This is a genomic window from Psychrobacter sp. 219-2-C (assembly GCF_049560815.1).
GTDB classification, from domain to species: domain Bacteria; phylum Pseudomonadota; class Gammaproteobacteria; order Pseudomonadales; family Moraxellaceae; genus Psychrobacter; species Psychrobacter faecalis.
Genome location: NZ_CP186933.1, coordinates 2825617 through 2883287, shown reverse-complemented (window position 1 = coordinate 2883287; position 57671 = coordinate 2825617). Strand labels below are relative to the sequence as shown.

At 44.2% G+C, this 57671-nt stretch carries 47 protein-coding genes and 2 tRNA genes (2 of these 49 only partly in view); 16 read left to right on the top strand and 33 right to left on the bottom strand.

Annotation, left to right across the window (positions count from 1 at the left end):
• From ACPEGP_RS11880 to ACPEGP_RS11860, 5 genes are all read right to left on the bottom strand, one after another.
• Nucleotides 1–1382: the 5' portion of an Rne/Rng family ribonuclease gene (locus ACPEGP_RS11880; RefSeq protein ID WP_423813537.1), read on the bottom strand. The gene continues 211 nt to the left of window position 1, outside the view; 1382 of the gene's 1593 nt are visible here — the first part of the coding sequence; it begins with the start codon at nt 1380–1382; the stop codon falls past the left edge of the window.
• 226 nt (nt 1383–1608) lie between these two features.
• Entirely contained in the window at nt 1609–2295 is a 687-nt protein-coding gene (locus ACPEGP_RS11875; protein WP_423813536.1) for a Maf family protein, read from the bottom strand.
• 105 nt (nt 2296–2400) lie between these two features.
• On the bottom strand, nt 2401–2886 hold the full coding sequence (gene mreD, locus ACPEGP_RS11870) for a rod shape-determining protein MreD (protein WP_191691540.1): 486 nt from the start codon (nt 2884–2886) through the stop codon (nt 2401–2403).
• Between the two features lie 202 nt (nt 2887–3088).
• The gene (gene mreC, locus ACPEGP_RS11865) at nt 3089–3949 is read right to left on the bottom strand and encodes a rod shape-determining protein MreC (RefSeq protein WP_423813535.1); all 861 of its coding nucleotides are present in this window, start codon (nt 3947–3949) and stop codon (nt 3089–3091) included.
• Nucleotides 3950–4194: 245 nt separating this feature from the next.
• Nucleotides 4195–5223 (bottom strand): rod shape-determining protein, encoded by a 1029-nt coding sequence (locus ACPEGP_RS11860; RefSeq protein WP_102077545.1) that lies wholly within the window; start codon nt 5221–5223, stop codon nt 4195–4197.
• Between the two features lie 697 nt (nt 5224–5920).
• Here ACPEGP_RS11860 and gatC point away from each other — a divergent pair.
• The 4 genes from gatC to ACPEGP_RS11840 all read left to right on the top strand — a co-directional run bounded on the left by gatC (nt 5921) and on the right by ACPEGP_RS11840 (nt 9523).
• Nucleotides 5921–6235, top strand: a complete 315-nt coding sequence (gene gatC / locus ACPEGP_RS11855) for an Asp-tRNA(Asn)/Glu-tRNA(Gln) amidotransferase subunit GatC (protein WP_201592264.1) — start codon at nt 5921–5923, stop codon at nt 6233–6235.
• Between the two features lie 68 nt (nt 6236–6303).
• Complete coding sequence (gatA, locus tag ACPEGP_RS11850; protein WP_423813534.1) at nt 6304–7806, top strand: Asp-tRNA(Asn)/Glu-tRNA(Gln) amidotransferase subunit GatA; 1503 nt, start codon at nt 6304–6306, stop codon at nt 7804–7806.
• Nucleotides 7806–9332, top strand: a complete 1527-nt coding sequence (gatB, locus tag ACPEGP_RS11845; RefSeq protein WP_102077542.1) for an Asp-tRNA(Asn)/Glu-tRNA(Gln) amidotransferase subunit GatB — start codon at nt 7806–7808, stop codon at nt 9330–9332. The genes gatA and gatB overlap by 1 nt, the downstream gene beginning before the upstream one ends.
• A gap of 114 nt (nt 9333–9446) precedes the next feature.
• A tRNA-Pro gene (locus tag ACPEGP_RS11840) sits at nt 9447–9523 on the top strand.
• A 79-nt stretch (nt 9524–9602) separates the two neighbouring features.
• Here the strand turns inward: ACPEGP_RS11840 and ACPEGP_RS11835 are convergent.
• A complete protein-coding gene (locus ACPEGP_RS11835; RefSeq protein WP_102077541.1) occupies nt 9603–9905 on the bottom strand; it encodes a monooxygenase in 303 nt (100 codons plus the stop codon).
• A gap of 142 nt (nt 9906–10047) precedes the next feature.
• Here ACPEGP_RS11835 and ACPEGP_RS11830 point away from each other — a divergent pair, with 142 nt between their 5' ends.
• Nucleotides 10048–10989 carry a DUF1853 family protein gene (locus ACPEGP_RS11830; RefSeq protein ID WP_193030634.1) on the top strand — a complete coding sequence of 314 codons (942 nt, stop codon included), beginning with the start codon at nt 10048–10050 and terminating at the stop codon, nt 10987–10989.
• Between the two features lie 15 nt (nt 10990–11004).
• Here ACPEGP_RS11830 and ACPEGP_RS11825 read toward each other — a convergent pair whose 3' ends face one another.
• The 8 genes from ACPEGP_RS11825 to ACPEGP_RS11790 form a co-directional block, all read right to left on the bottom strand.
• Nucleotides 11005–11535 (bottom strand): DUF2726 domain-containing protein, encoded by a 531-nt coding sequence (locus ACPEGP_RS11825; RefSeq protein WP_068408504.1) that lies wholly within the window; start codon nt 11533–11535, stop codon nt 11005–11007.
• 326 nt (nt 11536–11861) lie between these two features.
• Complete coding sequence (locus ACPEGP_RS11820) at nt 11862–13061, bottom strand: LysM peptidoglycan-binding domain-containing protein (RefSeq protein WP_423813533.1); 1200 nt, start codon at nt 13059–13061, stop codon at nt 11862–11864.
• Between the two features lie 275 nt (nt 13062–13336).
• A complete protein-coding gene (gene folC / locus ACPEGP_RS11815; RefSeq protein ID WP_423813532.1) occupies nt 13337–14704 on the bottom strand; it encodes a bifunctional tetrahydrofolate synthase/dihydrofolate synthase in 1368 nt (455 codons plus the stop codon).
• Between the two features lie 182 nt (nt 14705–14886).
• Nucleotides 14887–15849, bottom strand: coding sequence for an acetyl-CoA carboxylase, carboxyltransferase subunit beta (gene accD / locus ACPEGP_RS11810; RefSeq protein WP_423813531.1), 963 nt, complete (start codon nt 15847–15849; stop codon nt 14887–14889).
• 287 nt (nt 15850–16136) lie between these two features.
• Nucleotides 16137–16961 carry a tryptophan synthase subunit alpha gene (gene trpA / locus ACPEGP_RS11805; protein ID WP_423813530.1) on the bottom strand — a complete coding sequence of 275 codons (825 nt, stop codon included), beginning with the start codon at nt 16959–16961 and terminating at the stop codon, nt 16137–16139.
• 18 nt (nt 16962–16979) lie between these two features.
• On the bottom strand, nt 16980–17474 hold the full coding sequence (locus ACPEGP_RS11800) for an HNH endonuclease (protein ID WP_423813529.1): 495 nt from the start codon (nt 17472–17474) through the stop codon (nt 16980–16982).
• 129 nt (nt 17475–17603) lie between these two features.
• Complete coding sequence (trpB, locus tag ACPEGP_RS11795; RefSeq protein WP_423813528.1) at nt 17604–18878, bottom strand: tryptophan synthase subunit beta; 1275 nt, start codon at nt 18876–18878, stop codon at nt 17604–17606.
• Between the two features lie 99 nt (nt 18879–18977).
• Nucleotides 18978–19661 (bottom strand): phosphoribosylanthranilate isomerase, encoded by a 684-nt coding sequence (locus ACPEGP_RS11790; protein ID WP_200662375.1) that lies wholly within the window; start codon nt 19659–19661, stop codon nt 18978–18980.
• Nucleotides 19662–19886: 225 nt separating this feature from the next.
• On the opposite strand from ACPEGP_RS11790, the gene ACPEGP_RS11785 reads away from it, so the two are divergent.
• Entirely contained in the window at nt 19887–21554 is a 1668-nt protein-coding gene (locus tag ACPEGP_RS11785; protein WP_423813527.1) for a cryptochrome/photolyase family protein, read from the top strand.
• A gap of 18 nt (nt 21555–21572) precedes the next feature.
• Here the strand turns inward: ACPEGP_RS11785 and ACPEGP_RS11780 are convergent, their stop codons facing one another.
• Both ACPEGP_RS11780 and ACPEGP_RS11775 read right to left on the bottom strand, forming a co-directional pair.
• Complete coding sequence (locus ACPEGP_RS11780) at nt 21573–21821, bottom strand: hypothetical protein (RefSeq protein ID WP_198328659.1); 249 nt, start codon at nt 21819–21821, stop codon at nt 21573–21575.
• Nucleotides 21822–21984: 163 nt separating this feature from the next.
• The gene (locus ACPEGP_RS11775) at nt 21985–22725 is read right to left on the bottom strand and encodes a DUF4230 domain-containing protein (protein WP_423813526.1); all 741 of its coding nucleotides are present in this window, start codon (nt 22723–22725) and stop codon (nt 21985–21987) included.
• Nucleotides 22726–23386: 661 nt separating this feature from the next.
• Here ACPEGP_RS11775 and ACPEGP_RS11770 point away from each other — a divergent pair.
• Nucleotides 23387–25105, top strand: coding sequence for a proline--tRNA ligase (locus tag ACPEGP_RS11770; RefSeq protein WP_191691674.1), 1719 nt, complete (start codon nt 23387–23389; stop codon nt 25103–25105).
• A gap of 101 nt (nt 25106–25206) precedes the next feature.
• Here ACPEGP_RS11770 and queF read toward each other — a convergent pair whose 3' ends face one another.
• The 4 genes from queF to ACPEGP_RS11750 all read right to left on the bottom strand — a co-directional run bounded on the left by queF (nt 25207) and on the right by ACPEGP_RS11750 (nt 29072).
• Entirely contained in the window at nt 25207–26082 is an 876-nt protein-coding gene (gene queF / locus ACPEGP_RS11765) for an NADPH-dependent 7-cyano-7-deazaguanine reductase QueF (protein ID WP_423813525.1), read from the bottom strand.
• A 69-nt stretch (nt 26083–26151) separates the two neighbouring features.
• Nucleotides 26152–26925, bottom strand: a complete 774-nt coding sequence (locus ACPEGP_RS11760) for an ABC transporter permease (RefSeq protein ID WP_068408525.1) — start codon at nt 26923–26925, stop codon at nt 26152–26154.
• Between the two features lie 131 nt (nt 26926–27056).
• Nucleotides 27057–28004: an ABC transporter ATP-binding protein gene (locus ACPEGP_RS11755; protein ID WP_423813524.1), complete on the bottom strand. Its 948-nt coding sequence runs from the start codon at nt 28002–28004 to the stop codon at nt 27057–27059.
• A gap of 387 nt (nt 28005–28391) precedes the next feature.
• Nucleotides 28392–29072 (bottom strand): c-type cytochrome, encoded by a 681-nt coding sequence (locus ACPEGP_RS11750; protein WP_198328663.1) that lies wholly within the window; start codon nt 29070–29072, stop codon nt 28392–28394.
• A gap of 371 nt (nt 29073–29443) precedes the next feature.
• Between ACPEGP_RS11750 and ACPEGP_RS11745 the strand changes: the two genes are divergently transcribed.
• Nucleotides 29444–29520 (top strand) — tRNA-Arg (locus ACPEGP_RS11745).
• A gap of 162 nt (nt 29521–29682) precedes the next feature.
• Here the strand turns inward: ACPEGP_RS11745 and ACPEGP_RS11740 are convergent.
• Nucleotides 29683–30048, bottom strand: coding sequence for a hypothetical protein (locus tag ACPEGP_RS11740; RefSeq protein WP_191691669.1), 366 nt, complete (start codon nt 30046–30048; stop codon nt 29683–29685).
• Nucleotides 30049–30083: 35 nt separating this feature from the next.
• On the opposite strand from ACPEGP_RS11740, the gene ACPEGP_RS11735 reads away from it, so the two are divergent.
• Nucleotides 30084–30884: an SIR2 family NAD-dependent protein deacylase gene (locus ACPEGP_RS11735; RefSeq protein ID WP_423813523.1), complete on the top strand. Its 801-nt coding sequence runs from the start codon at nt 30084–30086 to the stop codon at nt 30882–30884.
• A 92-nt stretch (nt 30885–30976) separates the two neighbouring features.
• Here ACPEGP_RS11735 and ACPEGP_RS11730 read toward each other — a convergent pair whose 3' ends face one another.
• The 4 genes from ACPEGP_RS11730 to ACPEGP_RS11715 form a co-directional block, all read right to left on the bottom strand.
• Nucleotides 30977–31975, bottom strand: coding sequence for an adenosine deaminase (locus ACPEGP_RS11730; protein ID WP_286797091.1), 999 nt, complete (start codon nt 31973–31975; stop codon nt 30977–30979).
• Between the two features lie 143 nt (nt 31976–32118).
• Nucleotides 32119–32643 carry a TPM domain-containing protein gene (locus ACPEGP_RS11725; protein WP_068408537.1) on the bottom strand — a complete coding sequence of 175 codons (525 nt, stop codon included), beginning with the start codon at nt 32641–32643 and terminating at the stop codon, nt 32119–32121.
• An 86-nt stretch (nt 32644–32729) separates the two neighbouring features.
• Nucleotides 32730–33908, bottom strand: a complete 1179-nt coding sequence (locus tag ACPEGP_RS11720; protein WP_198328667.1) for a TPM domain-containing protein — start codon at nt 33906–33908, stop codon at nt 32730–32732.
• Between the two features lie 209 nt (nt 33909–34117).
• Nucleotides 34118–34750 (bottom strand): LemA family protein, encoded by a 633-nt coding sequence (locus ACPEGP_RS11715; protein ID WP_144296370.1) that lies wholly within the window; start codon nt 34748–34750, stop codon nt 34118–34120.
• Nucleotides 34751–35722: 972 nt separating this feature from the next.
• Between ACPEGP_RS11715 and ACPEGP_RS11710 the strand changes: the two genes are divergently transcribed.
• On the top strand, nt 35723–37273 hold the full coding sequence (locus ACPEGP_RS11710; protein WP_193030099.1) for an alanine/glycine:cation symporter family protein: 1551 nt from the start codon (nt 35723–35725) through the stop codon (nt 37271–37273).
• Between the two features lie 364 nt (nt 37274–37637).
• Here the strand turns inward: ACPEGP_RS11710 and ACPEGP_RS11705 are convergent, their stop codons facing one another.
• Together ACPEGP_RS11705 and ACPEGP_RS11700 are read right to left on the bottom strand one after the other, a co-directional pair.
• Nucleotides 37638–38258 (bottom strand): fasciclin domain-containing protein, encoded by a 621-nt coding sequence (locus tag ACPEGP_RS11705; protein WP_191691664.1) that lies wholly within the window; start codon nt 38256–38258, stop codon nt 37638–37640.
• A gap of 381 nt (nt 38259–38639) precedes the next feature.
• Complete coding sequence (locus ACPEGP_RS11700) at nt 38640–39194, bottom strand: fasciclin domain-containing protein (protein WP_191691662.1); 555 nt, start codon at nt 39192–39194, stop codon at nt 38640–38642.
• A 952-nt stretch (nt 39195–40146) separates the two neighbouring features.
• Here ACPEGP_RS11700 and metH point away from each other — a divergent pair.
• Nucleotides 40147–43788, top strand: a complete 3642-nt coding sequence (gene metH / locus ACPEGP_RS11695; RefSeq protein ID WP_423814284.1) for a methionine synthase — start codon at nt 40147–40149, stop codon at nt 43786–43788.
• Nucleotides 43789–44110: 322 nt separating this feature from the next.
• Nucleotides 44111–45643 (top strand): hypothetical protein, encoded by a 1533-nt coding sequence (locus ACPEGP_RS11690; protein WP_068408553.1) that lies wholly within the window; start codon nt 44111–44113, stop codon nt 45641–45643.
• A 71-nt stretch (nt 45644–45714) separates the two neighbouring features.
• On the opposite strand, the gene ACPEGP_RS11685 is transcribed toward ACPEGP_RS11690, so the two are convergent.
• From ACPEGP_RS11685 to ACPEGP_RS11665, 5 genes are all read right to left on the bottom strand, one after another.
• On the bottom strand, nt 45715–45864 hold the full coding sequence (locus ACPEGP_RS11685) for a DUF2256 domain-containing protein (protein WP_082894404.1): 150 nt from the start codon (nt 45862–45864) through the stop codon (nt 45715–45717).
• Between the two features lie 27 nt (nt 45865–45891).
• Nucleotides 45892–46902, bottom strand: a complete 1011-nt coding sequence (locus tag ACPEGP_RS11680; RefSeq protein ID WP_423813522.1) for a Xaa-Pro aminopeptidase — start codon at nt 46900–46902, stop codon at nt 45892–45894.
• 222 nt (nt 46903–47124) lie between these two features.
• Nucleotides 47125–47616, bottom strand: coding sequence for an META domain-containing protein (locus ACPEGP_RS11675; RefSeq protein WP_423813521.1), 492 nt, complete (start codon nt 47614–47616; stop codon nt 47125–47127).
• 352 nt (nt 47617–47968) lie between these two features.
• Nucleotides 47969–49075 carry a lipase secretion chaperone gene (locus ACPEGP_RS11670; protein ID WP_423813520.1) on the bottom strand — a complete coding sequence of 369 codons (1107 nt, stop codon included), beginning with the start codon at nt 49073–49075 and terminating at the stop codon, nt 47969–47971.
• Between the two features lie 158 nt (nt 49076–49233).
• Nucleotides 49234–50322: an esterase/lipase family protein gene (locus tag ACPEGP_RS11665; protein ID WP_102076911.1), complete on the bottom strand. Its 1089-nt coding sequence runs from the start codon at nt 50320–50322 to the stop codon at nt 49234–49236.
• A 369-nt stretch (nt 50323–50691) separates the two neighbouring features.
• On the opposite strand from ACPEGP_RS11665, the gene map reads away from it, so the two are divergent.
• Both map and glnD read left to right on the top strand, forming a co-directional pair.
• A complete protein-coding gene (map, locus tag ACPEGP_RS11660; protein WP_423814283.1) occupies nt 50692–51483 on the top strand; it encodes a type I methionyl aminopeptidase in 792 nt (263 codons plus the stop codon).
• Nucleotides 51484–51629: 146 nt separating this feature from the next.
• Nucleotides 51630–54371 (top strand): [protein-PII] uridylyltransferase, encoded by a 2742-nt coding sequence (glnD, locus tag ACPEGP_RS11655; protein ID WP_423813519.1) that lies wholly within the window; start codon nt 51630–51632, stop codon nt 54369–54371.
• Nucleotides 54372–54536: 165 nt separating this feature from the next.
• On the opposite strand, the gene ACPEGP_RS11650 is transcribed toward glnD, so the two are convergent.
• Entirely contained in the window at nt 54537–55205 is a 669-nt protein-coding gene (locus ACPEGP_RS11650) for a hypothetical protein (protein WP_423813518.1), read from the bottom strand.
• A gap of 313 nt (nt 55206–55518) precedes the next feature.
• Between ACPEGP_RS11650 and dapC the strand changes: the two genes are divergently transcribed.
• On the top strand, nt 55519–56793 hold the full coding sequence (gene dapC / locus ACPEGP_RS11645; RefSeq protein WP_423813517.1) for a succinyldiaminopimelate transaminase: 1275 nt from the start codon (nt 55519–55521) through the stop codon (nt 56791–56793).
• A gap of 257 nt (nt 56794–57050) precedes the next feature.
• Nucleotides 57051–57671 carry the 5' portion of a DUF294 nucleotidyltransferase-like domain-containing protein gene (locus ACPEGP_RS11640; protein WP_423813516.1) on the top strand. It continues 1482 nt past the right edge of the window, so only the first 621 of its 2103 coding nucleotides appear in the window; it begins with the start codon at nt 57051–57053; its stop codon lies off the right edge, out of view.

The following is a 57671-nucleotide window of genomic DNA, read 5'->3' as shown; positions in this document are numbered from 1 at the left end:
CAAACGGTTTCGGCCGTTTTAACAAAGCCGCGACCCTGACAGGTTGAGCAAGGTTCACATAGCTGCTGTCCAAGCGACTCACGGGTACGTTTACGCGTCATTTCAACCAGCCCAAGCTCACTGACTTGGGTAATTTTGGTTTTGGCGTAGTCTTGCGCTAGCTGCGCTTGCAGGCTCTCTAAAATATCGTCTTTATGCTGCTGCTCAAGCATATCAATAAAATCTAAGATAATAATGCCGCCAAGGTTTCTTAGGCGTAATTGCCGTGCAATAGCGTGGGTGGCCTCTAAATTGGTTTTATAAACGGTATCTTCTAACGAGCGCCCACCGACAAAAGAGCCAGTATTGACATCGATGGTGGTCATGGCTTCGGTTTGATCGATAATCAGATAACCGCCAGACTTTAAATCGACACGACGTTTTAGGGCATCACGCAAATCATCCTCGACACGGTGGACATCAAACAAGGAAGGCTCGGCGGTATAATGCACAATACGGTCGTAGACGAAAGGCACAAACTCTTTAGCAAAATAACGGACTTGCTCATAGATTTGCGCGTTATCAATCACCACTTTTTCGGTATCGGCATGCACCAAGTCACGAATGGAGCGTAGCGGCAGTGATAATTCTTGATAAATAAGCTCAGAGCTTTGATTCGGTTTTGTTTCTTGGCGACGGGCACAAATGGTGCGCCAGAGCTGCAATAGATAGTAGATATCTTCTTCGAGTTTATCGACTGGCACGCGCTCAGCAGCGGTGCGCGCAATCAGCCCACCTTGTAGATTGACCGTTTGCATCAGGCTCGCCAGTTCAGTTTTGAGACGAGAACGTTCTTCTTCGCCATCAATACGCTGCGAGATACCGATATGGTCACTCGATGGCAGATAGACCAAGTAACGTGATGGTAGCGATATATTGGTAGTTAAACGCGCGCCCTTGCTACCAAGCTGGTCTTTGGTCACTTGTACTAAGATACGTTGGCCTTCGTGCAGTCGATGCTGGATAAGAGATTTTGTAACGGCTACAACCTCGGTGCTGTGCGCACTGACCACAGGCGGCGTGACCGCCAAATCATCAGCGGTAGCTTCGATAACAGGACGTTGGTTATCAGTATTTTCTGAGGTCTTATTTTTGCTCTCGCTAACAGGACGCGGTTCGCGCTGCATGTCATTGACATGTAAAAACGCTGTGCGTGACTGGCCGATGTCGACAAAAGCTGCCTGCATACCCGGAAGCACGCGTACTACCGTGCCCAAATAAATATTGCCGACCAAGCCCAGTTTATGATGACGCTCGATATAAATCTCGCCCAACACCCCGTTATCTAACACGGCGACGCGCGATTCCATGGGACTAATATTAATCAGCAGCTCTTCGGACATAATATTTTCTCTTAGCACTCAGCTTTCTTGTGAAGCGTTCATCGTTTGGTAGCCTCACAGTGTACCAAATGCACCTTGGGTTTGCCCATTATCCTAGCGTGTCATTATGTGCAAATGATTGAGTGATAGCCTTTTGCCAGTTCATATAAAATTAGCCGTTTAATTGTCTTAAACCAAATACGCTCTACTCTAACCTATTTATTTGCCCAGTTTATTTCTTCAGTGCTTAGGCTTTATCGTTGGCGCTGATAGCCGTGATATTTTTAATCAACGCCACAGTTTGTGCCAGCGGTAAACCAACCACATTGGTATAGCTGCCATTAATGCGGCTTACCCAGGCGGCGCCCAAACCTTGAATACCGTAGCCACCAGCTTTATCAGCAGGCTCGCCGCTGTCCCAATAGTTTTCCATCATCTCTTCGGTTAAAGGAATAAAGGTGACATCGGTGCGCTCAGTGATTTGTTGTTGATTCACGATTTGAAATGCTCTGCCGGAGGTTGGAGAGCTTGAAGACTTAGCAGATAACAATACTTGAGTTGCTTGCACTGCTGTCCATACTTGGTGGGTGTCATCAGACATCTGTTGCCACATGCGGTAAGCGTCTGCTCGGCTGTTGGGCTTGACCAATACCGTTTTGCCATCGGCTAAGACACCAATGGTATCAGCGGTTAAAATAATTAGAGATGCAGATAAATCAGTTTGCCTGTCGTTTAACTTTTTATTTAGCTCTTTATTCAATTGCTCTAGCGCCGCTTCTGCTTTGCTAGCAACCATACGTTCAATGTAATCTTTAGGAGATTCATTCACATGCGGCGTTTCATCAATATCGACGCTCATGACCGTAAAGTCGAGTTGCGCTCTGGTTAGCAGCTCATGACGACGCGGCGAGCCAGACGCTAAAATGAGATTCATTGTGATAACTCTTATTTTATAAAATTATGGTTTTACGGCTGTTTAGTTTTGCAGGAAAATGGACAATACAAAGCTAGCTAATAAAAGACCTAGCAAGCAAAAAAGCTAGCGGGCAAATCTCCGTAATGTCAATAACACCAATGGCCAGCTGATGATACTCATAAATAACGATAAGGCAGATTGGGCAACAAAGGTATTTTGGATAAAGAGTTGCAATATCCATAAGCTGACTTGGAAAACAACCAATCCTAAGCTTGCAATAAGCCAAGCGCTAATGGTATTAAGCTGTCTGATATAGATACTGGTGATTTTGATGACCATCGCTACCATAACGGCGGCGAACGCTTGCTGACCTAAGTGGGTATCCATTAATAAATCGGCGATAATACCAATAGCAAAGGCGCTGAAAATCCCGACATAGCGCGGCTGAAACAGTAACCAAAAAATCAGCACCATCACCATCACCATCGGACGCAGTGCAGCCATACTTGGGCTTAAAGGATAGACGCTCAGCGATGAGGCAATAATAAAACTCAGTATAATCAAGGCTGGGAGTACCCCAGTTGCATCATCAAAATCCGCGTATGCCATGAATACTTACCTTTAGCGAGAGTTTAGCAGCTATTTAATCGTTCATTTAATATTGAAAAGAGTAGCAGCGCTAGTTGACCAAATAATTTTGAATACTATTTATCTTATCTGTCTATCCAGACGTCTATGTAAATATCTGTGCAAATGTCTATGCTATAAATAATGACGCGCAATGTGGACTTATGAGTAAGCTGACAAGCCCTTAGTTTTCTTTAATACCCGCATTTCTTCTATTAACCAGTTTATCTTGCAGCACCAATACATAGGCATTGTCGATAAAGTTTGCCGCTGGCGTGACTTCAATACTTCTAAAGTTATCTTCTTGCGTGTCTTCGACATGGGCGATACGACCAACGCGATAGCCCGCCGGAATACGTCCGCCCAAGCCTGAAGACACCAGCTCATCGCCGACGCGCACATCTGAGGTTTTAAAGACGTAGTTAAGGCGTAATGAGGTCGGTATGCCCTCGCCAGTGACGATAGCCCGCTGTCCGGTACGTTTGACGGTCACAGCAACCGATTGCTGCTCATCGGTAATCAGCAATAAGCGACTGGTATTAGGATAGACATTAATAATCTGACCTAAAATGCCCACTTCATCGATGACCGTTTGACCGACTTGCACGCCATCTTGCTCGCCTTTATTAAGTACCACAATTTGCCTGAGCAGATTGGTATCCGTTCCAATCACTTGCGCGAGGTTTAAATCAAATTGCTCAGGGCGCGTGGTCGATAAAATACCTTGCAAACGCGCGTTCTGTGCCAAGACATAATCCTGCTGCTGCAGCTTAGCTTGGGCATGGATAAGTTGCGTTTTTAGCTGCATGTTTTCACGGCGTAGCGCTTCTTTCGACTGCAAGCTGCCGCTCGACCAGTGTTTTGCATAACTCGGTAATAACGACAGCTCATAAATAGGCTGCATGGCGGCATGGGTAGTCGAGCGCATCGGCTTAAACCATTCTGGATTTTTGCTATCAAACCACATCAATACCAGCGCCACTATCAATACGATAGCAGTCTTACGAAGCGCGAGCGGCTGACGAGCAAAAATACTTGGAATCATAATTGGTCTAATCTAGAGGTTTTAAGGTGAGCAACAGTTGCGACGCGCCATAAGAGCAACAAATATCAGCCTATAGCGTCAGTTTAAAATAATGTCGATATATTATTAGCGACGTTTAGCTGATATCGTTCTGCTATCGCATTTTGGTATGGCTAAATGTCATTAAAGGCAACCTTATTGGCTACCTTTAATAAGAAAAAACAAATAGGATCAAACAATTTTTATAGCGCTTTAATATTCACAACTTAAACAAAAATCATATTTAGGCTTTTGTTGTTGATAAAATCAAGCGCAATACCGCCGCCACGGCTGACACAAGTCAATGGCTCTTCAGCGACCGTTACAGGCAGACCTGTTTCTTTAGAGATAAGCTTGTCTAAATCACGCAGCAACGCGCCGCCGCCAGTTAAGACAATACCGCGCTCAGCGATGTCTGATGACAATTCAGGCGGCGTTTGCTCAAGCGCTGCTTTTACCGCGCTCACAATACCACTTAATGGGTCGCTTAAAGCCTTTTGTACTTCTTCAGAATTGACCGTAAAGGTTTTTGGCACGCCTTCTGCCATGCTGCGACCGCGAACTTCAACTTCTAATTGGCTGTCTTCATTTAACGCCGAACCCACCTCTTGCTTGATACGCTCAGCGGTGGTTTCACCAATCACGCAACCATGCGTACGGCGCACATGAGTAATAATCGCTTCATCAAACATATCGCCGCCGATACGAATCGACTCGGCATAGACACAGCCTGACAGCGCGATAACAGCAATCTCAGTGGTGCCGCCACCGATATCAACGACCATAGAACCACTGGCTTCATGCACGGGCATGCCCGCACCGATAGCGGCGGCCATTGGCTCTTCTAGCAACAATACTTTGCTCGCGCCAGCCGAAGATACCGCTTCACGAATCGCTTTACGCTCAACCAACGTCGATTTGCAAGGCACACAAACCACCACGTTGGGCTGTGCCATAAAACGCTTGGCTTTTACTTTAGTGATAAAATGCTTGAGCATTTTTTGTGTCACTTCAAAGTCTGCAATCACGCCATCTTTTAATGGGCGAATAGCCGTGATGTTGGCAGGCGTACGCCCTAGCATCTGTTTGGCATCAATACCAACGGCGGCGACGGTAGGGTTTTGGGTACGATTACTACGTAGCGCGACCACTGTAGGCTCGTCGAGCACCACCCCTTTACCAGGAATAAAGATAAGGGTGTTCGCAGTACCGAGGTCGATTGCGATATTATTTGATAAAAATCCAAACGGGTTCATGGCTAATATATCCAGCGTATTACAAATGAGGCGAATGAGGCGAACGTAATTGACTGAGGGTTACTCGTCAGTGTTGAGCAGGTCGTCGTAAGACATGACCGATGGCGCGAGTTTATCATCGCAGCAAGTCAAACCGAAGCAATAATGATGAAATGAAAAAACTGAGCTAAATTATACCGATTTAGCTCAAAAAAAACACAGAAATTTGCATCAGTACGCTAGGATTTTGCCGTTAAACGCGAAAAGATGTTACAAAGTTTGAAATGACAGAGCAGAGCATGCCATTTAATGAAACATCATTTAATTCAAACACTAACAAGGCGCGATCACCAAGTATTATTGCTGCGGCGGGTTTTGCTAAGGCATTTAAAGGCATTTACTTAACGTTTCGCTGAGCAGTGGCTGCATACTGTAACGTATTTCTGAACGCAATGCTGAGCAATTGACAATCAATCCATAACTATTCGGTCAATTTTGTAACGCTCTTATTTGAGTAAAGTTAGTAAAGATACAGCAGCAATCGATGCCCTGCTCTGTAATCTTCGGTGAGATGCTTTATAATAAAGGCACTCTTTATAAAATACTCAGGTAGATTGTTCATTTGCGCGTATTTTAAACATTATTACTTTATTTAGTTATTAGTCATTACCTATTTTTATCCCTACTCTAATAAAAACCATCCTTCACTGGAGAAACTATGTCACAGCAAACCCTCGCCGCTGAAAACAATGTCAGCCGCCAAGAAATCTTAGAAGTTGCCCGCCTTGCACGCCTCGGCGTTGATGAAGACACCGCCAGCAGCTACGCCGACGATATCAGCGACGTATTAAAATTGATGCAAACGCTTGGCAGTGTCGACACTACTGGTATCAAACCTCTATCAAACATTCATGAAGTTTGCCAAGATCTGCGCGCCGATGTCGCCAAACACGATATCAATCGCGAGCGCAATCAATCGGTCGCGCCTGCTGTTGAAGCGGGCTTATACCTTGTGCCTCAAGTGATTGAATAATTGCCCCAATAATTTTTACCGTATTCCACTCTATTTAATGCTATTCACATTTTGACGGACGACACCTTATGTCTGAACTTCACCTTTTAAGTACCCAGCAGCTGATTACGGGCTTGCAAGACAAACAATTTAGCAGTGCGGAATTAACTGAGCACTATATCAAGCGTATCGACGCGCTCGACAGTAAGATTAACAGCTTTATCACCCACACCTCCGAAACCGCGCGCGCGCAAGCAAAAGCCGCTGATGAAATGCGTGCCCAAGGTGACAAGCGTCCCCTGCTTGGCGTGCCGATGGCGCATAAAGATATCTTTTGTACCCAAGGTGTCTTAACGACTTGTGGCTCAAAAATGCTGCACAACTTTGTGTCACCTTATGATGCCACTGTCGTCACCAACATCGATAAGGCCGGCATGATTAGCCTTGGTAAGCTCAATATGGATGAGTTTGCGATGGGCTCGGATAATGAAAGCTCGCATTATGGCGCGGTACACAATCCTTGGAAACTTGAGCGCGTCCCAGGTGGCTCATCAGGTGGTAGTGCCGCTGCCGTCGCCGCAGGGTTTGTCCCAGTCGCTACCGCTAGTGATACTGGTGGTTCTATCCGTCAGCCTGCTTCATTTTGTGGTTTAACCGGTATCAAACCAACGTATGGTCGTATCTCGCGCTTTGGTATGATTGCTTATGCGTCAAGTCTTGACCAAGCGGGTAGCATGGGCCGCAGTGCGATGGACTGTGCGTATCTGCTACAACCGATGATTGGTCACGACCCACGCGATGCCACTTCTATCAAGCATGATATGCCAGATTACGTGCAAGACTTAAACAATGCAGTCACTACTGCTGGCGACACCGCCAAGCCATTAGAAGGCTTACGTATTGGCGTGGCAAAAGAGTACTTTACCAAAGGTCTAGATACCGAAGTCGAGCAAGCCGTACGGGCAGCGCTAAAGCAATACGAAGCGCTTGGTGCGACGATTGTAGAGGTCAACATCACTGACCCTGAAATTACCCTTGCGACTTATTATATGCTCGCCCCTGCTGAAGCATCATCGAACCTATCGCGTTTTGATGGCGTGCGTTTTGGCTACCGCTGTGAGAATCCAACTGACCTGCTTGACTTATATACGCGCTCGCGCTCAGAAGGCTTTGGCCCTGAAGTACAACGCCGTATCTTGACCGGAACTTACGCGCTATCAGCCGGTTACTTTGATGCCTATTACACCAAAGCTCAAAAAGTACGCCGCCTTATCGTGCAAGATTTTGAAGACGCCTTTGCTAACTGTGATGTCATCGCCAGTCCAACCGCGCCAACAGCAGCTTATAAACTTGCTGAAGACCTCGACCCTGCAACCATGTATTTGGGTGACGTATATACCATCGGTGTCAACTTAGCCGGTCTACCTGCCCTTAGTCAGCCGGTTGGTTTAACCACAAACGGTCTACCAATTGGTCTGCAATTGATTGGTCAATATTGGCAAGAGAGTAAACTACTCTCTACCGCGCATTTATTTCAGCAGCATACCGACCACCATTTACAACACTCTACCATCGCGAAGGAGACGGTATAATGAACACAGCAACTACTACTGATAATGCCGCTCAGCAAGATATCGTCCGCAAAGAGCTGTTTGTCGACGGCTATGAAGTGGTCATCGGGATTGAGATCCATTGCCAACTTAATACTGAAAGTAAAATATTCTCCAGCGCGCCGACTGACTTTGGTCATGAGCCAAATACCCAAGCCAGTATCGTTGATTTAGGGCTGCCTGGCGTATTGCCTGTATTGAATACGGGCGTGGTCGATCGTGCCTTAAAGTTTGGTATCGGTGTCAATGCTGAGCTGGGGTTATTTAATACCTTTGACCGTAAAAACTACTTCTATCCAGATTTGCCTAAAGGCTATCAAATCACCCAAATGGCCAATCCTATCGTTGGCAAAGGTTACATCGATGTGGTAGTCAATGAAGGCGAGAAAAATGAATACCCTAAACGTATGGGCATCACCCGCGCGCACCTAGAAGAAGATGCGGGTAAATCCGTACACGATGCCGTCGATGGCATGACGGGTGTCGATCTTAACCGTGCTGGAACGCCATTAATCGAAATCGTCTCTGAGCCTGACATGCGCTCAGCTGCCGAAGCGATTGCTTATATCAAAGCCATTCACCAGCTGGTCACATGGCTTGGTATCTCAGATGCGATTATGGCAGAAGGCTCATTCCGCTGCGACTGTAACGTCTCTGTGCGTAAACCGGGCGCAGATTTGGGAACACGTACGGAGTTGAAAAACCTCAACTCATTCCGCTTTATCGAACGCGCCATCAATCGTGAAATCGAGCGTCAAATCGACATCATCGAGGACGGTGGTAAAGTTATCCAAGCGACGATGCTATACGATCCTGAGCGCGATGAAACCCGCACCATGCGTACCAAAGAAGACGCCAACGACTATCGCTACTTCCCTGACCCTGACTTATTGCCAGTGCGTATCGAACAGCATACGGTCGATGCCATCAAGGCTGCGATGCCCGAACTACCTGTTGCTCGCCGTGCACGCTTTGAAGAAGCGCTTGGACTATCAGAATACGACGCTCGCATCTTGACCGGTAGCCGTACGCTCGCCGATTATTTTGAAAATGTCGTCGCTGAGGTCGGACAACAAGACGCCAAAATGGCGGCTAACTGGGTCATGGGTGATCTACTCGGTGCCCTTAATAAAGATGATACAGACATCGCCGACTCGCCTATCAGCGCCAAGCAATTGGCAGGCATGCTGGCACGTATCAAAGATGACACTTTATCGGGTAAATTAGCCAAAAAAGTCTTTAGTGCGCTTTATGAGCGCGAAGGCGGCGATGCTGATGACGCTGCTGATAAAATCATCGAAGAAAAAGGGCTTAAGCAAGAAACCGATACAGGCGCGATTAAAGCCATCGTCGAAGAGGTCATTGCCAAAAACCAAGCGATGGTCGACGAGTATCGCGGCGGTAAAGAAAAAGCCTTTAACGGTCTGGTTGGGCAAGTGATGAAAGCCAGCCGCGGCAGTGCCAACCCGCAACAAGTAAACCAAATCCTAAAAGAGCTATTGGGTTAAGGTTGAATAACTATGTATGCAACTGACTGTGATAAGTAAAATGCCATTGTAGATTTTGGCTAAAATAAATAGCCCTTGCAATATGCATAATTTTGCGTAAAATAGTCAGTCATTCGGGGCGTAGCGCAGTCTGGTAGCGCACTACACTGGGGGTGTAGTGGTCGCAGGTTCAAATCCTGCCGTTCCGACCAAACATAGTAGTTAAACAAAAAAGCCAACCATTGATATCAATGGTTGGCTTTTTTTATGCTCATTATTCTTCATAAAGTATTACAAAGACGCCTTAGTAATCGCACTTAGCGCTTCATTGATAACAAAGATTTTGGATTTGATATCTTTAAAACCAAATGAAGTCAGTCTTTGGGTATGCTTTTCTAAATAACGATTGGCATCGTCCAAATTATCAAACACATAGATACCGCCCGCTTCTTGCGTTGCTTCGTTTTCTGTCCATAGCTTATAGACCAAACCGTTTTCGGTTGCGATATCTTCAGCCAGCTCTTTCATGGCATCAAAAAACGCACTACCAAAAGGACCGCTATAAGGAAAGTCGATTTGCAAAAGGTACTTCATAATTTAGTCCTCTGTATTACTGAAAGGTTGGCAATCATATATTCTGCCAGATGACTACAATCTTAACATATTACGATTCGCTATAGACTTTTAGTAAGCAAGTCGCTAGGGTAAATACTTTATATTTACTCTGGTTTGTCCTATGTCTGAGCTTACGCCGCGCCTTGATAGCTATGCACCTTGGGAAGCTTATCGGCGACCTTTTGTGCGTGATTTGGCGTATGTACTCGCCTGCCCTAACGTCTTGACGACGTGGTTGGATTTCGCACCGCATCAAACTACCCACAAAGTTGCAATACATAGCGCAGACTTTTGGCAACAGCAGTTTGAAGCTTATAAGCCGCGTTTAAAAGAGTTGGATACCACCAATGACTATCAGGCATTAACCCGCTATTTATTAAAACGTCCTAGCCCCAATCGCTTGGGTTTTCACTTTGAAGGATTGTTATCGTTTTGGCTAGAAGATGGCTTTGCACGCAAATTACATCGGTACGAGACGCTTGCCAATAACGTGCAGTTATACAATGGCAAGCAGACAACAGGCGAGCTTGATTTGATTTTGTATAATCATGAAGACAATCTGGTTGAGCATTGGGAATTAGCGATTAAGTTTTTTATGGGGTCAGCGCCGTTTGCGCCGATAAATTGGGTCGGTATCAACTCCAACGATAATTTACAGCGCAAAATGACCCATATGCAAACCAAACAATTTCGTACAGTATGGCTAGATACCGAGGCACATGGACAAGTGAAGATTGATAAACGTTATGGCGTCATTAAAGGACGTTTCTTTTTGCCAATTGGCACTCATAATTTTAATTACCCTGCGTGGCTAGCGCCAAGCTTTCCGATGCACGAATGGTGCGATAAAACTGATAATGCCACGCTTGCAACGATTGATGTAACCGCATTACGCGCCGCCCATTATATTGAATGGTTTAGCAAGCGCGACTTTTATGACAATCGTCAGTTATCCCTTATCTATTTTGAAAACGGTATTTTAAGAACAGGATTATATTTTGAAGGTGACAGGCTGATTGTGATTTATCCTAAAAAGCCTGACCCAGCAAAAGACATACGTTAAGCTTTTATTATAAACTTAATAACTCTCAATTACCTGCATCAGCTCATATCTGAGCATATCAGCACTCGGCATGCGTTCGGCATGAAAGCGCACGATAGCAATACCGGCACTGGCAAGCGCTTTGTCTTTTTTATCGTCCGCCTTTTGCCGCGCTTTACTATTATGCGTCCAATCATCAAGCTCGATGGCCAGCAAGGTAGTCTGTGCATCGATGTCCACGATGACATAGTCGACGCTTTGGCGACAAATGCGGTTAAACCAAAAGCTACGCTCCGAGGTTTCGTCACTGTTTGCTTCGATGATACGAGACAGCTGAACTTGCACAAAAATATGATATTCGGGCAGCGCATTTTTTAACTTTTTAAAAAAGATGACTTCCGTATCGGTCATGATAGGCATCGGCGCAAATGGCCAAATAGCCAGCTCATCACCGCGCACAGGTGGCGGCTCAGGCTCAGTGGAATGCTTATTAGAAAACAGTTTTGGCAGGGTGATCAGCCCGACAAATCCAACTGCTAATATTAAAAATATAACGCCAAATGACATGGTTTTACCTTATACATAATGAAAGCCGTCAGCTACGTAGAGGATGTCATTAAATAAAATGACGACACATAGCTAACCGCGACAGGGCAGCCTTTATAGGCTGACAGGTTATACAGTACAGAAAAGAACAGGAAGAAACAGAAAATAGCGGCGCACATCGTAACCAAGCTGGCCCCAATCGGCAAACGATAAAACAAAAAACACGACAATAGATGTCGTGTTTGAATAAAATTAACGAGAAAGATAAAAATACAAACGGGCGTAATTAAAATCGCACGGTTTATTTAGTGCTAATGGCTATCATATTACAGCAATTTAAATTTATTTTAGCGCCAGTATAAAACCCAAGCACTGGTGGTATTCACTTTCGGGTCGCTATTAATCTTATCTTTTAGCGCCAAAGCGGCGACTTTGCCGCGCTCAGGGCCAACGATAACGCGCACACCACGACTGGTAGGACTGGTTTTGACTTGATAACCCGCTGATTGGAATTTTTTTGCCAACTCATCCGCTTTGGCTTGGTCATTCGCGAGTGCCACTTGTACGCCAAAACTGCCTTTAGCATCGGTTTCTTTCACCTCTTTACGGGCTGCGCTCAGTTTCTGCTGCGCTTCACGCTTGGCATCGGCAGATTTCTTGGCTAACGCTTCTTCTTTTTGACGCTTTTCTTCACGCGCTTTTTCAGCCGCTGCTGCTTCACGTGCTAGGCGATCTACCTGCTGACGCGATGGGATGGTAATATTTTGACCCAGTTGTAGCGAGGTCGACGGTGAAAGGTTATTTGCTTGTGCCAAGACTTCTACGGGCATATTGTGTTGCCGTGCCAGTTTAATCAGCCCATCACCTTTTTTTACCTGATAATCCGTAGGCGATTTTGGCGCTTCATTTTTAGCGACTTCTGCAGCTTTTTGTTTTTTCTCAGCTTCAGCTTGTTTTTTAACCTCTGCCTGCTTTTTTGCTTCCGCTGCCTTTTTACTCTCTGCTAGCTTTTTAGCGGCCGCTTGTTCTTTAAGCACAGCTTGGCGCTGAGCTTCTTGTTGCGCTTGAGCGGCTTTTTTCTGCTCACGGGCACTATTATCATTCTCAGTTGTCGTGGCAGTATTATTGCTATCTGTACTAGATTTGGTCGCCGTCGCCGTGTCTTTTTCAGCGTCTTTAGTGTCCTCGGCTTCTTTATCTTTAGCAGGTGCGGTGCTTGCCAAATATTGCTGACTTTCGGCGCGTGCTTTGGCCAATGCTTGCGCTTCAGCCGCCTCTTGCTCGCTTAAGAATTGCTGCGCACGTCTTTCTTGCTCTGCAACGCGAGCGGCACGCTCTTTTTGTTTTTGTGCCAAGATGCGCTTTTCAGTTTCGATATCAGTCGTCAATGGCTGTGGAGATTCTTGCGCTGGGCTTTGTTTTTCTATCATCGCTGACGCAGGTTTTGTTTTATTGCTATCACCAATTTGTTGTACCATGGCGTACAGCATCACGCTACCGCCAATAATCATCCCAATGCCCAATAAGGCTTGTCTCGAAAAGTTCATCCGTTTACGTCTCTTAGTTGGTAATAAGGTTGATTGAGCGGCGCAACTGTCGTCCCAAGCTATATTTATATGGCTTTAATAAACAATTTTGAAACTTAATCTCGCCGCCAGTTACGTCCAGCCATTTTTAAATGCTAAGTTAAGCTGTACATAGCCATTTTAATTTGTACATAGCATTGTATAGCAGTATGTTAAAGCAGTTTGATTATAAAGCATATTTTTTATACTGTCTGCTATCATGCTTCTGCTAAGACTAACATTAAATCATTATGATTTTAATTTAAATTATCAGCAGCAAGTGCCGCTAGCGCCTCGCCAATCGTATGGAACGAGCCACATACCACGATTAAGTCTTGCGCTTGACTGCCCTTTATAACAGCAGCAGTCGCTTCTGATAAACGTTTAAACTCATGTATTTGTGCCTTATCAACATAACTCGCTAAGATACCTTGTAGCTGCTCAGTGCTGGCTGCGCGTGGATAATCAATCTCAGCGATAAACCAATCGCTAATGGGCAAGCCCGCTTCAGTCAAACGCTGCACGACTTTATTGATATCCTTATCGCCCAACATAGAAAACAGTATTTTAATGTTGGCAGGTTTACTACTTAAGTGTGCGCAACTATTTTGCGTTGCTAGATGCTGCTGCCAAAGCGGTAATAATTGCGCCAATAAAAACTCAACACCTTGCTCGTTATGCGCCACATCAAACAGCCAATGACGGTTATGGGTCTCACGATAATCAAAACGACCGGCAAGCTTGACCGTTTGCAATGCCTGTTCAATAGCACTTTTATCAATATTTAATGGGCTTGCCAGCACCGCTGATAAAGCATTGGAAGTATTAGTCAAGGATAGCGTGGGGCGCGGTAGTTGCATAGTGACAGCAGCATTACTATATTGCCAAACGTCGGTATCTACTTCACGATAATTAAAGTCTTGTCCAGCTTGATAACAAGTTGCCTGATGCGTGGCAATCGCTTGCTGTACACTCGCTGGCATCGTCTTATCGCCATAAACTAGGGTAATACCATCGCGTAGGATTCCTGCTTTTTCACGGCCGATATCTTCGACATTATCGCCTAGCCAATCGACATGATCGATAGCGATATTGGTAATCACCGCCATATCAGGATCAATGATATTAACCACATCTAAGCGACCGCCGAGCCCCACTTCTAACACCCAAACATCACAATCTGCTTCGGCAAAGATTAATAGTGCGGCCAATGTTGTCATTTCAAAAAATGACAAGGTTAAAGCGCACTGTAACCTTGCCGCCTCTACCTTGCTAAAGGCATCAATCAAGGTCTCATCACTGACCATCTCGCCATTGATGCGCACGCGCTCGTTAAACACACTCAGATGCGGTGATTGGTACAGCGCGGTTTTATAACCTGCCGCTTGGCATATCTGCGCGATGACCGCAGTTGTTGAGCCTTTGCCATTGGTGCCCGCTACGGTAAACACATAAGCATCGTCTTTGGCTGACTGTACCACGCCTAACGCCTCAGCAATCGGCAATACGCGCGATAAGCCCATATCTATCGCTGAGACATGAATTTGCTGCATATAATCGAGCCATTCGGTCAAACTCGAGTGCTCATTAGGAATATTAGAATTAGATACGATAGAGTCAGACATGGGCGGAACCTATATGGAATTTTTCGGGAAAATAGAGAATGAGAAAATGGTTAAATAAGAAATAGAGACAGTATATAACTACCTAGCCAAAAAGCAAAAATAGCATTTACCGTGATTGACGATAAATGCTATTAAGTCATAACGATTTCGATTGTCTGTTTACTAAACCAGCTCAGCACATGTTAAGCATCAACATTCGGTACGCGGCATAGTTTTGCCAGCAGACGGTAAATGGTATCAATGAGCTGATGACGGTGCACCACTTCATCGACCACCCCGTGCTCTAATAAGAACTCGGCACGCTGGAATGGCTCTTCTAGCGTCTCACGTACTGTCTGTTCAATCACGCGCTTACCAGCAAAGCCAATCATGGCCTTTGGTTCTGCCAAATGAATATCACCTAGCATAGCAAGCGATGCCGTCACCCCGCCATAAACAGGATTGGTCAATACTACAATATATGGCACACCAGCAATTCGTAAGCGTTCAATCGCCGCTGCCGTACGAGCCATTTGCATCAAAGATAGCAGACCCTCTTGCATACGCGCACCGCCAGAAGCAGCAAAGCAGACTAAGGGTACTTTATCTTTAAGGGCTTTTTCAGCCGCTTCTACAAAACGGTCGCCGACCACCGAGCCCATAGAGCCACCCATAAAACGGAAGTCAAAGGCACACGTCACGATATCAAGATTGCGCAATTTACCATACATCACAATCAGTGCTTCAGACTCGCCGGTTTTGTCTTGTGCTTCGCTCATACGCTGCGGATACGGCTTACTATCCACAAAGCTCAATGGGTCTTTGGCAGTGAATTGCTGTCCTAGCTCACCGTCTACTTGGTCGAGTAGCCAGTTTAAGCGTTCACGCGCACTCATCGGTAAATGATGGTCACAATGCGGGCAGACATAGCAATTGAAAATCAGCGCCGTATTGGTAATCATTGAATGACAGCTACTACACTTAGTTGACGGTTCAGTTTCGACAGCCGTCAAAGGTGCAGTCAATTGCTGTTTAATGCCCGGTATCGGGCGCTCAAACCATGATTGCCCAGCGGAACTGCCATTTTTTTCAGTCGTGCCTGTTTCAGTATTATTTGCAGTGGCCATATCAGGTTTTGTTATCGTATCAGTCATAGTATTCGCCATTATCAAAGGCTTATCGACAAGTCGGCCAGCTTGGTTTAATTGGCTTAGTCTCTTGTCCCTAAGAAGTCCGTTTATAAGAATCAATTTAAAAGTCACATATCGTTATAACATCAGCAGTTATAAAGCACGCTTATGCACAACTGTAACAATTTATATGTGATGTTAGTTTACACACGTAAACTAACTTTAGCAAAGTCATTTGCCTGTGTCTTTATAAACATTGTTATAAAAATTGCGCGGGCCTTCTAAGCCTTTCAAATTTAGATACCAATAAACTCGATATAATATTAGGCGGTTAAACTATCAAGTGCGCCGCGTAGCTCGTCCATTTTTACCATAATTTTTTGCTGAGCAGTTGCAACCGCAGTCGCATCTTTAGCATCTATATCAGCAAAGTTTTGCACCAGCGCACTTCCAACGATAATACCATCGGCGTGCTGACCAATTGCTTTGGCAGAGGCCGCATCACGAATACCAAAGCCCACACATACTGGCAAATCGGTCTCGGCTTTAATCGCTTGTACTTGGGTAGCCACATCATCGGTATCGAGCGTCGCCGAACCGGTTACGCCTTTTAACGACACATAGTAAATATAACCACCGCAGTGGGTCAGAACTTGCTCGCGGCGCTCAGGCAAAGTGGTCGGCGATAATAGGAAAATCTCATTCATCGCATGCTCAGTCAAATGCTGCGTAAAGCTGCCCGCCTCGGCTGGTGGCAAATCAACCATTAAAATACCATCGACGCCTGATTGCTCGCATAAAGCGACAAAATTGTCATAACCAATGATTTCCACGGGATTCAGATAGCCCATTAGGATAATTGGTGTTTGCGTATCTTGTTTGCGGAATTCTGCCACCATGTTTAGTGCATCACGCGTACTAGTACCGGCTGCTAACGCACGCTCGCCAGCTAATGCAACAGTTGGGCCATCGGCCATTGGATCAGAAAACGGCAAGCCTACTTCAATCATATCTGCGCCATGCTTAACCAAGTCGTGTAGTAAGCCAACAAAGTTAGCAGGCGTTGGATCGCCCGCCATCACATAAGGAATCAGGGCTTTTTTGTTCTGTGATTTTAAGGTTTCAAAGGTGCTTTCAATTCGGGTCATAGTGGTTCTCTTATAATTTTAAAATGAGCTTGTTGTCATTGAATCGCGTAAAGCTCGCATCTGTTTAATAGACTTATCAAAACTCGCTTGAGCGGTTTCTATGATGGCATCGATTTGAAACAATATGTCAGCATCTAACTGACTAATAAGCGATTTCTGATGCCAAGTCTCAATATGTACTAAGCGTTTTACATAAACCGAATCTGGTAAGTTTTGGCATTTATTAATTAAGAATTCTCGCCAAGGCATTTCTCTTTTTTCATCACCATTGCAAATATTGCATGCCAGCACAAAGTTATAGATTTCATTAGTACCGCCATCTTTTACAGCCTGCAAGTGGTCAAGATGACCTTTGCGACTATTCGGATCAATTACTATATCGCAATAGGCGCATTTATTATCAAAATAATTCCAAACTTGCTGCTTCTGAGATTTGTTAGGGTGAGTATCTATAACCTGTAGTAGGCTACGTTTAATCTGGTTTTTCGCCATAGAGGGTGTGACTTTTGCCATCTTACTAATCCTCTGATTTTTCAAAATTAAATAATATAAATATATATTGTGAACCCTCTATTAAACTTAATAGAGGGCATTATCAAACTAAATGAAAAATATTAATGATTTTTAAGCTAGAAAACGAATCTACAACTCAATCCCTTCTGCCTTCATTACCGAATGCAAATCCTTATCGCCACGACCTGACATATTAACGATAATGCTTTGCTCAGGGGTCATGGTTTTAGCCAGCTTCAGCGCGTAGGCGACCGCATGAGCAGATTCAAGCGCAGGGATAATCCCTTCTTTACGCGTCACTTCATGAAAACCCTCCAATGACTCTTTATCGGTACAGCCAACATATTCGACGCGTTTCATGTCTTTTAAGAAGCTGTGCTCAGGGCCAACGCCCGGATAATCAAGTCCCGCTGAGATAGAATGCGTCTCTTGGATTTGGCCTTCATCATCTGCCATTAGATAAGTACGATTGCCATGCAATACGCCGATACGACCAGCAGCAAGTGGCGCTGAATGACGACCGGTCTCAATGCCGTCACCTGTCGCTTCGACACCATACATTTTAACTTCAGTATCGTTTAGGAAATCAAAGAATAGACCAATCGCGTTTGAGCCACCACCAACACAGGCAACCAACGCATCAGGCAATTTACCGGTTTTTTCTAAATGTTGAATACGCGCTTCTTTACCGATAATCGCTTGGAAATCACGTACCAGTAGCGGATAAGGGTGCGGCCCTGCAACCGTGCCAATGATATAATAAGTCGTATCAACGTTAGTCACCCAGTCGCGCATGGCCTCGTTCATGGCGTCTTTCAGCGTCCGCGAACCTGAAGTCACTGGCACCACTTTCGCACCAAGCAAACGCATACGATAGACGTTCATCTTTTGGCGCTCGACATCATCGGCACCCATATAAACGATACACTCTAACCCTAGGCGCGCAGCAATCGTTGCCGTCGCAACGCCATGTTGTCCCGCCCCAGTTTCGGCGATGATACGCTTTTTACCGCACATTTTGGCAAGTAGCGCCTGCCCGATGGTGTTATTCACCTTATGCGCGCCCGTATGATTTAAGTCTTCGCGTTTAAAATAAATTTGCGCGCCACCAATCTCATTACTCAAGCGCTTGGCATGATAAAGCGGGGTTGGACGACCGACATAATTGACCAAATCGTTATGATACTCTTCCCAAAACGCCGGATCGGCTTTTACTTTGGTATATAAGGTTTCAAGCTCTTCGAGCGCGGCCATCAGGGTTTCAGACACAAAACGACCACCGTGAACGCCGAAATGTCCGCGCGCATCAGGATATTGGTTAAAGTCTTGGACGTTTTCTGGATTGGTAAAGGTATTGATAGCTTTAGCAGTAGCAGATACATCTTTGTTTGCGTCATGACTCATGATAATTCCTACTATAATAAGTGGTATTTTTTAGAATAAATAAAGGGAAGGGTTTTAGGTAATGAGCTATTTAATAAATATAAATCCACCGTTAAAAAGCTAATTACTGTTATTCGAAGGTTCGCTCGGCGTCTCGTTTTGCCATCGGTCGCGTTTAACTGCTTTCATAAAGGCACGCATTTTGGCAGCGTCTTTTTTACCTTTGCCCGACTCAATACCGCCACTGACATCGACGGCATAAATCGGCAGCTCTAAAGTAGCAGCGACATTGTCGGCATCAAGCCCGCCCGCTAAAATAATAGGCAGCGAGCTGTCTTGCGGTAGCAAACTCCAGTCAAAACGTGCACCTGTGCCGCCATACTTATGAGGATGGTAAGCATCGAGCAAAATACTGTTCGCGCCAGCAGCAGCAAACTCATCAATTTGAGCGCTTACGCCAGCAGTGGTGTGCTGCTCGGTATTAATACGTAAGGCTTTTATCCAGCGTTTATTGACCGCGCTTGCCAGCTGCTGACACTGTTCGGGCGTTTCATCACCGTGAAATTGAATGATATCAAAAGGGACATGGTTTGCCAGTTCAATAAGTTCTGCTCGCGGCATATTGACCACCAAGGCCACGACACTTATAAAAGCGGGCAAAGAAGCACTTAGCAATTGCGCCTGCTCAATAGTAACAGCGCGCGGACTTGGTGGATAAAACACCAAGCCGACGGCATCGACACCCAACTGAGCAGCCATTTTAATATCACTAGGCTGGGTAAAACCACAAAACTTCACCTGCATAATGTGACCTTAGATATAACATAAAATAGACATGACACTAAATATAACGTTGATAGATTGGCTCGAATACATAGATGACGATAAATATTGATTGCCAACGCTAAAAAGCAAATATGATGATTTGTTAATTGAATGGCAAATCCATTGCATCCAAAAACTTATCCTAGCATACTTTTATTCACAGTTTTGTTTATGATTGCGATTGATTAATATAGGAAAGGTGGAATGTCTAAAACGGTGGCGGCAACGTCTCAGCACATTGCTAGCAATAATACGACGAGTGCAAACCCCGCACATTATTTAATGTGGTTTCGTCGTGACCTGCGAGTTCATGACAATACGGCATTGGCAGCGCTTTGTGAACGTGCAAATGAGGATAATGCGCGAGTCAGCGCTATTTTTTTTATGACGCCTGAACAATGGCATGCACATGATATGTCACTCACCCAGCTCGATCATATCGCCCGCACCTTGCCACTCTTAGCAACCTCTTTGCAAAAACACTTGAATATCAACTTAACCGTCCAGCTCTGTGCCAGCTTTTCTGACTGTGTTGAGACGCTAAGCACCTTGTGTGAGGTAAATGATATCAGTGTTGTCATGGCAAATCATGAGTACGAAGGTAATGAGATTGACCGCGACCAAGAACTAATAAACCAACTTGCTAAATCCGATATCAAATTTATCCGCTGGCACGACCAATGTATCTTGCCACCAAAAACCATTACCACCAATGACGATAGCATGTATCAGGTCTTTACCCCATTTTATAACAAATGGCGGCATACTTTAGATGTTAGCAGCTTACAAATGCACCAAGCCATGGCGGTAAACTATCAGTCAAAAATCAGCCAGTCAAAAACTACCCTAAAAACTGCAAAAGAGAGCGCCAATACTGTTAAAGACATAGAACAACTCAGTAAAAAAGCCGTCGAAGATTATCAAAAACGATTAGAGACTGCCCTAGCGTATCAGCACATTGATTTTGGCGCTCAGCTTGAGCAAGCTAGAACGGCTTATCCTGCTGGCGAAGGAGCTGCGCGCCAACGTTTAGAGGATTTCATCGCTGATGATATCGATAACTATGACATCAGCCGCGATGTACCAAATTTGCAAGCGACCAGCCAGCTATCAGCCTATCTCACTATTGGCGCAATAAGCCCAAGACTTTGTTATCTGCAAGCCACAAAAGCATTAGAGAGATTACAGGGTAATGATAACGACAATTTCGATAGCTTTGATAAGCCCGATAAGTCCGATAACAATGACATTAACCGCTGGATAAGTGAGCTGGCGTGGCGTGACTTTTATCGTCATGTTTTAGATGATAAGCCCGAGCTTATTCGCCATAAAGCTTATAAAGAAGAGACAGATAATAAAATTCATTGGTCATATAATCAGGATGATTTTAAGGCATGGTGCACAGGCATGACAGGCGTGCCATTGGTCGATGCGGCCATGCGCTGTCTCAATGCGACCGGATTTATGCACAATCGCTTGCGCATGGTGACGGCGATGTTTTTGACCAAGGACTTACTGATTGACTGGCGCTTAGGTGAGCGCTATTTTATGCAGCAGCTAATAGACGGTGATTTTGCGTCCAATAATGGCGGCTGGCAATGGAGCGCGTCGACAGGCACAGACTCCGCACCTTACTTCCGTATTATGAACCCTTTTAGCCAAGCTAAGAGTCATGATGCTGATGCATTATTTATTAAGACTTGGCTGCCAGAATTAAAAGACGTGCCAAGCAGTATTTTGCATAGTGAAGATAAAATGCGTAAAGCGCTCACAAAGGGCGGTCAGTTTGCTGATACTGCTTATCCTGTGCCGATGGTTGAGCATAAGGCAGCACGACAACTGGCGATTGCTGAATTTAAAAAACAACGCTGACATTTTTAGTAAAAAGCGCTAGTTTTCTACTTGAGCTACCTCTTGTGGCACACTGCCAGTTTGCACCAAACTGCTTTGTGCTGCACTATCGATATCGATAGTTGGCTTTACTATTCGTGTCTGAATGGTATAAATAGCATACGCAAGACAAGTAAAGCTTATGATGAGCAGCACCCACGTCGCAAAAGGTAGCGATTCTTTTGCTTTAGGCTGCTTGATTAATTCGTGTTTCTCATGAACGGAGGGCTGATTATTGGAAGTTGTCATAGATGCCACCTCTTATATCATATAAGCTTATTTCAACGACAGTATTTATAAGGCTGTCGTTAATGATAAATAAGTCCTGCTATATAATATAGTAACCCTATTACCAATAAATTCAAGCAACATCTGTTAAGTGGCGTAGTGGTTCGTTAAACCATTTTAAGTATTAAGCCGTTGGCATTTGACACGCGCCTGCGCCCTGCGTGGTTACCGTTACCACAGCGCCCGTCAATGAAAATAACTGCTGCAATTGGGTTTGCGCATTTTCTAATGCCAGATTCATCACATCACCGCGGCAAGCACGCTCAAGGACTTCTTTTTTCGCCATACTTTGCGCTTGTTGCAAGATTTTTGGATCGACCTGCATCATACCAAAAGCGCCCGTTTGCCAATCATAGATTTCGATATCGTCTAAATAAACAGAAAATATCTCTGACGGCGGCAAGGTAATATTGATTTGCGGCAACATTGAAACAGGTGTATTAGCATCAGCTTCCTGCACCTGTTCAACATCAATCTCTGGCTGCACCACCTGTACCATCTCTGGCGTTAATGCACTCAAATCAATCCCTGCTTCTACGCGCCCGCGTGCAATAAACAAACCCTTTTGCTCATCTTGCCACAGCTTCATCCAACTGCCTGGCTTTTGGCTAGTAATAACGGTATCGACACTGAATGCCACCGTCTCTAAACGATTTAATTTTTGAATTTGCATCACCACCCCTTCACGGGTAATGGTTTCTATCGGTTCTTCCTTAGTGAGGTTTTGCAGACTATAAATCGCAAAAGCGAGCGCGGCAAGACCGATAAGTAATACCAGCCACGATAGCATCGAGATGGGTTTTTTCGCTTGCGGGCGCTTGGCATTATTCTTATCTACTGAAGAGTGGCTATCAGGGTTGACCATGTAAACTACCTCAAGGTTTTATATTAATTCTTATCAGCATAAAATTGCTAAATACTAAGCCTTTAATGCTATTTGTTTATAAGCATTTCAAGCAGTTACTACCATTCTCCTACATAATTGATGAGTTCGATGCCACTTTAAAAAATAGCTTTTGCTTCACTATTTATCCCTTTATTCTTTTATGTGCAAAATCTATAAATCGTGCTGCTTTATCAGCTAACTAAAATTTTATCTTTGAGTCTCAAAAACTGGCAGATTTTGAGTTAAAAAATCAGCTTGTTTTTAGCATTATTATTGAGTTTAGCCACTGTTTAAGCTGAATCAACAAAAAGTCATTGCGTCTTAGGCGAACTTTACCTAACATAGTCAGATTGTATAAGCAAAATGTTGGCATGCACCCATTTTTCTGGCTTTTTTACCAAAAATATGACGCTGTCGATATGGATGTATTCATACAAAAATAAAAGTTTCACCCTTTTTGTAAGGCGTTTTATAAACGCACTTTCTAATAACGTGCTGCTTGTTGCAGTACTTTTTAGCTAGGCAGGTCCTAGACTATTACCAAGTGATAAAAGGTAAGCTTGCGTCGGCCATCAAAGCACACGCTAAATATCCTCCTATTTCTTATTTATTTTATCGTTGATAAGGTTCCGCTTTATTTATGAAAGCCAGTCAATTTTTGTTTGCCACGCTAAAAGAAACGCCCAGCGACGCTGATATCGCCTCAAGCCAACTCATGGTAAGAGCAGGTCTTATTCGTAAAATCGCTTCTGGATTGTATATCTGGCTGCCGATGGGTTTGCGCGTGTTGCAAAAAGTCGAACGCATCGTTCGCGAAGAGATGCAAAACGTCGGCGCTCAAGAAGTGCTGATGCCAATGACCCAGCCTGCCGAGCTTTGGCAAACGACCGGGCGTTTTAATGACTATGGTCCTGAGCTGTTACGCTTTAAAGACCGTCATGACCGCGATTTTGTCTTGGGTCCGACACACGAAGAAGTCATCACCAACCTTGCTCAAGGTGAGCTGCGCAGTTATAAGCAGTTGCCGATTACCTTTTTCCAAATCCAAGGTAAGTTTCGTGACGAGATTCGTCCGCGTTTTGGCGTGATGCGTGCGCGTGAATTTACCATGAAAGACGCTTACTCGTTCCACGCTGACCAAGCGTCTTTGGCAAAGACTTACCATGAGATGTACGACGCTTATACGCGCATCTTTACCCGTTTGGGTTTAGATTTCCGTGCCGTGCAAGCGGATACCGGTTCTATCGGCGGTTTTGCGTCGCATGAGTTTCATGTGTTGGCAGACAGCGGTGAAGATGATATCGCTTTCTCTGACGTTTCTGATTATGCAGCCAACGTTGAGCTTGCCGAATCGGTCAGCACCGCTGAGCGTCAGCCACCAAAAATGGCGCGAGAAGACGTTTTAACGGAAGACATGACCAGCTGTAAAATGGTTGCTGAGCATCTAGGCGTACCATTAGAAACCACGGTAAAAACCTTAATTGTCCATGGTCATACCGAAGATGATGAGCCGCAATTAATCGCGATAGTCTTACGCGGTGACCATCAGCTAAATACCATTAAAGCGGAGAAAATTGAAGAAGCCAATGTACCGCTAACGATGGCCTCCGATGAAGAGCTTAAAGCCGCTGGTTTGCATAAAGGTTATATCGGCGTTGATTTGGATATGCCCGTATTTGTCGATCGCTCGGCAGCGTCTTTGTCAGATTTTGTCTCGGGCGCCAATGAAGTTAATAAACATACCATCGGTATGAACTGGGCGCGTGACGCCAGTATTACCCGCGTCGTTGATGTGCGCAATGTACAAGAAGGCGATCCTTCTCCTGACGGTAAAGGCAGCCTAAAAATCAAACGCGGTATCGAAGTCGGTCATATCTTTCAGTTGGGTGATAAATACTCGCAAGCGATGAATGCGACTGTCTCTGGCGAAGATGGCAAGCCTGTGACCATGATGATGGGTTGTTATGGTATTGGCGTTAGTCGTATCATCGCAGCTGCTATCGAGCAGAACAACGATGAAAACGGCATTATGTGGCCACAAACGCCAAGCATTGAAGATTCAATTGCGCCGTTTGAAGTCGCTATCATACCGATGAAGTCAAAAGAAGACACCGTCATGCAGACGGCGACCGCGCTGTATGAAGAGCTAAAAGCTCAAGGGGTTAACGTCCTACTTGATGACCGTAATGAGCGCCCGGGCGTGAAGTTTGCTGACCTTGAATTGATTGGTATTCCGCATCGTATCGTGGTTTCAGACCGTAACTTGGCTGAAGGCAAATACGAATACGTCAATCGCCGTGAAACAGAAAAGCAAATGCTGAGCCGCGAAGAAGTGATGGCAAAAGTAAGCGGCAAATAGTTTTTAATAAAACTTGCTCAATAAAAAAGCGCCTATCTGAATCAGATAGGCGCTTTTTTTAAACCAAACGCTGCAAAATCAATTTAAATAAGACCATTACCTTACTGGCGAATTAAACGACTTGGCTGCGGTAATAACTTTATATCACTGACGCGGCAAGGATTGATATCGATACCGCCGCGACGTGTATACCACGCACGCACCATCAGCTCGCTTGGCTCATAATGTTTGCTTAAATCAGCAAATATTTGCTCGACACACTGCTCATGAAAGCCATTATGCTGACGGAAACTTAAAATATAACGTAACATACTTGCTTCATCAAATGCTTTATTACTAGTAATCGAAACCGCTAACGTCCCCCAATCGGGCTGATTGGTCACCGGACAATTACTCCGCAGCAAGTTAGAATAAAAAGTATAAGGCTGAGCAACTTCCGCCGTATTGTTGCTTGCTACTTTATTATCATCTTCCTTGCTCTCTAGCAATGACGCGTCAGGATGTTCCGTTAGCGCGACTTTCTCGCTACTATTGGCAAGCGCGTCATCAATACAAACCCCCTCAGGTTGAGCAATTAACAGCCCTGAATGCTTATCGTCTAAGCCAAACAACTGAGCGGTTACTTCTGCTTGTACGCATGATGATAAATCTTTAGCAATCAGCGCTTGTACTTCATTCCAACTAGCGAACTCGGTAAAGTTAATACTATTTAAATATAGTTTTAATGACTTTGATTCGACGATAAATGGCGAGCTGGCAGGAATAGCAAAGCGCGCAATAGCCACTTGTGAAACACCTTGTGCATTTAACCAAGATAGCTCAAAGGCGTGCCACCAATCGACGCCCACTGCTAGCTTATCATCTTGCCAGCCAATCACATCGCGCCCTAGATTGCGCGCTATTGGATAGAGGGTCTCGGGACTATACTCAGTTGGATAATCAGTGGTTTGTTCGCCTAAAATACCGTGAATACTCATGGCTACTTCCTAATAGTAAAACTGATGATATTTAAGATGTTAGAGATTATAAATAGAACTCGCCCTAACTTATAAACGAATACGCGAACCATCACTTAATAGTCGATAAGAGATGATATAAAAAATGACGCAAAAAGCAAAGATAGCCGCCATCGAATACCATACATTGACATCAGAATAGCCAAGGATACCGTAGCGGAAAGAGTTCACCATATAGACAATTGGGTTTAACAGCGAAATATTTTGCCAAAATGGTGATAAATTTTCCATCGAATAAAACACCCCGCCAAGATAGGTCAGCGGCGTCAAGACAAAGCTTGGAATAATAGAAATATCATCAAATGAGCGCGCAAATACGGCGTTGATAAAGCCGCCAAGCGAGAATAAAACCGAGGTGCCAATCACCGTAAATAGGGTGATAAATAAGTGCTCAATACCCAGCTTGGTAAAAAATAACGCCACAATAAAGACGATGACCCCAACCGCCAGTCCGCGGAAAATACCGCCACTGATATAACCTGTCAAAATAGCGTGCTTAGAGATTGGCGATACCAACAGCTCCTCAATGCTTGAGTGAAACTTGGCACTAAAAAAGCTCGAGACCACGTTCGAGTAACTATTAGTGATAATTGCCATCATAATCAAACCGGGCACGATAAACTGCATATATGGCACACCGCCCATCTCGCCCACGCGCGAACCGATCATTTTACCAAAGATGACAAAATACAGGCTCATCGTAATAACTGGCGGCAATAATGTCTGCGGCCAAATGCGTAATATGCGGCGAATCTCTTTAATCAGCAGGGTGCGAAAAGCAATCCAGCGTTGTGCGAAGTTCATGCGTTATCTCTCCTAAGCAGTCTACAGGCTAATATCAAAACGCTATCACGGCCCGCAGATTGCCTATATGGTTGCTATATTTATAGTGGTCTATTTATGTGGGTAAATCGAGAAATTATGAATAAAACAGCCTACGAGCTTAAAGGTTCATGCAAGCTTTTATCGACCAAGCGCATAAACAACTCTTCTAAACGGTTGGCTTTATTACGCATACTGGCGACCAAAACGCCTTGCTTAGACAACTGCTCAAAGACACCGTTTAGCGACTCCCCTTCTGTCAGGGTCACTTCAAGCGTTAAATCATCGGGTTGTAGCGTGTCAGTGACCCCTGTTAAAGCAATTTGTTTGGTCAATGGCGTCGCCAAATCAAAGACAAAAGTTTCGACCGATAACTGCGCAAGTAAATCCTTCATTTCCGTATTAATACGAATCTCACCATGATCTAAGATAGCGATACGCTTACAAAGCTGCTCTGCTTCTTCCAAATAATGGGTGGTCAAAATAATCGTGGTATTTTCTTCAACGTTAATCTGCTGCATAAATTCCCACATCGAGCGGCGCAGCTCGATATCAACCCCAGCCGTTGGTTCGTCGAGTATCAATAGCTTTGGTTTATGAATCAAGGCGCGCGCAATCATCAATCGGCGCTTCATACCGCCCGATAGCTCGCGCGCTTTATTATCGCGCTTATCCCATAAGCCTAATGCTTTGAGCAGTTTTTCTGCTCGCGGCTTAGACTCTTTTGCTGCAATACCAAAATAGCCGGCCTGAGTAATCAAAATATCTTCAACTTTTTCAAACTGATTAAAGTTAAATTCTTGCGGTACCACGCCCAAAAACTGTTTGGCTTTTGAAGGTTCAGCCAATAAGTCAGTACCAAAGATATGCACACTACCCGCCGTTGGCTTAAACAGGGAGCTAATGATACCAATCATCGTTGATTTGCCCGCACCATTTGGCCCAAGGAGCGCAAAAAATCCACCTTGTGGCACTGTCAAGCTGACATTTTTTAATGCCGAAAACCCGTTGCCATAGGTTTTAGATAAGTTCTGGATAGATAGCGCTGGCACCTCAGACATGAATACCTCTTTATTAGTGATGTATCTATAAAGGAATATAGAAGACGATTCGGGAAAAGTTAGTTTCTCTCATATTTGCTCTCGTCTCTTACGACGAGTCTAGTGTCTAGATGTGAGGCTCACGGTCACGGATTTCAACATTAGGATGATATAACCACGATATTAATAATATCAATCGACGCCCACAAAAAAACGCCTACCTCATTAAATGAAATAGACGCTTTATAAACTTCTAGATATGACTGCTGTTATTCGCAATACTGTAGCGTTTTTAGAATATTTTGACTATATTAAGCAGAATAATCATAAAAAAGCAAAATAGGAAACGATAGCTACTTTACCGTCTCCTACTTTTTTCTATTGCTCTTTTGCACATGGCACAGGCAATTAGCTTGCTTCATCAACCATATAATCTACTGCGCTTTGCACTTCTTCATCAGGGATGTCAGCGCCACCTTTAGCAGGCATAGCGTTAAAGCCGTTGATAGCATGGGTATACAAGGTATCTTTACCTTTAGCGATACGAGGACCCCAAGCGCCTGCATCACCTAGCATAGGCGAACCAAGTAAGCCTGAGGCGTGACACGTTTGGCAGACAGCGTTATAAACGGCTTTACCATCACGCGGACCATCACCTGCTGCTGGCCCTGCAGAACGTGCAGTGACGTCGCATACTTCGTCGTCCTCAAAGCAGACTTTAGCAACCGGCTGAATACGAGCAATCAAGTTAGGATACAAAGCGATGAGCTTTTGTACTTGTGGCGTATCTTGCGGAATAGGCTCTTCTTCAGCGGCAGGTGCGGCAGCGGCTGTTGCTTCTTCAGCAGGAGCATCTGCATCGGTCGCGTCTGCTTGCGCAGCTTCATCGGTAGCTGCAGCGCCATCGGTAGTATCAGCAGCAGCTTTGGTATCGTCACCCAATTTTTCAGGCAAGTTATCGACAACCTCTTGCCCTTCTGCGACATCAGATACGGTTACAGGCGTGTCTACAACACTTTCGGCTTGGCTCACAGCGATACTAGCGATTCCTAGAATGGCAGCTGCCGATAACATAACTACTTTTCTCATTCGTCACGTTCTCTTATTGCGTATACAAGGGCCGACACGACTTGGACATTCTGTTTGTCCTCCTTTGATAACCAAGCAGTTATCAATAGCAAACAGCCATCCCGCATACGGGCGCGCTTGTAATCGGTGATTATAAATATGAATTCTCCCTGACATTATAAGGGAAAAGACGGGTAGATTGCCATGCCTGTTTGCCGACTATGGTGTTTTTTCTTAAAAAACGCCAATAGCGGCCTTCATTCATTGGCTTTATGACTTTTATTTGTTAGACTAAGCGGTCTTAATTTTTAGACGCCTTTTCGTTCTAACGACAACCAATTGCACTTATTTATACACGTCATCAGTTTATTGGATTTTAGTCGATCAATTATGCGCTCGTAGCTCAGTTGGATAGAGTATCGGTTTCCGAAGCCGAGGGTCGTGGGTTCGATTCCCGCCGAGCGCACCAATCATCATAATCAGTCGTGTTTTACCCTTTTCTAGTCTTACCTATTATCTCATAACACTTTAACGGCAACGCTTTACGCTGTTAACTGCTGCCTATTACTGTGCGCTAACAACGATAAAATGTTGTATATAAAGTTGTTAAATCTATTTAATTTGTAAAAACCTATTCCGCATCTTGCAAATTTGCCATTAGCTGAGCGCGGCTAGGTACACGGTGATAATTAATCACAGGTACGTCACCCAAGCGGCGCTGACCGGCGGCAAGCTTTTTATCAATGGTAATCATTGCCACTTTTTTATCTTGCTTCCTAACCAGTAAATGATTGGCTTTACGGTTGACACGGTAATCAGGAAAATGCTGCTTAACCAACTCTGCAGTTCTTTGTAGCCCATCATTGAGTGGTGTTTTTGCGCGTCCCGACTTTAGGTTGTGCTTATCGGCGGCTTTAGGCGCGCGCGATTTTGCCAATAACCATAGTCCCATGACAACTGCGAGCAATATGACAAGCCACCAAATACCATCTATCATAGAAATCTATATCCAATCTTAAAAAGGGATGGCTCATGTTAACAGAATTATCACCTGCGTTAATAGCCGAAGTCGAGCGCGCTGCCAAATTGCTGGGCTCAAAACAGCGCATCTGTATTTTAACGGGCGCTGGAATTTCAGCAGAAAGTGGCATTCCAACGTTTCGAGATAAGCAAACAGGCCTTTGGGAAAACTATGTGGCTGAGGACTTGGCAACGCCTGAGGCTTTTGCTCGCGACCCAAAACTGGTGTGGTCATGGTATCAGTGGCGCCGGCATTTGGTCGCTGAGAAAAAACCAAATCCTGCCCATGAAGCTTTAGCGCAGTGGCAATATCATAGCCAATCTACCGATCAGCAATTGACGCTTATTACCCAAAATGTGGATGATTTGCATGAGCAGGCTGGTAGTAGTGTCACCCATTTACATGGCAATCTTTGGCAAAATCGCTGCAGTCAATGCGATGCGCCCTACCAAGAGCAATCTAGAGGCTCATATAATAGTGCTGATACCATAGATTATAGTGACGCTCTGATTACTTGCTCGCACTGTGAAAGCTATATACGTCCCGATATCGTCTGGTTTGGCGAGGCGTTGCCTGTACAAGCATGGCAGACAGCGGAGGACGCGGCGGCCAATAGTGAGGTGTTTATGAGTATTGGCACCTCAAGTCTCGTTTATCCTGCGGCAGGTCTCGCACAATTGGCAAAAGATAACGGCGCTAAAATCATCGAGATAAACCCACATCCAACGCCAAATACCATTGTTGATATTACTCTAGCAGAAAAGGCTGGGATTATTATGCCGTTATTAATCCAGAAAATTACGGCCATGTAACTGTCGCCTAAAAAGCACTTTGTAAAAAAGGAAAAGGCTTAACGATTTATATAACCGTTAAGTCTTAACTATTGAAAATAACTTTACTCACTCTATTGCAGAGCAAAATCCACTTGCGCTAGGTATTTCTCTTTTAATTCATTATCTATAAATGAAGATCTAAAAGAGTTTTTTACCAAAGTAATAATATCATTTTCTGTCAGCGGTAGATGGTTGCATATATTGATAAAGTTTTGATTCATATACCCTTTAAAATAAGCCGGATCATCAGAGTTGACGCTGACATTTAAGCCATAGTCTAGCAGCTCTTTAATATTGTGCTGTTTGTAACTCTCAAATACCTTGAGCTCAATATTAGAATTGGGGCAAACTGTCAGCGGCATTTGCTCGTCTTTTAGGCGTTGCATCAACGCTGCACTTTTTATCGATTGTACGCCATGATCAATGCGATTGATTTGCAATAAATCTAACGCTTCATAAATATAAGAAAAATCTGCTTCCTCGCCAGCATGAGCGACCAGCTTAAAGCCCGCTTCTTTGGCCTTTTTAAACACTTCTTTAAACTTGGCGGGAGGGTTGCCCAGTTCTGAAGAATCCAGACCGACGCCGATAATATCGTCTTTAAACGCCATTGCTTGCTCTAAAGTCTCAAACGCCTCTTCTTGCGATAAGTGGCGTAAAAAGCACATGATAATACAAGAGGTGATGCCGTATTTTTCTTTGGCATCGGCAAGCGCTTCTTTAATACCAGTAATGACTGTCGCAAACTCAACCCCTCTTGCAGTATGAGTTTGCGGATCAAAAAATATCTCCGTATGGACGACATTATCTTCGACACACTTTAAAATATATTCCCACGTTAAATCATAGAAATCGTCTTTGGTAATCAGAACGTTGGCGCCCGCATAATAGATATCTAAAAAAGTTTGTAGATTGGTAAAATTATAGGCACGGCGGACGTCTTCGATATCCTTATAAGGGATAGCGATATTGTTCTTTTTCGCCAGTCTAAACATCAACTCCGGTTCTAATGAGCCTTCGATATGTAAATGCAGCTCTGCTTTCGGCAATTTTTTTATCAGCTCAATCATGGTATTGGCATGGTCCTGTATCTAAACTTACTTGTTATTTCTTTAAGCGTTATTTTAAAAATACTGTTAGTTTGTAAAATTGTTAATAAAGAAACTGCTAATTTGGAAACTATTATTTTGGAAACTATTATTTTGGAAAATTGCTATTTTAAAAACACCACAGTATCGGACAGCTCATTGCCAGCAGGGTCATGTTCAAGATGATAATACTGACGCAACAACTGACCTACCTCATCCAATAACTCCATCAGGCTTTCTTCAGTTTTTTGATTGGCGATACCTGAGACCGCTTTTTCGCACATGGCGCTCCAAACAGTTGGACTGACATGTGTGCTGATACCGCGGTCAGCGACGATTTCTAGCTTGTGCTCGCAAATATTGACATAAATCAAAACGCCGGTATTTTCTTCGGTATCCCACACGCGATATTCGCTAAATAAATCAATTGCTCGATCGCGGCAGTCAAGATGATAAGCATCTTGGATAGGTAAGTGATTTTCGATAATTAAAAACACCTCGCCGCGATGTCCGCGCTCAGCCAGCGTCACCTGCTCTGTCAGCCGAGCTTTGGCCGCGGGCGTGAGCCACTTGCTATGCAACATAGGGACAAACAGTACTTGACGCCACCAACGCGCAAAACTTGCCTGCGACGAATTGCTTTTTACCATTATATTATATCCTCAAGTACGCCATTGCTGGCAATTTTCTAATGTCTGAGCCTAATTTACCCTTCTTACTCTTATAGAAATCGCCTCTACCAAGAGCCGCCTGCCCCGCCGCCGCCAAAGCCGCCGCCACCGCCGCCGAAGCCGCCACCACCAAAACCTCCGCCGCCGAAACCTCCACTACCACCGCCCATACCGGGCAGGAATACTATACCGCCGCCACCGCCGCGTCCTCCACGACCACCGCCTGAGCCACGCGAAATTAAAAACAGCCATATAAATATCGCCATAATTAACGTCATAAAGAAACCGCCGCCCAAGGCCAGCGAGCCTACAAAGAAACCGCCAGCGGTCAGGATAGAACCAAAGATGCGCCCAAAGATACTGGTAATAAAGCTACCAAATATCATTGCCATGACAAATAAAAACACTGGCGATGGGTTATCACCAATGTCATTTTGATTTTGACTGCGTTCGGCCGCTTGCGCATCGGCACGCGCCAATACTTCAGGATCAGCGGTCAGGCGCGTTTGCAGCGCGCCAATGCCCGCCAATATCCCAGCGCCATAGTCATTTTGCTTAAATAGTGGTGTGATGTCTTCGCGAATAATACGGTTGACCGCCGAATCTGGCAACACCCCTTCTAGTCCGTAACCCGTTAAAATATAGATATTGCGGTCATTAACGGCAACGACCATTAGCAGGCCATCGTCAATATCTTTATTACCCAGCTGCCATTTTTCGGCAACTTGTAGCGCATAATCAAAGATTGGCATGCCATTGGTGGTCGGTACAATGACCACCGCAGCTTGCGCCAAACCTTGCTGATAAATGCCTCTTAGCTGCGCCTCTAAACGCTGCTTTTCTTGCGGGTTTAAGATATTGGCTTGGTCGATAACTGGCGAGTTTAAGATGAGCTTATCGGCATCGACACCCTGAGCGCTTGATTGTACAGGCGGACGATTAGAAGTTGTTGAGGTGGTCGTATTACTATCGGAATTAGCAGCATTAGGATTGATAGCATCATTGCCAAGAACAGCTTCGTTAATTGCTTCGTTACCTAAGACGGCATCGTTGATGGCTTCATTAGTTTCGGCAGCTTTTGCAATCGCTACCAATTCCTCGACACTACGGTTTTGCATATCTGAGGTGCTATCGCTAGCAACCGCCGTATTATTATTAGCATCGGGTGCTGCATGCAGCAGCGAGCCACTCCCAATACTTAGAGTAAATAATAATGCGGATAATAGTGCTGTTGAATGCTTCATCTAATCTATACCACCTCAAATGACATCTGTACTAATAAATGACGACAAAACCAACTGCTATAAACGACAACAAAAAAAACGACTGACGATTAAGGCGTTCTATCATTTTTGAGCAAATAAACGGACTGTTAAATAAACGCACTGTCATATAAACAGTAGCATTTATACGCCATCATGGTAGATAGAACGCCTAAACTAAAAACTTTGCTTTACTGCGCCGTCTGCGCATTATCGTCGCCGAAGTTGACACTTGGTGCAGTCGATATTTCTTTTTCATTGGCAACGCTAAAGTTTGGTTTGGCGTCCATGCCAAATACTTTGGCCGTAATATTGGTTGGGAACTGACGCACGGTAGTGTTATAACCTTGAACTTCTTGGATATAACGGTTACGCGCCACCGTAATACGGTTTTCTGTACCTTCCAGCTGCGCCTGCAAATCTTGGAACAAAGCATCAGATTTTAGCTCAGGATAGCGCTCAGAAACCGCCATCAAACGCGATAGCGCGCCAGTCATCTGATCTTGGGCAGCCGCATAGCGCTCCATTGCTTCAGGGTCATTGAGCAGCTCTGGCGTGACTGTAATACCGCCCGCTTGTGAACGTGCTGCCGCGACTTGAGTAAATACTTCTTGCTCTTGCTTAGCGTATTGCTGCACGACTTTGACCAGGTTTGGCACCAAGTCCGAACGACGCTGATATTGGTTGACCACTTCTGACCAAGCCGCGGTGACCTGCTCATCTTGCGCCTGCAAATTGTTATAGCCACAACCGCTCAAACCAACAGTAGATGTCGCTAATACTGCTGATAGCAACATAGGTTTTAAAAAAGATTTACGCGTCATCGTTGACTCTCCTAATGATAAATAACAAACAAAACGTTTTTTAATCGCTTTTTTAATGTTAACCACTTATATGCACTTATATTTTATCGCCTACTGGATTTTATAACCGACAGTTTCGCAGCTAACCGTTTCATGGCGTGAATACCGCAGCAGCAATATATTGTGCTAATAATGGCGCTATACCGTCACTTTTACAATTCATCGTTACCAAAACACAACCTCAAAGCAGCGTTTATCGTAGGGCTGTGGCGCATTTTAGGAATTTAGTACTGCTGTTAGCGCGCCTGTCTTTTAAGCCCCCATTAACGGTTAATTAAAAAGTATTGGCCAATACAAGATAAATAGAAGATTTTTTGACCTTGTATAGGCAATCAAGCGAAGAAAACCATTTATAAATGAACGCCCTTATAAAGAAAATTCTAGTAATTGCCTAAAAAATATGGCAAATTGCAGTTACGTAGCCGTACGGTTTGAATACATTTGGTAGTGGACTTATAAGAATTTTGGTACTAGCTGCGTGTCAATGTCGCATCAAAAAGGATTGATAAACGACTAATGACTGCTCTATTACCTTACTCTACCATGTAAGTGTAGCCAGCTGATATGACTCATAAAAAGTTAAGTGCCATCTTCTCGCTTACTGAGATGATGGTTATTTATATTATAACCGCCTGTTTTATCCACTGGTTTATTTTAAGCGCTTTACATAAAAGCAGCCTTAATAAACTATCAACGCTGATAAGCGGTTGCATACGCTCATTATTGTTCATAAACCAGACGGATAACAGCAGACAACTACAGTCCATCCTTAGTGGCTAAGCGCGTATGAAACTTAATCTGTAAGGAGGATTTCTACCGCAGTTAAGTGCATGCAGATTATTTGAGTGGTTGGTTTTAATAAGGATATTAAAGCTGGTCTACTCTTAGCATCATCATATATAGCCACTTTGAGACAGTACTAGGAATATACATATGGAAGGTTTAGTCGATTTAGTAAACGGAATTATCTGGAGCCCAGCATTGGTTTATCTCTGCTTGGGCGCAGGTTTATTTTATTCCATCATGACGCGCTTCGTACAAGTACGTTTATTCGGGGAAATGATTACCTTACTTTTTACCGGTAAATCAAGTGCACAGGGTATTTCATCATTTCAGGCACTCGCCGTATCTCTAGCAGGGCGTGTGGGTATGGGTAACATCGCTGGGGTCGCCGCCGCTATTGGTTTCGGTGGTCCTGGTGCAGTATTTTGGATGTGGGTTGTGGCTTTCTTAGGCGCATCTACCGCTTATGTCGAAGCAACCCTTGCACAGATTTATAAAGAAAAAGACGTCATCACTGGCGAATACCGCGGCGGTCCAGCTTACTATTTTGAGCGCGCCCTTGGTCAACGCTGGTATGGCATTCTTTTTGCCGTCGCGTCTATCTTAGCTTGCGGTATGTTCTTACCGGGCGTGCAGGCGAACGGCGTTATCAGCGCGTTTGCCCAAGTCATGGGTGAAGGCACGCCGATGAATATCATGGGCTTAGAAGTTGGCTCTATGCGCTTGGTCGGTCTTGCTATCATTTTGGTCATCTTAGGTACTATTATCTTTGGTGGTATCAAACGTATCGCAACCTTTACCGAGTATGCTGTTCCTTTTATGGCTCTTGGTTATATTGGCCTTGCACTCGTCATTATGTTTACCAATTACCAGATGATTCCAGAAGTCTTTGGTTTGATTATCAGTGATGCGTTTACCGCACAAGCAGGCTTTGGTGCTGCTATCGGTTGGGGTGTCAAACGTGGTATTTACTCTAACGAAGCGGGTCAAGGTACAGGTCCTCACGCTGCGGCGGCCGCGGAAGTTGAGCATCCATCACAGCAAGGTTTGGTACAAGCATTCTCAGTGTATGTTGATACCCTACTAGTCTGTTCTGCGACTGCGTTTATGATCATCACCATGGGTACTTATAATATCCAAGGTACACTACCTGACGGTCAATTCATCGTACAAAACGTCGCGGCTGGTGTTGAGATCAACTCGCCTGCCTTTACGCAGATGGCAATGGAAACCATGTACGGTCAATTTGGTAATATCTTTATTGCCGTTGCGGTCTTCTTCTTTGCCTTTACCACCATCTTGGCGTACTACTATATCGCTGAAGTAAACGTGGCTTACTTGACGCGCTTTATCAGTCGCGGCGCTAATAGAACTGGTCTATTCTTAGTTAAAATCTTAATCATGGTAATGGTTGCCTACGGTGGTCTTAACTCTGCAGGCTACATTTGGGATATCGGTGATATCGGCGTAGGCCTAATGGCGTGGTTAAATATCGTTGGTATTTTGGTTATCTTTATTGTCGCGCGTCCAACGCTTACTATGCTTAGGGATTATGAAGCACAGCGTAAAGCAGGCGTGAAGCACTATACCTTTGATCCAGCAAAATTCGGTATCAAAAATGCGCCGTATTGGGAAGAGCGTCATCTAAAGCAGCAACAAAGAATGGCAGCTCAAGACCCATTACATAAAGAACATCTATAGTTTACTGAGCTATAATGTTATCTAAGCAGTATTGATGACACTACAAGCATCGATAAAACAAAAAGCCTGAGGCAATGGTTTCAGGCTTTTTTATTGGGCGATTTATTTCAAAATCGTTACAGAGTGAGTGAAAAGCAATATCGATACAACACGCACTGCTGATATCAATTTTTCTTGCTTGCTGTGCCTGCGCAGACAGAGGCTACAAAAAATTGATATCAGCAATACCGTAGCGTTTTTAGAATATCTTGACTATACAGGGTGACTGGGATAAATTTTTCATCAGTCAGCAAACATAAAAAAGCCTAGCTTTATAGCTAGGCTTTTGGCATTTTAAAGTAAGATTGGTGTGAATCGCTGAGCCTTATTTAGGCAATAAAACTGTATCAATTACATGAACTACGCCGTTGGTTGCCATCATATCGGTACCAACGATGTTTGCAGTGTTGCCACTGGCATCAGTAATCACGTTAGCATCACTAATAGAGATGGTTTGACCGTTTGCCGTGTCGATAGCGGTACCATAAGGAATATCAGCAGCTTTGACCACCATCGGCACGACATGATACGTCAATACGCTAGTTAGCAACTCTTTATTACCGAGCAATTCCTCTTTAGTGACGTTTAGTTTGGTCAACAAAGCAGCAAAAGCATCATCGGTTGGGGCGAATACCGTGTACTGACCTTCTGCCATCATCATGTCATCAAGCTCAGCCGCTTGCAGCGCTTCGGTTAGGATGGTTAGATTCTCATTACCAGCAGCCATCTCACCGATACTTTGCGTCGCTGCTGCATCTACAGGCATCGCATCATTAGACTCAGCCACTGCTTCAGCTGGCATATCTGTAGTAGTTTCTGGCTCAACGGCTACGTCAGTAGTTGCGGCTGGCTCAACTGGCTCAGTAACGGCTTCTTTATCGTTACAGGCCGCCAATGACATGGCAGCGGTAACGACAGCGATAGATAATAAATTCTTTTTTAACATAGGTCATTCCTTTGAAATAACGGGTTTATAGATGGTGTTTTTTAATTTTAGAACGGTTTTAGTTTTGGAACTTTTAAATTTAGATACTGATATAAACACGGATAAATAAAAGTTTCTAGATGAAAATGCCGGTAAATGAGTGATAAGTTAGGTAATATCACTCAATGTCTACTATCTTAGCTGATTATTTTTTGCTTACTGCTGACTTAGGTAGCAACACTGTATCGATCACGTATAGCGTCCCATTGCTAGGCTAAAAAAGAATATTAAGTTTATAACCTAGCAATAGTTATATATCATTTGAATCTGCCTACTACCTAAGCAAATAATTTGTCGCTCTTTTACTGCTTATTTAAGCAACAAGATTATTTAGGCGGTAGGTTATTTAGGCAGCAACACTCTATCAATCACATGTATCACACCATTACTCGCCGCGATATCTGTTTTTAAAATCTTGGTAGTACGACCATTTTCATCCATTAATCGGCCTTGTGGTGTAATCACCAGCGTGTCATTACTAAGCATAGTGTAATTACCCGGTCTGACATGCTTTTGATAAACAGGCGTATTACCTTTAAGCACATGATAGGTCAAGATTTTAGTCAACAACGGCTTGTTGGAAAACAGCTCAGCTTTGGTCATGCCGGTTTCTTGTAACGCTTGCACAAAAGCGGCATTGGTCGGAGCCAGTATCGTGTAGCTAGCACTGGTATCGGTCAGCGCGCCTGCCAAACCTGCTGCTTGCAAGGCTTCTACTAGTAGTGAGAAATCAGGATTACTTTGAGCAATCTGTACCACGTTCATATTGGCAGTTGGTTGGCTGTGCATGGGCGCTGTTGTGGCAGGGCTTTTGGTTGGCATCATATTATTACAAGCGCTAAGGCCTGCAATTGAAAGGGCTAAGGTGCCAAGAGTGGCGATTTTGATCAGTTTCATAACATTGTCCTTAATGATTGAATGACTGCATGGTTTAATAAATGAATAGTTTACTGATTACAATTTATTGATTTTTATTACGGTCTTACGGTCAGATTGTCTTTCCTTAAAATCCTTGCCTATTCCGTTTTTAATTCTTAATTGCTAACCACTCTCAAATAAAAACCATTAACAGTTACTAATAAGCATTGCTTATGAAACGCCAATCCTTCTGAAATTAAATTAACATATCGCAAAGCATTATAAACTTGCGTTTAGGCTAATTTTTGTAGCTTACGTGTAAACCAAAGCAGTTTAATAAAACCTCGTATAAATAGCTGCTTTATAAATACAAATCAAAGCTTTAGGTAATCGTCTACTGAAATGATATTCATTTGTTCCAAGCGGCGTTATGCAATAGAATTTGTTATAACTGTATTTTTAATTTGGTACTTTTAATAGTGTGCTAGCTTTTAATACCATGCTCATTTCGTGCACCGATAGTTGGTCATAGTAATCCATTTTTGTTATTTTCAAATACGATGCCGTCAGTGATAGTGCCGAAATGGAATAAGCGGAATAAGCACAATCCCGCGAGTAATAGCCGTTTCGTGCTAGAATAATCCAGATTTGCTTATCGATTTTTAAGCCACCTTTTTATCAATACTATTGTTTTATATAGCCTATTTTATAAGTAGCTAACTTAGTAAGCTCGCCCTAAAAACTTTGAACACTTTATCTTCTTTCTTTTCTTATCTTAACTCTAATAAGCAGCGCTCCTATGACTCAAACCACCACCCCACCGACCTGTTCTCATAATCATACTGGTGTCATCAATACCAATACAGCCAATGCCACCAATGTATCAAGCACGGCTAGTGACTTTATTTTGACGCCGCCTGCTGTATTTCCTTATAAAGCGCAGCAGTTAACCGCGCGCGCTCGTATTACTGAGCAGCTGGCGGCGCGGATTATGATGTTAGATGGCGCGATGGGCACCCATATTCAGACCTTTAAGTTAGAGGAAGCCGATTATCGCGGCGAGCGTTTTGCCGATATTGAGCAAGATGTACGCGGTAATAACGATTTGTTGGTGCTCACGCAGCCGCAGATGATTAAAGAGATTCATAGCGCGCACCTAAAAGCAGGTGCCGATATCATTGAAACCAATAGCTTTAACGGTACGCGCCTATCGATGGCCGACTACGACATGCAGCACCTCGTGCCTGAGCTCAATAAAACCGCTGCGAGAATTGCCCGCGAAGCTGCTGATGAATACACCGCTAAGACCCCAGAAAAGCCGCGCTTTGTGGCAGGCGTTATTGGGCCGACGTCGCGCACCTGTTCATTATCCCCTGACGTCAATGACCCCGCCTTTCGGAATATCACCTTTGATGAGTTGGTGCTTAATTACCGTGAGGCGACGCTGGCCTTGATAGAAGGCGGCGTCGATATCCTGTTAATCGAGACCATTTTTGATACGCTAAATGCTAAGGCTGCAATCTTTGCCGTCACGGGCGTGTTCGACGATATTGGTTTTGAATTACCGATTATGATTTCTGGGACAATTACCGATGCGTCTGGTCGGACGCTTTCAGGCCAAACGGCTGAGGCATTTTATAACTCGATTCGCCATGCCAAGCCCTTATCTGTTGGCTTTAACTGTGCGCTTGGTGCTGATGCGCTGCGTCCACATATTCAAACGCTGTCAAATATCGCCGATACTTATGTCTCCGCCCATCCAAATGCGGGTTTGCCCAATGAATTTGGTGAGTATGACGAAACACCGGAGCAAACGGCTGCCCTGCTCGAAGGCTTTGCCAAAGCTGGCATTCTAAATATCGTCGGCGGCTGCTGCGGTACTACGCCTGAACATATTCGCCTGATTGCGGAGATGGTCGCCAATTACCCACCGCGCGTGATACCTGAAATCCCTCCTGCTTGCCGCTTGTCAGGACTTGAGCCATTTACCATTACCCCTGAAAGCTTATTCGTTAACGTCGGTGAGCGTACCAACGTGACGGGCTCAAAGAAATTCCTACGCTTGATTAAAACTGAAGCCTATACTGAAGCGCTCGATGTCGCCCGTGATCAAGTCGAAGGTGGCGCGCAAATCGTCGATATCAATATGGACGAGGGCATGCTCGACTCCAAACAGGCGATGATTCACTTCGTCAATTTGGTCTCTGGTGAGCCGGATATCAGCCGCGTGCCCTTGATGATTGACTCCTCTAAATGGGACATTATCGAAGAAGGACTTAAACGCATTCAAGGTAAATCCGTTGTCAACTCTATCTCATTAAAAGAAGGCTATGATGAGTTCGTCGAACGCGCCAAGCTTTGTATGCGCTATGGCGCAGCGGTCATCGTCATGGCTTTTGATGAGGACGGTCAGGCCGATACCTATGAGCGCAAAATCGAGATTTGTCAGCGCAGTTATGATGTCTTGGTCAATGAAGTCGGCTTCCCTAGCGAGGATATCATCTTTGACCCAAATATCTTTGCGGTTGCAACCGGTATTACCGAGCATAATAATTACGGCGCTGACTTTATCAATGCCACCAAATGGATAACCGATAACCTGCCAAACGCCATGGTATCGGGCGGTGTATCGAACGTGTCGTTTAGTTTCCGTGGCAACCCGATTCGTGAAGCCATCAATTCAGTATTTCTATACCATGCAATTCAAAACGGCTTAACCATGGGTATCGTCAATCCAGCTATGCTGGAGGTTTATGATGACATTCCCGAGGAAGCTCGCGACGCCATCGAAGATGTGATGCTCAACCGCAATCAAGGCGAAAGTGGTCAAGAGGCGACCGAACGCTTGATGACCATCGCTGAAAGCTATCAAGATGGTGGGAAGAAAAAAGACAGCACCGTCGATATGTCATGGCGCGAAGGCACGGTCGAGGAGCGTATTGCCCATGCGCTAGTGAAAGGTATCACAACCTTTATCGATGCCGATACCAAAGAGGCGTGGGAGAAATACCCCAAGCCACTAGAAGTCATCGAAGGGCCATTAATGGATGGCATGAATATCGTCGGCGATTTATTTGGCGCAGGTAAAATGTTCTTACCACAAGTGGTAAAATCTGCCCGCGTGATGAAACAATCGGTTGCCTGGCTCAACCCGTATATCGAAGCGGAAAAAGTCGAGGGCGAAAAGAAAGGTAAAATCCTCATGGCAACGGTCAAAGGTGATGTCCATGATATCGGTAAAAACATCGTCGGCGTGGTCCTTGGCTGTAACGGCTATGAAATCCTCGATCTCGGCGTGATGGTACCCTGTGAAAAAATTCTTGATACCGCGCTTGCAGAAGAAGTTGATATCATCGGTTTGTCAGGTCTGATCACCCCAAGTCTCGATGAGATGGTCTACGTCGCCAAGCAAATGCAAGAACGCGGCATGACCCTACCCTTAATGATTGGCGGCGCAACAACTTCTAAAGCGCATACCGCAGTCAAAGTAGAGCCTCAATACCAAAACGATGCGGTTATTTATGTATCAGACGCTTCACGCTCAGTTGGCGTCGTGACAAAGCTACTATCCAAAGAGCACCGTCAAGGCCTGATTGATGAGACGCGTGAAGAGTACATCAAAGTACGTGAGCGACTTGCCAAACGTCAGCCGAAAGCGGCGAAAATATCTTATGCTGAGTCGATTGAGCTTGGCTTTCAGTACGATTGGGACAACTATGTACCGCCAGTGCCAAATAAACTTGGCCAGGTTATACTCGATGATTACCCGATTACCAATATATTGCCTTATATCGACTGGACACCGTTCTTTATCTCTTGGGGCTTGGCGGGTAAATACCCAAAAATCTTGCAAGATGATGTCGTTGGCGAAGCGGCGCGTGATTTGTTTGATAATGCCAATGACTTGATGCAAAAGATGATTGATGAGAAGTTAATCGTCGCCAAAGGCGTCTTTAAGCTCATGCCAGCCCGTCGCACGGGTGCCGATACCGTCACCGTCTATGACAAAGCACCGACTGAGGGCGGCACAGCAGAATATCAATTTGAGCATTTGCGTCAACAGTCAGATAAAGCCAGCGGCAAGCCAAACTTTAGCTTGGCAGACTTTATCTCGCCATCAGATGCGCATACCGATTATCTTGGCGGTTTTACCGTCTCTATCGTGGGCACAGAGGCGCTTGCTGAACAGTACAAAGCAGCTGGTGACGACTATAATGCCATCATGACCCAAGCCTTATCTGACCGCTTAGCGGAAGCCTTTGCCGAACATTTACATGAGCTCATACGTAAAGAGTACTGGGGTTATCAGGCTGACGAGAATCTAACCAATGACGAGATGATCAAAGAAAAATACGTCGGTATCCGTCCTGCGCCTGGCTACCCTGCTTGCCCTGAGCATACCGAAAAAGGCAAGTTATTTGAGTGGATTGGTACGGGCGATGCTATCGGTACTAAGCTCACCGAAAGCTATGCGATGTGGCCTGCGTCATCGGTCAGCGGTTTTTACTACTCGCATCCTGAGAGTGAATACTTTAACGTCGGTAAAATCAGCAGCGATCAGTTAGAGAGTTATGCTGAGCGTAAAGGTTGGGATATCAAGACTGCTGAGAAGTGGCTGAATCCGAATTTATAAGAAAACTCATTTAAATATAACGTTTAATCATACCGCCATACCTCCTATCTCATTTAATAAAGATTCTATAGGAGATGTGGCGGTATTTTTTTATGTCCACTTTTTATCTGCTGACATTTAGCACTAACGTTACTTACTGACCTTTTTAACATATCAAAAGGAATAAATGCTTTTTATAGTTGGATTGATGGAAAATGTTTGTTATATTCATAAAAAAACATTTATATATAATAAAAATTAAATACTTTAAAAAAGAAGGGACAAGGACGTCGTTTGTATAGCCGCCAAGATTTTACATTTTTCATTCAAGGAGAGATAAAAAATGAAATCATTTAAATTAGCATTATTAGCCATCACTACTTCTCTGCTCTTACAAGGATGTAATGATGATTCCGATTCCTATCAGCCACCTTCACAGCCACCTGATATTAAATCTGAAATGACAGGACTTTGGACTAGCAATGATACCGAAAGTGATCTTTTGGCTCTAGCTTTCTTCGAAGATGGTTCTTATATTCATGTAGAGGTAGAAAACAAGCCTGAACCTCTATTAAGACAAGCTTTTACAATCCAGTCAGGAAACGTTGCAAATGATGGCATGGAGTGGGGGAAATATACTATAGACAATAAAACAGGAGCATTGAAGGTTAATCAAATTTTCGATGATAATGGTGAAAACGGTCTATCAGAAAACCTGACTCAGTATATTTCAGTATCTGAAGGGATACTTACCATTCAGATTGATGAGAATAATAATGGCGTTATAGATAGCAATGAGTCTTTCAGTTTCTCAAAAGCTAAAAATGACGGATATTTAGGAATTTGGAGAGGCGAGGAAACAGAGGACGAGTTAGAGTCGGTTGCTTTTTTTGAAGATGGTACTTATATTCAGCTTAAAGTTGATGCAGAAAAATCATTAGATAACCCAGAAAACGGTATGGAGTGGGGTAATTATACCGTTGACGCTAACACGGATAGATTGGAAACCAGTCAAATCTTTGATGATAATGGTATCTCAGGATTTTCAGAACCTCTTACACGCTACCTTAAAGCATCTAGTGGCGAACTTACACTTGACGTTGATGAGAATCAGAATGGCGTTATAGATGAAAATGAATCCTTTGATTTTTCGAAAAACAGACCTATTGTAATGCCAACGTCTAAAAAACTTATAGGGCTTTGGGAAAATAAAGATACTAGCAATGATTTATTAGCGTTAGCATTCTTTGATGACGGCACCTATGTTCATATGGAAGTTGACGAAAGGCCACCTTTTGACAACCCTAATAATGAGAAGTCTGGTATGGAATGGGGTAGATTTACTTTAAATGATAAAACAGGAGAATTAAAAGTAAATCAGATTTTCGATAATAATGGCGACACTGGATTATCAGATATTCTTATCCGATACGCTCGAATATCTGGTGACACCCTGACTCTGGAAGTTGATGAAAATAGAAATGGTGCAATAGATAATGATGAGTCTTTTAAATTCGAAAAGGCCAAGTCTGAAAAAATAGTAGGACTTTGGAGAAATAAAGACACTAACAATGAGCTATTGGCATTAGCATTTTTCGATGATGGCACCTATGTTCACATGGAAGTCGACAATGCACCACCTTTCGATAATATGGATAACGAAATATCCGGTATGGAGTGGGGAAACTATACTATCAATGGCATAACAGGAGCATTAACAGTTAATCAAATACTAGATAACAATGGTAGTACTGGATTGTCAGATGCTCTATCTCGGTATGTAAGAGTAAATGATAAACGACTGACGCTTGAAGTTGATGAAAATAAGAATGGCATCATAGACGATGATGAGTTTTTCCATTTTCAGCGCCAGTAATGATCAAAACCAATTGTAATTTTGAAAGTAAAGTTTAGCCACTTTAATAAGTGGCTAAACTCTTTGAGTCATTAATATTCATTATTTACCTTCCCTCGCCGACACTTTTCAGAACAATAAGTCACCTGCTCCCAATCCCTCTCCCACTTTTTGCGCCACGTAAACGGTCGCTGGCAAACAGGGCAGATTTTTTGCGGTAGGTTTACTTTTTTGTGCGCCATGATATTTACCTTTACATTAAAAATTTTTTACCGACCCCAAATCGGTGAGCGCACGACGCCGCCTGTTTTACTGCTAATCGCGTAACTTGAATGGCCAGCTAAAGAATGAATCACCAAACTGCTACCACTTTGACCGCTTACTTGCGAAAGCTTTGTGGGATAGACAGCATACTGTGCAGAAGGCGACAGACGCGCGGGCTCATCAAGTCCTGTCTCTGCTAGATTAACCACTTGCCTTGTAGCCAGTGTCATGACCGCCGCCTTACGACCATTAAGATAGGCTAAATACTGTCCATTCAAGCTCAGTTGCGGGCTGGCTGCATAGCCTGCGGTCGGTATCAATGTCGCCTTACCGGTAGCAAAGTGATAGCGATAAATACTGGGACGACCAGCGCGCACTTTGTCGCTGGTATAGACAAAGCTTTGCCCGTCGCTTGCGTAGCTTGGCTGCACTTCCGTGCTCGCTAAGGTCGTAAGCTGTTTGGTATGACCGTCACTTAAGCGCATCTCATAGATATCAGCATTGCCGCCGACGGTTGAGCTATAAAGCAGTTTTTGCCCGTCAGGCGAAAATGAGGCTGATAAGTTACTGCCTTCGGCATTGACGATTAGATTTTGGGTGTTGCTGTTGCGATCATAAATATAAATCTTGGGAAACTGGCGCGCGACTTGTTTGCTATAGACGAGCATTTGACCATCGGTAGACCACGCTGGCGCATAGATATAACCATTAAGCTGATCTAACAATTGGCGGTCGCTACCATCAGGACGAATACTATATAGCGTTGATATCTTTGCAGCGCCTGCTCCCTGCTCTTCAACATAAGCGATGCGCCCTTGCCGATCTATCGCTGGCATGCGCGCCGTTAGCGGATTACTCGCACTTGTATCAATAGGTGTTTTGGTTGCATGATTCGCTTTAGGCATCGTACTTGGCAACGTTTGACAGCCCGTTAATAGACCAAAAGCCGTTATCGCCGTGATGCCAGTTATTGTGCGTAGGTTGACAGATGATTTTTCTCCAAATATTTCTAACATAAATGACATCCAATAAAATGCTGATAAATACAAAATGAGAGTTTTGATAAGGTTAAAAAGTTGATGGCATAAGAAATATCTTAATGGCTTAAACATTTGACCTTAGCGACTTATGACAGTGTAGCGGAAAGCGTCACTAATTTTAGATAAAAAAATGCCCCACTGTTTAGTGAGGCATTTTTAAATGGTCAGATTTTAAAACGTTTATATTAAACGATTAACTTATTTAGAAACGGCTTTAAAATGAGCCACTTGATTGCTATTAGTAATCGTCAAGATAGGCGTGTTATTGGCATTCTTATTAATGCTATATTTACCTTGTACCGTTGCAAGTGTCGTCGTATCAAAGCTGGCTTGTGGCTCAGGGCATGCCATCATCGTTGATAAAACATTACCGAGTACGACATTGCCATTTACCACACTATAGTTGGCACCCATATTATTGCAGGTATTGATAAAGCTCACGCGGTCATTACCGTTATCTTTAAAGAAATTAAGTGTCAATGGTTTGCTTGGATCAAAGAATAATTGGCTGACTTTATCGCCGTTAGTGCGCTTAGCATCGACAAGCTGCCAGTTATACGCTTGTAGGGCGTCAACAGTAATTGGCTGGGTCACAGGCGCGGTCACGCTAGGTGTGGTTTGGCAGCCGGCCGCCGCAAGGGTACCAACTGCAAGGGTGGCAGCCATCATCATTTTAGTCATGTTTTTCATATAAACTCCTAGAGGTTTCAAATATAAAAATGTAAAGGTAAAAAGTATTGTTTTTATCATATTAAGCAGCATTCGCTAAGGTTAATGTGTCATGATTAATTTGCTCTGCTTAATATGTTTTATCGTTAGTCTAAACAGTGCAGCTATTATGCCCATTTTTCATAAGCCTGTCATGATAGATTGAGTACCAATTACCGCTATATTTGTTCTACTTTATAGCTTTTTTGCTAACACACCTTGTTACAATACCCATTCCCTGCTAGTACTGCAGTTAAAAATACTCTTTAGACCACTGAGTTTGTCATTTCACCATTAAATACTTTTTATTTTTACCTAAGAATTAACATCGGATTTAATTGGGAGTTGCGGCCTTTTGTTGTTGCAAAGCGGCATAACCTGCCAAACGTTTACGTTCCGTCTCATTAAATAATTGCTGCTCTATTTGATTGATTTGGGTTTGCGCTTGCGCCTTATCAGCATTTTGACTTAACAACTGCTGTTTTTGGGCTTGATACTGCTTAAAACGCTGATCAAAATGAGCATCTTGTTGATCGACCTGCGCAAGCCTTGCTGCTGCTGGCGCGCCAACCAACTCACGGCGCATATTGTATAACTCTTCAGCCGTTGCACCCTTTGCTTGTAGCTGCTCTGTACGACTGATTAACTCCTCCAAATTGGCCTGCTGAGCGATATTGGCTTTGGTCGCATTATCAGGCATACGGCTAATATAATCTTGCTTTGCTGCTTCTTTTTGGGCGTCGGACATTTGCTTATCTTGGTTAATTTTTACCATCGCAATACTATAATCATCGTATGCATCTTCTGCGCCAAAAAAGGCGGTTATAGTAGCTTTATCAAAGTGCTGCTGACGTAATTTTGCGACATCTTGCCGCTGCTGCGCCACCACATTTAAATCCAGCTCGCCATTTTTGGTCGCCTGTAGTTGCAGATTGCCATAACGTTTTTCTATAGCAGGAATTGCTTTAAGATAGGCGATATACTGGTTAAATATCTTCATCGCTTGGCTAGCTGCAGGCTCTGGCGTATGACTGCGGATATAACTCTCCACCCGCGCATAAATAACCGCTTCATCCTCTTCGCCTAGCGCCGATAAAAAGTAATCAAATAAACGCCGTAGCCCTTCGGTGACGACCAACTGTTTGTTTTCATCAATGATAATCTCACCGTCGACCTCCGTCCCTTGCAAGGAGCGCGGTAGATTCTCAAGACCTGTGGTAAATTGAGAAGCGTCTTGCTTGGATAATGTGCCAACATTATTATTAACATTCGCCTCGTCTATGATGCTGGCATTAGCTTGACTATTCAGCGCTGTAGCCTCTGTTTGAGAAGAAGATTTACCAGCATTATCGGGCTTAAACCACCAAATAGTCGCCACAACTAAAACGATTATCACGGCGATAATAATGAGCAAAAATGGTGGACGGCGATTAGTTGGCATAACGACACTATCTTATTTAATCAAGCGGTTGATAAGGAATTTACTATTCATAAAATGGCACAAAATAAAAGGGCCCGTTACATAGTGACCCTTTTATTTAAAAGCGGTTAATTTGCTAACTTATAAATGAGCTCTAAAACAAGCTTTAAAAAATAGCTTTATAAGTTGGCTTTTTTCAGGCGGTTAACCTGATCGCGATACAAGGTTTTAGGGTCTGGCTGTCCCCATGCCGTCAAGCCTAATACTTGATTTGATGAATCTAAATGGTTCATTTCATAGTCATCACGAATCACGTAGCCTAAACGGCTAGAGCAAGCAGAAACCAAACCATCATTGCTCTCACCATCAAAGGTGGTCCCAGTCAATGCTAAGAGATAATCACTGGGATCTAAGCCATTGGTCACTTGACCGATACCGCTAAAAGAGTAGTACTTGATACCGTTGACTTCAGTATTGGTAGGTTGACCACAATAACTGCTAGGCATAGCGGCTGGAAACTTGGCATTAAACTTCGCCGAAGATGCAGTAGATAGCGCCGTTACCGCCTCCCAGCCATCTTGCTCTTGTATCTCTTTAAAGCTGATACCTGAGCCGACGTCCATAAAGCCACCAACGAACTTAAAGAAGCCTAAAGCAATCTGAGAGCCTACGTTAAATTCACCTTCAGCATAGCCACTATTCGCGCTACCTTCCACGACTTGCTTAATAACCCAGTCGGCCATTTTTGAGCCTTGCTCGGGACTTGAAACCGCGGTCACAGAGGCAACGTAATTAGGCGCCACACCAGCGACATAACGAATATCGATACCGCCCATACTGTGACCAAATAAATTTACTTTGGGTTTACCTGAAATCGCTGTAATGGTTTTGATTTGTTGTAGCAATTGCTCACCGCGCACTTCACTGTTATTAACAGCGGAGGTCTTAGTGCTATAAACCTCACTGCCACCTGCCATCAAGGTTTCAGGAATGCCATAAAAGTAGTCAAGCACGCCAAACAGCTTCGTCCAGCCGCCAAGCCCATGCGCCATTACGACAGGATATTTGGTATCAGTATGTTTTGAGGTGAAAAATTTGCTATCGACCATTTTACAGCCGGTGGCATTGGCGCAATTATAAAATTGTCCCGCTGCTTGAGCAGAAGTGGTTTGTAAGGTCATGAGGAGCACACCGGCAGCAATAGCGCCAAGTGAAGGTAGAAAGGCACTGGGCATTATGGCAGCGCGCAGGCGAGATTTTAGAGTCATAACAACATCCTTGTTATTGTAAAATAAAAGCGTGAAGCCACTTTTATGTGGCTTATCTTTAACGTTTATTTTTTCACGCTTAGCTATTGCATCCTGCAGTAAGCGCTAAAAATCGTTGCCAATTCATTTAGCAAACAAAATTACCATACTTCTATCATCTACAACATTCAACTGTTTTTTGATATATGAGTCATATTTCCATGACTTTATAGTCACGTATCTACATATAGATAAGCTGAAACAGCTAATATCACTATAACGCTAGGGTTGATAAATGTGTACAAAGTTGCTAAGGGTTAGCAGAACAGCGACGCTTGCATTTATGGTATAATTGCCTACCTAAATTCTATAACTATAAGTACGACTATGATGACCAAAAAATCCCTTATCCAATCTCCTGAAGCCATAGAAAAAATGCGCGTGGCTGGTAAACTTGCCAGTGATGTCCTTGTAATGCTCGACGAGCACGTCAAAGTTGGCGTCAGTACCGAAGCATTGAACCAAATCGCTCATGACTATATTGTTAACGTGCAAGACGCGATTCCTGCGCCGCTTAATTATAACGGCTTCCCAAAATCTATCTGTACCTCAGTCAATCATGTGGTTTGTCACGGTATTCCAGCCGACAATAAACTGCTAAAAGATGGTGATATCATCAATATCGATGTCACCGTGATTAAAGACGGCTATTACGGTGACACTTCGAAAATGTGGATTGTCGGCAATGGCTCTATCATGGCGCAGCGTATCTGCAAAGTGGCGCAAGATGCCCTTTATGCCGGTATGAGTGTGGTCAAAAACGGCGCGCGCTTGGGCGATGTCGGTGCGGCTATTCAAGAAGTGGTCGAGCCTGAGCGCTTTAGTATCGTGCGCGAGTTTTGTGGTCACGGTATCAGTAATGAATTTCATCACGAGCCGCAAGTCATGCACTATGGTAAAAAAGGCACAGGCTTTGAGCTAAAAACGGGCATGACTTTTACCATTGAGCCGATGATTAATCAAGGCACGTGGCAGACCAAGATTTTGCCGGACGAATGGACGGCGATTACTAAAGACCGCAAGCTGTCAGCACAGTGGGAACATACCATGGTGGTGACGGACAATGGCTGTGAAGTCTTTACCACACGCCCCGAAGAAGACTTAAGCTTTTTGACCCAATAATACGTAAAAAGATCGCCTAGGCGGTCTTTTTTTTGCCTGAAAATTCAGGCATATTGGCGGTGCTATTTTTTGTTTTTCAGCGTGATATTTGCATTCACCCATTTTTTTAGCGCCTCTATTTACAACCTCTTAATCGGATACCCTTCATGTTTACTTGCGATGTCGCGACCATTGATTTGACACCTATACCTCTATTATCAGACCATGGCACTACCACTGATAGCGCGACGTCGTTCAGTAATCGCGAGCACAGTATTTCCGAACAGAGTATTGCTGAATGGCTAATTCAAATCAATGACGATATCAGCCGCGAGCTGGAACGCGGCGTCAATATTCGCCAATTGGTAGCAGCTCGTGCTTGCGTCATCGATGAATTACTCATTGCGTTGTTCAAATGGTTTGAGCTTGATAAAACGGACTTAGCCTTATTTGCCACTGGCGGTTATGGGCGCGGTGAGCTGTCGTTATATTCAGATGTCGATATTTTGCTGCTAACGCCATACGAGATTGCGGCTGATAATAAAGAGAAAATCGATAATTTAGTGGCACTATTGTGGGATATTGGACTTGAGCCCGCTCTATCAGTACGCAGCGTCAACGAATGCTTGGAGGCGGCGCTCGACCACACCGTTGCCAGTGCTTTGTTAGAAGCACGGTTGTTAGTCGGCAATGAAGCGCTGCAAGAAGTACCCCATAAAATCGTCAATACCCAGTGGTCGCCACGTGATTTTTATGAGGTGAAAATCGCTGAAGCAAAAGCGCGTTATTTGCAGCACAATGCCACTGAGTACAATCTTGAGCCTAACATTAAAACGGCGCCCGGTGGTCTGCGTGACATTCATATAATTGGTTGGGTGACCAAACGCTACTTTCGCGTCAGTAAGCTTTATGACTTGGTACAGCAAAACTTTTTGACCGAAAAAGAGTTCGATGAGCTTAACTTTGCCGAAGGTTATTTATGGCAAATCCGCCATTATTTGCATGAGCTGACTGGGCGCAATGAAAACAAGCTGCTGTTTGATTATCAGCGTGAAATTGCGCAAATGATGGGCTATGAGACGCAGCCTGGCGACCAACCAAATGCCGCCGTTGAGCGCTTTATGCGCGATTATTATCGCTGTGCTATGCAGATATCGACGCTATCTGAGATGCTGACCAATCATTATTATGAGACCATTATCGAGCCGCAACTGCCGGATGAAGAACGACCAAAAAAACATCCGATTAACGCTCGCTTTAACCGAGTCGGCGAACAGATTGCAATATCGCATCATCGCGTCTTTGCTCAACATCCTGAGGCGATTTTAGAGATGTTTTTGCTGATGGGTCAATACGGTATCAAAAACGTCCGTACCCATACCTTGCGTGCGTTAAAAATAGCGGCGCGCGGCATCGATCAAGCGTATAGAGACAACCCGTCGCATCAAGCGCTGTTTTTAGCCAATTTAAAAGAGCAAAACTATCTATTTCATCGCCTGCGTACTATGAATCGTTACGGCGTTTTGGGCAGCTATATCCCAGCTTTTGCGCAAGTGACTGGGCTCATGCAGTACGATTTATTCCATCGTTATACCGTTGATGCGCATACGTTATTTTTGATTCGTATTTTGCACCGCTTTACCGATCCGCGCTTTTTTGAGGACTTTCCACTGGTCAGCTCTATCTTTCAGCGTATCGAGCGCAAAGAGATTTTGGTGTTGGCGGCGATGTTTCATGATATTGCCAAAGGCCGCGGCGGCAATCATAGCCAGCTTGGCGAAACAGAAGCGATTGAGTTTTGTCTTGCTCATGGCATGAGTGCTGCGGACGCGCATTTGGTCGGCTGGTTGACGCGCTATCATCTGCTGATGTCGATGACAGCGCAGAAGAAAGACATCTCCGACCCAGAAGTGGTGACGCTGTTTGCCGATTTGGTCGGCAACGTCACCCATTTAAACCATCTGTACGTGCTGACGGTTGCCGATATGAATGCCACCAATCCCCAGCTTTGGAACAGCTGGCGCGCGACTTTGATGAAGCAGCTGTATTCACAAACACGGCGTATCCTGCGCGCTGATATTGACGCCCCGACCAACCGCCAAGACATGATTAAAGCCACGCGCAAACAGGCGCTGGCGATGCTTGATAATGTCGATAATCAGCATATGAATCGCGATGAGGTTTTAAGGCTATGGGACGACTTGGGCGATGAGTATTTTTTGCGCGAGATTGCAGAAGATATCTTGTGGCATACCGAAGCCATTTTAAACCATCCGCCCATCGGCCGCGCCTCCGATGCCAATAGCCAACCCTTAGTTGTGTTACGTGAGCATCGCGAGCTGGCACTTGATGCGGTGCAAGTGTTTGTTTATACGCAAGATCAGGTCAATTTATTTGCCGTTACCATGGCGGTATTTGACCAGATGAATCTCGATGTTTTGGATGCTCGCATCATTACCGCAACGCGTGATTTTGCTTTAGATTCTTACGTGCTACTCGACCGCAGCGGTACGCTATTGGTTGATACAGACAGCCAACAAGAGCTTAAACAGCGCTTAATCGACGCCTTTAAAAATCCGACGGTGCCTAAGCTTACCAATAGAAGAATGCCGCGCCAGTTGCGCCATTTCGATGTCGCTACGACGATTCACTTTGAGTTTAATGAAGCCTCAAATCAGCATATCATGAGCTTAGAGACGCTTGATCAACCAGGCTTACTTGCCCGCGTTGGTCAGGTATTTTTACAACAACAAATTGAAGTACATGCCGCCCGTATTACCACGTTAGGCGAGCGCGCAGAAGATATGTTTTATATCAGCGATCAAAACGATCAGGCATTGTCGGCAGATAAACTTGAGACATTAAAGGCCGCATTGATAGCAAGCCTGAGCATTCGTAACGATGGTTAATTGCTATATGACTGGTTATGTTAGAAGTTAATCGTTAGAAGCTAAATTATAAATACGAAAAACGCTTTATCGTTAACCTTCAACGATAAAGCGTTTTTTTAAGACAAAATATCAACGATAGCTTTTGACCAAATATTTATAAGCTACTTATATTAAACGCATACTTTATATGACGCTTTTATAGACCATCTCGCTTGCCATTTCTTTAAGCTCCTCATCGGCAAGCTCCAACGGCAAAATCTCTGCTTCTACCTGCTGCTGCCCAAGCATCAAGCGCCCAGCGTCTACCTCTCTTTGTAGCAGACGATGCAAACTGGCCAAATGAAATTCGCCGTCGTAGTACTCAAAGATTTGCTGTAAGGAAATCGGGGCTTTGGCATGCACATCATTGTAAAGCGTATCAGCGGCCAAAATGGTCATCTCGTTAAGCGCTTCTTCACGCAAGACATCGACTTGATTAATCTTATTTTGTAAATGCGTGGCCATACGCCCCTTAAAGCCCAACATGACGATAAAAATCAGCGTCTGTACCACAAACAAACCCATGTACTGCCATAAAGGCAATGAGATGTTTGACAGTTTGCTCAGGAGCATAAGCACCATCGCCACCACCACATAGCTGACCAATTGCCAAAGCAGCCACATCATAAAGCTGTTATCGCCAAACCAAAACATCTGCCGCTCTTTTAACAGCGTCAACTGCTGCCGCGCCTGCCACCAATTATGCTCGCGCTGCTTTAGCTGCTCGTATAGCTCAACACGCTGGTTACCCTCAAATTGTTGCACATTGATATCTTTAGCGCCACGCTCATCGGTTTTTAAAACACTAGACATATCAAGTTTCCTTAAATAATCTGACGTTTTCACGAACAGTTATTTTTTGCTTGGTTAACAAATGACGCTATTTTAATTTTATCTATACTTAATCGTATGATTAAAATTGGCCAATCTCAATAGGGGTTACCGTCTAAAAAACAAGCGCTATGCAAGGTTATTCACCGTATAAATTGCGCAAAACGCTGGTTTTACATTGACAATAAACCGTCTGAGAAGAAAAAAGACAAAAAATAAGAGAAGTGATACACTGCTCAAATGTAATTTTTCTTTATCACTTTATTATTAATTGTCTATTATAGTTAGCCTACCTATGAATCACAACTTGACGACTCTGCACCCTTATCCGTTCGCTAAGATGGCGATTTTACTCGCGGACAGTACGCCAGCCTATAACTATAGTGAAATTAAGCTCGGTATTGGAGAGCCAAAACACGAGCCGCCAGCATTTGTGTTGGACGTCCTACGCGAAAACTTGGACAAAATAAGCCAATATCCAACCACCAACGGGCTGTTTGAGCTGCGTCAAACCATCGCTCACTGGTTAGAAAAGCGCTTCTTTCTCAATCATCTCGACCCGCATAGCCAAGTATTACCAGTCATGGGTACGCGCGAGGCGATTTTTAGCTTGGTGCAAGCGGTTATTGACCATCCAAAAACCGTGTTGTCCGAAGACGAAGCCAATCAACTGCCAGCTCATAATCAACCAAGCGCGCAGCCATTGCAAAAAGCAGATGAAGCACCAACGATTGTGATGCCCAATCCGTTTTATCAGATATACGAGGGTGCTGCCATACTCGCGCAAGCGACGCCGTACTTTATGCCTTGCAGCATCGATAATGATTTTAAAGGTGACTATCGCGCGGTACCGAGGGACGTTTGGACGCGCACGCAGCTATTGTTTGTCTGTAGCCCAAACAATCCAACCGGTTCCGTCATGACCATGGATGATTGGGAACACTTACTACGTTTATCCGACCAGTACGGCTTTATCATCGCTAGCGACGAGTGCTATAGCGAGCTGTATTTTGATCGCGCGCCGATTGGCCTGCTGCAAGCTTGTGCGGTGCTCGGTCGTCATAACTTTAAAAATTGCGTGGTATTTCACTCTTTATCCAAGCGTTCAAACTTGCCCGGCCTGCGTTCAGGCTTTGTCGCCGGTGACGCCAATATTTTACAGCCTTATTTGCAATATCGCACTTATCAAGGCTGCGCGATGCCAATACCGCATCAGCTGGCATCTATCGCTGCTTGGGAAGATGAAAAGCACGTGGCGCACAATCGAGCGCTTTATCAAGAAAAATTCGCCTTATGGATGTCAGAGCTTGGCGAATTGCTTGATTTACGCATGCCAGAGGCGGGTTTTTACTTTTGGGTAAAAGTCCCTGAGCAATTTAATGGCGACGACGAAATCTTTGTCAAAGCTTTGTATGAGCAAGCAAATATTCACGCGCTGGCGGGGCGTTATCTGTCACGCGAGGTCAATGGTAAAAATCCTGGGCAAGGTTATGTGCGCATTGCCTTGGTTGCCAGCGTTGAGGAAAGCCGCGAAGCCATCAATCGTATCCGTCAATTACTTAGCGCTTAAAAACTCACTCAAAAACTGAGCTTAAAATTTAGTCAAAGAACCTCAGCATTAAACGATAGATACGACCTCAAGACTTAGTATAGTATCAGAGAACCACATATACCCACAATATCATAATGGTTATATGTGGTTCTCTACTATCTCGGTTGCGAAGAGTGCTATAGTAGAAATAACGCGACGCTATTTTTATATTTCTTTAGCAGTCGTAAAATTTCTTTTTCCAAAATTTTACTAAATATGCCATCAAGGATGATGCCATGCCCCATCTTGATTTTACCCAGCCACCCTTTGATGTAATAAGCGCGGCTGAACGTCAAAGTATTAGAAAAAATACCCAAATCCGTTATCTTGCTAAAGATGAGCGTTTATCTGCTGATGATTTAAGCTATTTTTATGTGGTGATTAAAGGACAAATCGAGCAACTGTTTGCTGGCGAGTTTGTGGCGACTTATTTAGGTAGCAATCATACCGACCATCTAAATAGTAATGATTGGTTTGACAGTCGGCGGTTGCCAAAATCGTTTACAGAAGAAGATAACGAAGCAGCCACTTTCATACCTATAAAAAGTACCGTACCCATAAACAATGGCAAACCCAAAAATGAAAGTGACATATCGCCCTACGAATTTCGTGCGATTGAAGACACCCTGCTGCTGCAAATCAATGGCGCTACCGTTGACAAAATCAGTGCGCAGAATCATTTAGTGCGCCAATTACTCTCAGAAGATTTACCTGAACGATTAAAAGCATTACAGCAGCGGCGAAGTGGGCAAAGCTTAGATGCTAGCTATCATGGCTATAATGAACAGCAAGAAGTCCAGCAAATCATGATGCAGCCGGTAATTGATGTCAGCTTATTACCCGTGCATATCATTGAT

Excerpts from the sequence above, each read along its gene's own strand:
- map (WP_423814283.1), top strand. The coding sequence starts at position 50,692 with ATGACCAAAAAATCCCTTATCCAATCTCCTGAAGCCATAGAAAAAATG.
- ACPEGP_RS11875 (WP_423813536.1), bottom strand. The coding sequence starts at position 2,295 with ATGAATCTCATTTTAGCGTCTGGCTCGCCGCGTCGTCATGAGCTGCTA.
- ACPEGP_RS11700 (WP_191691662.1), bottom strand. The coding sequence starts at position 39,194 with ATGAAACTGATCAAAATCGCCACTCTTGGCACCTTAGCCCTTTCAATT.
- ACPEGP_RS11680 (WP_423813522.1), bottom strand. The coding sequence starts at position 46,902 with ATGTTAGAAATATTTGGAGAAAAATCATCTGTCAACCTACGCACAATA.
- gatC (WP_201592264.1), top strand. The coding sequence starts at position 5,921 with ATGTCACAGCAAACCCTCGCCGCTGAAAACAATGTCAGCCGCCAAGAA.
- ACPEGP_RS11790 (WP_200662375.1), bottom strand. The coding sequence starts at position 19,661 with ATGCAGGTGAAGTTTTGTGGTTTTACCCAGCCTAGTGATATTAAAATG.
- ACPEGP_RS11825 (WP_068408504.1), bottom strand. The coding sequence starts at position 11,535 with ATGTCATTTGGCGTTATATTTTTAATATTAGCAGTTGGATTTGTCGGG.
- ACPEGP_RS11800 (WP_423813529.1), bottom strand. The coding sequence starts at position 17,474 with ATGGCAAAAGTCACACCCTCTATGGCGAAAAACCAGATTAAACGTAGC.
- ACPEGP_RS11760 (WP_068408525.1), bottom strand. The coding sequence starts at position 26,925 with ATGAACTTCGCACAACGCTGGATTGCTTTTCGCACCCTGCTGATTAAA.
- ACPEGP_RS11740 (WP_191691669.1), bottom strand. The coding sequence starts at position 30,048 with ATGATAGATGGTATTTGGTGGCTTGTCATATTGCTCGCAGTTGTCATG.
- ACPEGP_RS11675 (WP_423813521.1), bottom strand. The coding sequence starts at position 47,616 with ATGAAAAACATGACTAAAATGATGATGGCTGCCACCCTTGCAGTTGGT.
- ACPEGP_RS11775 (WP_423813526.1), bottom strand. The coding sequence starts at position 22,725 with ATGGTCAACCCTGATAGCCACTCTTCAGTAGATAAGAATAATGCCAAG.
- mreC (WP_423813535.1), bottom strand. The coding sequence starts at position 3,949 with ATGATTCCAAGTATTTTTGCTCGTCAGCCGCTCGCGCTTCGTAAGACT.
- ACPEGP_RS11750 (WP_198328663.1), bottom strand. The coding sequence starts at position 29,072 with ATGAGAAAAGTAGTTATGTTATCGGCAGCTGCCATTCTAGGAATCGCT.
- ACPEGP_RS11720 (WP_198328667.1), bottom strand. The coding sequence starts at position 33,908 with ATGAAGCATTCAACAGCACTATTATCCGCATTATTATTTACTCTAAGT.
- ACPEGP_RS11730 (WP_286797091.1), bottom strand. The coding sequence starts at position 31,975 with ATGATTGAGCTGATAAAAAAATTGCCGAAAGCAGAGCTGCATTTACAT.
- ACPEGP_RS11780 (WP_198328659.1), bottom strand. The coding sequence starts at position 21,821 with ATGACAACTTCCAATAATCAGCCCTCCGTTCATGAGAAACACGAATTA.
- queF (WP_423813525.1), bottom strand. The coding sequence starts at position 26,082 with ATGAGTATTCACGGTATTTTAGGCGAACAAACCACTGATTATCCAACT.
- accD (WP_423813531.1), bottom strand. The coding sequence starts at position 15,849 with ATGGCGAATACTATGACTGATACGATAACAAAACCTGATATGGCCACT.
- ACPEGP_RS11690 (WP_068408553.1), top strand. The coding sequence starts at position 44,111 with ATGAAATCATTTAAATTAGCATTATTAGCCATCACTACTTCTCTGCTC.
- ACPEGP_RS11785 (WP_423813527.1), top strand. The coding sequence starts at position 19,887 with ATGTCTAAAACGGTGGCGGCAACGTCTCAGCACATTGCTAGCAATAAT.
- ACPEGP_RS11650 (WP_423813518.1), bottom strand. The coding sequence starts at position 55,205 with ATGTCTAGTGTTTTAAAAACCGATGAGCGTGGCGCTAAAGATATCAAT.
- ACPEGP_RS11770 (WP_191691674.1), top strand. The coding sequence starts at position 23,387 with ATGAAAGCCAGTCAATTTTTGTTTGCCACGCTAAAAGAAACGCCCAGC.
- dapC (WP_423813517.1), top strand. The coding sequence starts at position 55,519 with ATGAATCACAACTTGACGACTCTGCACCCTTATCCGTTCGCTAAGATG.
- trpA (WP_423813530.1), bottom strand. The coding sequence starts at position 16,961 with ATGACCCGAATTGAAAGCACCTTTGAAACCTTAAAATCACAGAACAAA.
- ACPEGP_RS11820 (WP_423813533.1), bottom strand. The coding sequence starts at position 13,061 with ATGAACTTTTCGAGACAAGCCTTATTGGGCATTGGGATGATTATTGGC.
- ACPEGP_RS11670 (WP_423813520.1), bottom strand. The coding sequence starts at position 49,075 with ATGCCAACTAATCGCCGTCCACCATTTTTGCTCATTATTATCGCCGTG.
- ACPEGP_RS11860 (WP_102077545.1), bottom strand. The coding sequence starts at position 5,223 with ATGAACCCGTTTGGATTTTTATCAAATAATATCGCAATCGACCTCGGT.
- mreD (WP_191691540.1), bottom strand. The coding sequence starts at position 2,886 with ATGGCATACGCGGATTTTGATGATGCAACTGGGGTACTCCCAGCCTTG.
- ACPEGP_RS11715 (WP_144296370.1), bottom strand. The coding sequence starts at position 34,750 with ATGACGCGTAAATCTTTTTTAAAACCTATGTTGCTATCAGCAGTATTA.
- ACPEGP_RS11830 (WP_193030634.1), top strand. The coding sequence starts at position 10,048 with ATGTCTGAGCTTACGCCGCGCCTTGATAGCTATGCACCTTGGGAAGCT.
- metH (WP_423814284.1), top strand. The coding sequence starts at position 40,147 with ATGATGTTAGATGGCGCGATGGGCACCCATATTCAGACCTTTAAGTTA.
- ACPEGP_RS11705 (WP_191691664.1), bottom strand. The coding sequence starts at position 38,258 with ATGTTAAAAAAGAATTTATTATCTATCGCTGTCGTTACCGCTGCCATG.
- trpB (WP_423813528.1), bottom strand. The coding sequence starts at position 18,878 with ATGAGTCATGACGCAAACAAAGATGTATCTGCTACTGCTAAAGCTATC.
- ACPEGP_RS11710 (WP_193030099.1), top strand. The coding sequence starts at position 35,723 with ATGGAAGGTTTAGTCGATTTAGTAAACGGAATTATCTGGAGCCCAGCA.
- glnD (WP_423813519.1), top strand. The coding sequence starts at position 51,630 with ATGTTTACTTGCGATGTCGCGACCATTGATTTGACACCTATACCTCTA.
- gatB (WP_102077542.1), top strand. The coding sequence starts at position 7,806 with ATGAACACAGCAACTACTACTGATAATGCCGCTCAGCAAGATATCGTC.
- gatA (WP_423813534.1), top strand. The coding sequence starts at position 6,304 with ATGTCTGAACTTCACCTTTTAAGTACCCAGCAGCTGATTACGGGCTTG.
- ACPEGP_RS11725 (WP_068408537.1), bottom strand. The coding sequence starts at position 32,643 with ATGGTAAAAAGCAATTCGTCGCAGGCAAGTTTTGCGCGTTGGTGGCGT.
- folC (WP_423813532.1), bottom strand. The coding sequence starts at position 14,704 with ATGTCTGACTCTATCGTATCTAATTCTAATATTCCTAATGAGCACTCG.
- ACPEGP_RS11735 (WP_423813523.1), top strand. The coding sequence starts at position 30,084 with ATGTTAACAGAATTATCACCTGCGTTAATAGCCGAAGTCGAGCGCGCT.
- ACPEGP_RS11685 (WP_082894404.1), bottom strand. The coding sequence starts at position 45,864 with ATGGCGCACAAAAAAGTAAACCTACCGCAAAAAATCTGCCCTGTTTGC.
- ACPEGP_RS11755 (WP_423813524.1), bottom strand. The coding sequence starts at position 28,004 with ATGTCTGAGGTGCCAGCGCTATCTATCCAGAACTTATCTAAAACCTAT.
- ACPEGP_RS11835 (WP_102077541.1), bottom strand. The coding sequence starts at position 9,905 with ATGAAGTACCTTTTGCAAATCGACTTTCCTTATAGCGGTCCTTTTGGT.
- ACPEGP_RS11665 (WP_102076911.1), bottom strand. The coding sequence starts at position 50,322 with ATGACTCTAAAATCTCGCCTGCGCGCTGCCATAATGCCCAGTGCCTTT.